The organism is Sphingobium sp. GW821-FHT02B05, from assembly GCF_059421905.1.
Genome location: NZ_JBWKVW010000010.1, coordinates 1 through 57,244 on the forward strand (window position 1 = coordinate 1; position 57,244 = coordinate 57,244).

Annotated in this window: 52 protein-coding genes, 2 pseudogenes and 1 other annotated feature (1 of these 55 cut by a window edge); of the genes and pseudogenes, 38 read left to right on the forward strand and 16 right to left on the reverse strand. The window is 60.4% G+C overall.

Translation table 11 applies throughout. The features are described 5' to 3' along the window. The 3 genes and pseudogenes from AC07UX_RS18585 to AC07UX_RS18595 all read left to right on the forward strand — a co-directional run. Positions 1-192 (forward strand): annotated as a pseudogene (locus tag AC07UX_RS18585) (hypothetical protein); the annotation flags it as partial. A 15-nt stretch (positions 193-207) separates the two neighbouring features. Further along, a pseudogene (locus tag AC07UX_RS18590) lies at positions 208-1,137 on the forward strand (IS3 family transposase); the annotation flags it as partial. After that, positions 487-603: a sequence feature (AL1L pseudoknot), on the forward strand. Its footprint overlaps the pseudogene before it by 117 nt. Before the next feature lie 244 nt (positions 1,138-1,381). Further along, positions 1,382-1,696, forward strand: a complete 315-nt coding sequence (locus tag AC07UX_RS18595; protein ID WP_495193464.1) for a helix-turn-helix domain-containing protein — start codon at positions 1,382-1,384, stop codon at positions 1,694-1,696. On the opposite strand, the gene AC07UX_RS18600 is transcribed toward AC07UX_RS18595, so the two are convergent. From AC07UX_RS18600 to AC07UX_RS18615, 4 genes are all read right to left on the reverse strand, one after another. Beyond that, on the reverse strand, positions 1,693-3,159 hold the full coding sequence (locus AC07UX_RS18600) for a DHA2 family efflux MFS transporter permease subunit (protein WP_495193465.1): 1,467 nt from the start codon (positions 3,157-3,159) through the stop codon (positions 1,693-1,695). The genes AC07UX_RS18595 and AC07UX_RS18600 overlap by 4 nt on opposite strands. Positions 3,160-3,286: 127 nt before the next feature. Then, complete coding sequence (locus tag AC07UX_RS18605) at positions 3,287-4,741, reverse strand: OprO/OprP family phosphate-selective porin (RefSeq protein ID WP_495193466.1); 1,455 nt, start codon at positions 4,739-4,741, stop codon at positions 3,287-3,289. An 82-nt stretch (positions 4,742-4,823) separates the two neighbouring features. Beyond that, positions 4,824-6,131: an MFS transporter gene (locus AC07UX_RS18610; protein WP_495193547.1), complete on the reverse strand. Its 1,308-nt coding sequence runs from the start codon at positions 6,129-6,131 to the stop codon at positions 4,824-4,826. A 23-nt stretch (positions 6,132-6,154) separates the two neighbouring features. Beyond that, on the reverse strand, positions 6,155-6,949 hold the full coding sequence (locus AC07UX_RS18615; protein ID WP_495193467.1) for a substrate-binding domain-containing protein: 795 nt from the start codon (positions 6,947-6,949) through the stop codon (positions 6,155-6,157). Between the two features lie 239 nt (positions 6,950-7,188). Between AC07UX_RS18615 and AC07UX_RS18620 the strand changes: the two genes are divergently transcribed. Further along, positions 7,189-8,409 carry a cation:dicarboxylate symporter family transporter gene (locus AC07UX_RS18620; RefSeq protein WP_495193468.1) on the forward strand — a complete coding sequence of 407 codons (1,221 nt, stop codon included), beginning with the start codon at positions 7,189-7,191 and terminating at the stop codon, positions 8,407-8,409. Here the strand turns inward: AC07UX_RS18620 and AC07UX_RS18625 are convergent. Further along, entirely contained in the window at positions 8,384-9,442 is a 1,059-nt protein-coding gene (locus AC07UX_RS18625; protein WP_495193469.1) for a LysR family transcriptional regulator, read from the reverse strand. The two genes, AC07UX_RS18620 and AC07UX_RS18625, sit on opposite strands and share 26 nt — an antisense overlap. A gap of 182 nt (positions 9,443-9,624) precedes the next feature. Here AC07UX_RS18625 and AC07UX_RS18630 point away from each other — a divergent pair, with 182 nt between their 5' ends. Together AC07UX_RS18630 and AC07UX_RS18635 are read left to right on the forward strand one after the other, a co-directional pair. Beyond that, positions 9,625-10,587, forward strand: coding sequence for a PDR/VanB family oxidoreductase (locus tag AC07UX_RS18630; RefSeq protein ID WP_495193470.1), 963 nt, complete (start codon positions 9,625-9,627; stop codon positions 10,585-10,587). Positions 10,588-10,649: 62 nt separating this feature from the next. Further along, the gene (locus AC07UX_RS18635) at positions 10,650-11,279 is read left to right on the forward strand and encodes a TetR/AcrR family transcriptional regulator (RefSeq protein WP_495193471.1); all 630 of its coding nucleotides are present in this window, start codon (positions 10,650-10,652) and stop codon (positions 11,277-11,279) included. A gap of 243 nt (positions 11,280-11,522) precedes the next feature. On the opposite strand, the gene AC07UX_RS18640 is transcribed toward AC07UX_RS18635, so the two are convergent. Further along, entirely contained in the window at positions 11,523-11,987 is a 465-nt protein-coding gene (locus AC07UX_RS18640) for an Lrp/AsnC family transcriptional regulator (protein ID WP_495193472.1), read from the reverse strand. Positions 11,988-12,110: 123 nt separating this feature from the next. Here AC07UX_RS18640 and AC07UX_RS18645 point away from each other — a divergent pair, with 123 nt between their 5' ends. The 5 genes from AC07UX_RS18645 to AC07UX_RS18665 are packed head-to-tail and all read left to right on the forward strand — an operon-like array spanning position 12,111 to position 16,880. Beyond that, positions 12,111-12,416, forward strand: coding sequence for an ACT-like domain-containing protein (locus AC07UX_RS18645; protein ID WP_495193473.1), 306 nt, complete (start codon positions 12,111-12,113; stop codon positions 12,414-12,416). Next, positions 12,416-13,669 (forward strand): thiamine pyrophosphate-dependent enzyme, encoded by a 1,254-nt coding sequence (locus AC07UX_RS18650; RefSeq protein ID WP_495193548.1) that lies wholly within the window; start codon positions 12,416-12,418, stop codon positions 13,667-13,669. The genes AC07UX_RS18645 and AC07UX_RS18650 overlap by 1 nt, the downstream gene beginning before the upstream one ends. Beyond that, positions 13,669-14,682, forward strand: coding sequence for an alpha-ketoacid dehydrogenase subunit beta (locus AC07UX_RS18655; RefSeq protein ID WP_495193474.1), 1,014 nt, complete (start codon positions 13,669-13,671; stop codon positions 14,680-14,682). Before AC07UX_RS18650 ends, AC07UX_RS18655 begins: the two co-directional genes overlap by 1 nt. A 1-nt stretch (position 14,683) precedes the next feature. Then, a complete protein-coding gene (locus tag AC07UX_RS18660; RefSeq protein WP_495193475.1) occupies positions 14,684-15,946 on the forward strand; it encodes a dihydrolipoamide acetyltransferase family protein in 1,263 nt (420 codons plus the stop codon). 10 nt (positions 15,947-15,956) lie between these two features. After that, a complete protein-coding gene (locus AC07UX_RS18665; protein ID WP_495193476.1) occupies positions 15,957-16,880 on the forward strand; it encodes a 2-hydroxyacid dehydrogenase in 924 nt (307 codons plus the stop codon). Between the two features lie 15 nt (positions 16,881-16,895). Here the strand turns inward: AC07UX_RS18665 and AC07UX_RS18670 are convergent, their stop codons facing one another. Further along, a complete protein-coding gene (locus AC07UX_RS18670; RefSeq protein WP_495193477.1) occupies positions 16,896-17,645 on the reverse strand; it encodes a sulfite exporter TauE/SafE family protein in 750 nt (249 codons plus the stop codon). Positions 17,646-17,816: 171 nt separating this feature from the next. On the opposite strand from AC07UX_RS18670, the gene gtdA reads away from it, so the two are divergent. From gtdA to AC07UX_RS18695, 5 genes are all read left to right on the forward strand, one after another. Then, positions 17,817-18,884, forward strand: coding sequence for a gentisate 1,2-dioxygenase (gene gtdA / locus AC07UX_RS18675; RefSeq protein WP_495193478.1), 1,068 nt, complete (start codon positions 17,817-17,819; stop codon positions 18,882-18,884). 88 nt (positions 18,885-18,972) lie between these two features. Further along, entirely contained in the window at positions 18,973-19,575 is a 603-nt protein-coding gene (locus AC07UX_RS18680; protein WP_495193479.1) for a fumarylacetoacetate hydrolase family protein, read from the forward strand. Positions 19,576-19,706: 131 nt separating this feature from the next. Then, positions 19,707-20,240, forward strand: a complete 534-nt coding sequence (locus tag AC07UX_RS18685; RefSeq protein WP_495193480.1) for a MarR family winged helix-turn-helix transcriptional regulator — start codon at positions 19,707-19,709, stop codon at positions 20,238-20,240. Between the two features lie 162 nt (positions 20,241-20,402). Then, positions 20,403-21,689 carry a Rieske 2Fe-2S domain-containing protein gene (locus AC07UX_RS18690; protein WP_495193481.1) on the forward strand — a complete coding sequence of 429 codons (1,287 nt, stop codon included), beginning with the start codon at positions 20,403-20,405 and terminating at the stop codon, positions 21,687-21,689. Between the two features lie 32 nt (positions 21,690-21,721). Beyond that, a complete protein-coding gene (locus AC07UX_RS18695; RefSeq protein WP_495193482.1) occupies positions 21,722-22,996 on the forward strand; it encodes a Rieske 2Fe-2S domain-containing protein in 1,275 nt (424 codons plus the stop codon). A 262-nt stretch (positions 22,997-23,258) separates the two neighbouring features. Here AC07UX_RS18695 and AC07UX_RS18700 read toward each other — a convergent pair whose 3' ends face one another. From AC07UX_RS18700 to AC07UX_RS18710, 3 genes are all read right to left on the reverse strand, one after another. Then, positions 23,259-24,005, reverse strand: coding sequence for an SDR family NAD(P)-dependent oxidoreductase (locus tag AC07UX_RS18700; protein ID WP_495193483.1), 747 nt, complete (start codon positions 24,003-24,005; stop codon positions 23,259-23,261). A 67-nt stretch (positions 24,006-24,072) separates the two neighbouring features. Next, on the reverse strand, positions 24,073-26,298 hold the full coding sequence (locus tag AC07UX_RS18705; RefSeq protein WP_495193484.1) for a TonB-dependent receptor: 2,226 nt from the start codon (positions 26,296-26,298) through the stop codon (positions 24,073-24,075). A gap of 38 nt (positions 26,299-26,336) precedes the next feature. Beyond that, entirely contained in the window at positions 26,337-27,566 is a 1,230-nt protein-coding gene (locus tag AC07UX_RS18710; RefSeq protein WP_495193485.1) for an MFS transporter, read from the reverse strand. A 271-nt stretch (positions 27,567-27,837) separates the two neighbouring features. Between AC07UX_RS18710 and AC07UX_RS18715 the strand changes: the two genes are divergently transcribed. The 13 genes from AC07UX_RS18715 to AC07UX_RS18775 all read left to right on the forward strand — a co-directional run bounded on the left by AC07UX_RS18715 (position 27,838) and on the right by AC07UX_RS18775 (position 40,579). Further along, on the forward strand, positions 27,838-29,016 hold the full coding sequence (locus tag AC07UX_RS18715; protein WP_495193486.1) for an alpha-hydroxy acid oxidase: 1,179 nt from the start codon (positions 27,838-27,840) through the stop codon (positions 29,014-29,016). A gap of 91 nt (positions 29,017-29,107) precedes the next feature. Next, complete coding sequence (locus tag AC07UX_RS18720) at positions 29,108-30,604, forward strand: aldehyde dehydrogenase (RefSeq protein WP_495193487.1); 1,497 nt, start codon at positions 29,108-29,110, stop codon at positions 30,602-30,604. 40 nt (positions 30,605-30,644) lie between these two features. Continuing rightward, the gene (locus tag AC07UX_RS18725; RefSeq protein WP_495193488.1) at positions 30,645-31,523 is read left to right on the forward strand and encodes a TIM barrel protein; all 879 of its coding nucleotides are present in this window, start codon (positions 30,645-30,647) and stop codon (positions 31,521-31,523) included. Beyond that, positions 31,510-32,319 (forward strand): SDR family NAD(P)-dependent oxidoreductase, encoded by an 810-nt coding sequence (locus AC07UX_RS18730; RefSeq protein ID WP_495193489.1) that lies wholly within the window; start codon positions 31,510-31,512, stop codon positions 32,317-32,319. Before AC07UX_RS18725 ends, AC07UX_RS18730 begins: the two co-directional genes overlap by 14 nt. Further along, positions 32,316-33,200, forward strand: a complete 885-nt coding sequence (locus tag AC07UX_RS18735) for an alpha/beta hydrolase (RefSeq protein WP_495193490.1) — start codon at positions 32,316-32,318, stop codon at positions 33,198-33,200. Before AC07UX_RS18730 ends, AC07UX_RS18735 begins: the two co-directional genes overlap by 4 nt. A 171-nt stretch (positions 33,201-33,371) precedes the next feature. Beyond that, positions 33,372-34,430 (forward strand): acyl-CoA dehydrogenase family protein, encoded by a 1,059-nt coding sequence (locus AC07UX_RS18740; protein WP_495193491.1) that lies wholly within the window; start codon positions 33,372-33,374, stop codon positions 34,428-34,430. Positions 34,431-34,438: 8 nt separating this feature from the next. Continuing rightward, positions 34,439-35,623, forward strand: coding sequence for an acyl-CoA dehydrogenase family protein (locus AC07UX_RS18745; protein ID WP_495193492.1), 1,185 nt, complete (start codon positions 34,439-34,441; stop codon positions 35,621-35,623). A gap of 42 nt (positions 35,624-35,665) precedes the next feature. Then, positions 35,666-36,475, forward strand: a complete 810-nt coding sequence (locus AC07UX_RS18750) for a crotonase/enoyl-CoA hydratase family protein (RefSeq protein WP_495193493.1) — start codon at positions 35,666-35,668, stop codon at positions 36,473-36,475. 40 nt (positions 36,476-36,515) lie between these two features. Then, complete coding sequence (locus AC07UX_RS18755; RefSeq protein WP_495193494.1) at positions 36,516-37,688, forward strand: thiolase family protein; 1,173 nt, start codon at positions 36,516-36,518, stop codon at positions 37,686-37,688. A 6-nt stretch (positions 37,689-37,694) separates the two neighbouring features. Then, complete coding sequence (locus tag AC07UX_RS18760) at positions 37,695-38,132, forward strand: Zn-ribbon domain-containing OB-fold protein (protein ID WP_495193495.1); 438 nt, start codon at positions 37,695-37,697, stop codon at positions 38,130-38,132. Positions 38,133-38,167: 35 nt separating this feature from the next. After that, on the forward strand, positions 38,168-39,361 hold the full coding sequence (locus AC07UX_RS18765; RefSeq protein WP_495193496.1) for a CaiB/BaiF CoA transferase family protein: 1,194 nt from the start codon (positions 38,168-38,170) through the stop codon (positions 39,359-39,361). A gap of 24 nt (positions 39,362-39,385) precedes the next feature. Then, on the forward strand, positions 39,386-40,102 hold the full coding sequence (locus tag AC07UX_RS18770) for a dienelactone hydrolase family protein (RefSeq protein ID WP_495193497.1): 717 nt from the start codon (positions 39,386-39,388) through the stop codon (positions 40,100-40,102). Between the two features lie 24 nt (positions 40,103-40,126). Continuing rightward, positions 40,127-40,579, forward strand: coding sequence for a MarR family winged helix-turn-helix transcriptional regulator (locus AC07UX_RS18775; protein ID WP_495193498.1), 453 nt, complete (start codon positions 40,127-40,129; stop codon positions 40,577-40,579). A gap of 22 nt (positions 40,580-40,601) precedes the next feature. On the opposite strand, the gene ilvD is transcribed toward AC07UX_RS18775, so the two are convergent. Further along, positions 40,602-42,455, reverse strand: coding sequence for a dihydroxy-acid dehydratase (ilvD, locus tag AC07UX_RS18780; protein ID WP_495193499.1), 1,854 nt, complete (start codon positions 42,453-42,455; stop codon positions 40,602-40,604). 91 nt (positions 42,456-42,546) lie between these two features. On the opposite strand from ilvD, the gene AC07UX_RS18785 reads away from it, so the two are divergent. The 3 genes from AC07UX_RS18785 to ligK all read left to right on the forward strand — a co-directional run bounded on the left by AC07UX_RS18785 (position 42,547) and on the right by ligK (position 45,433). Next, the gene (locus tag AC07UX_RS18785) at positions 42,547-43,464 is read left to right on the forward strand and encodes a LysR family transcriptional regulator (protein ID WP_495193500.1); all 918 of its coding nucleotides are present in this window, start codon (positions 42,547-42,549) and stop codon (positions 43,462-43,464) included. Positions 43,465-43,567: 103 nt separating this feature from the next. Further along, entirely contained in the window at positions 43,568-44,683 is a 1,116-nt protein-coding gene (locus AC07UX_RS18790; protein ID WP_495193501.1) for an alcohol dehydrogenase catalytic domain-containing protein, read from the forward strand. 75 nt (positions 44,684-44,758) lie between these two features. Next, positions 44,759-45,433: a 4-carboxy-4-hydroxy-2-oxoadipate aldolase/oxaloacetate decarboxylase gene (gene ligK, locus AC07UX_RS18795; RefSeq protein WP_495193502.1), complete on the forward strand. Its 675-nt coding sequence runs from the start codon at positions 44,759-44,761 to the stop codon at positions 45,431-45,433. 112 nt (positions 45,434-45,545) lie between these two features. Here the strand turns inward: ligK and AC07UX_RS18800 are convergent, their stop codons facing one another. Further along, entirely contained in the window at positions 45,546-47,750 is a 2,205-nt protein-coding gene (locus AC07UX_RS18800) for a TonB-dependent receptor (RefSeq protein WP_495193503.1), read from the reverse strand. A 172-nt stretch (positions 47,751-47,922) separates the two neighbouring features. After that, positions 47,923-48,288, reverse strand: coding sequence for a hypothetical protein (locus AC07UX_RS18805; RefSeq protein ID WP_495193504.1), 366 nt, complete (start codon positions 48,286-48,288; stop codon positions 47,923-47,925). Between the two features lie 198 nt (positions 48,289-48,486). Here AC07UX_RS18805 and AC07UX_RS18810 point away from each other — a divergent pair, with 198 nt between their 5' ends. The 4 genes from AC07UX_RS18810 to AC07UX_RS18825 all read left to right on the forward strand — a co-directional run bounded on the left by AC07UX_RS18810 (position 48,487) and on the right by AC07UX_RS18825 (position 52,464). After that, positions 48,487-49,737 (forward strand): ribulose-bisphosphate carboxylase large subunit family protein, encoded by a 1,251-nt coding sequence (locus AC07UX_RS18810; RefSeq protein WP_495193505.1) that lies wholly within the window; start codon positions 48,487-48,489, stop codon positions 49,735-49,737. Next, positions 49,734-51,110 (forward strand): four-carbon acid sugar kinase family protein, encoded by a 1,377-nt coding sequence (locus AC07UX_RS18815; protein WP_495193506.1) that lies wholly within the window; start codon positions 49,734-49,736, stop codon positions 51,108-51,110. Before AC07UX_RS18810 ends, AC07UX_RS18815 begins: the two co-directional genes overlap by 4 nt. Positions 51,111-51,141: 31 nt before the next feature. Further along, positions 51,142-51,975 (forward strand): phosphogluconate dehydrogenase C-terminal domain-containing protein, encoded by an 834-nt coding sequence (locus AC07UX_RS18820; RefSeq protein ID WP_495193507.1) that lies wholly within the window; start codon positions 51,142-51,144, stop codon positions 51,973-51,975. A gap of 117 nt (positions 51,976-52,092) precedes the next feature. Beyond that, positions 52,093-52,464, forward strand: a complete 372-nt coding sequence (locus AC07UX_RS18825) for a hypothetical protein (protein WP_495193508.1) — start codon at positions 52,093-52,095, stop codon at positions 52,462-52,464. 27 nt (positions 52,465-52,491) lie between these two features. Here the strand turns inward: AC07UX_RS18825 and nanR are convergent, their stop codons facing one another. The 3 genes from nanR to AC07UX_RS18840 all read right to left on the reverse strand — a co-directional run bounded on the left by nanR (position 52,492) and on the right by AC07UX_RS18840 (position 55,867). Continuing rightward, a complete protein-coding gene (gene nanR, locus AC07UX_RS18830; protein WP_495193509.1) occupies positions 52,492-53,283 on the reverse strand; it encodes a transcriptional regulator NanR in 792 nt (263 codons plus the stop codon). Between the two features lie 65 nt (positions 53,284-53,348). Next, on the reverse strand, positions 53,349-54,590 hold the full coding sequence (locus AC07UX_RS18835; protein ID WP_495193510.1) for a cytochrome P450: 1,242 nt from the start codon (positions 54,588-54,590) through the stop codon (positions 53,349-53,351). Between the two features lie 131 nt (positions 54,591-54,721). Beyond that, entirely contained in the window at positions 54,722-55,867 is a 1,146-nt protein-coding gene (locus AC07UX_RS18840; protein ID WP_495193511.1) for an MFS transporter, read from the reverse strand. A gap of 252 nt (positions 55,868-56,119) precedes the next feature. Between AC07UX_RS18840 and AC07UX_RS18845 the strand changes: the two genes are divergently transcribed. Next, a complete protein-coding gene (locus tag AC07UX_RS18845; RefSeq protein WP_495193512.1) occupies positions 56,120-57,100 on the forward strand; it encodes a quinone oxidoreductase family protein in 981 nt (326 codons plus the stop codon). A 13-nt stretch (positions 57,101-57,113) separates the two neighbouring features. Next, positions 57,114-57,244 carry the 5' end (the start) of a 2-keto-4-pentenoate hydratase gene (locus tag AC07UX_RS18850; protein ID WP_495193513.1) on the forward strand. Its footprint extends 661 nt past the window's final position, so 131 of the gene's 792 nt are visible here — the first part of the coding sequence; it begins with the start codon at positions 57,114-57,116; its stop codon lies off the right edge, out of view.

A 57,244-nucleotide genomic window follows, 5' to 3' on the forward strand; every position in this document is an offset into this window, starting at 1 on the left:
ATATTAGAGCAGAAAAAAAAGGTTGATTTTTCTAATCTTCAGGACACGAAGGCCTGGAAACATATTTGGGGCGCGGGTCATGCAATCGGCCAAACTAAAAAAGTACAGAGTGTCGCGGAACTGGTCGATGAACTGGTACAGGACTATGGCGGTATGAACAGTACAAGGTTTGCCGGAGGCTCCAACTCCTGAGTAAGTGTAGCCGATATGAGCAAAACGACGAACAAGTTGCACCTGAGGTTTGCGCACGGGCGGTGCGCTGGTGCTGGATCACGAAGCAGATCATCCCTCTCGCTGGGCGGCGATGATTTCTGTCGCTGAAAAGATCGGGTGCTCGGCGCACACGCTGAACGAGTGGGTAAAAAAGGCGTAGGTGGACAGCGGCAAGCGCGCTGGCGTGCCGACCGAGATGGTTGATCGCCTGAAGGCGCTGGAGCGTGAGAACCGGGAGTTGCGCCAGGCCAACGAGATATTACGGAAGGCGAGCGCATATGTTGCCCAGGCGGAGCTCGACCACCCGTTCAAACGATGACGGCCTTCATAGACGAGCATCGCGCGGAATATGGGGTCGAGCCGATTTGCAGGGTTCTGCCGATTGCCCCATCCACCTATCATGAGCGCGTCGCGCAGCGGCGTGATCCAGAGCGCCTGTCTGATCGTGCCCGGCGCGATCAGGATCTGAAGCCAGAGGTGGTCCGGGTCTTTACCGAGAATTTCGGGGTGTACGGCGTGCGCAAGGTCTGGCGGCAGATGAACCGCGAGGGCTTTGCCGTTGCCCGTTGCACTATCGCGCGCCTGATGCGCGATCTGGGTTTACAGGGGGTGATCCGTGGCAAGCCTGTGCGCACCACGATCAGCAATAAGGCCGCGCCGTGCCCGCTCGATCATGTAAACCGGCAGTTCCATGCTCCAGCGCCGAACATGCTCTGGGTGTCGGACTTCACCTATGTCGCGACGTGGGCGGGCTTTGTCTATGTTGCCTTCGTGATCGACGTCTACGCCCGCTATATCGTGGGCTGGCGGGTCAGCAGGACTGCACATGCCGGCTTTGTGCTGGACGCACTGGAACAGGCTATCCACGAACGACGTCCTGTCCATCGGGGTGGTCTGATCCATCACAGCGACCGCGGATCACAAGGCGGATTCAACCGGTCGTCGCAACACCAAGAAATTGGAGGTTGTGAATATGGCAGGTAGCCGAGCATCAGAACGTTGCACGCATGAGAAGCTGCATTTGCCCTGACGCCCATCTGCCTGGCAGCGTGAGCATCACTGTCGCTTGTGGCAGTCGATTGCTCAAGGGCGTACGAGTGAGGAGTCTGCTGCGGATGCCGGCATTTCGACACCGCTCGGGCCACGCTGGTTTCGGAGTTCGGGAGGTATGCCGCCAACACATCTGACGCCATCGGCGTCGGCGCTCAGCGGAAGATTTCTGGCCTTCCGCGAGAGGGAAGAAATTGCGATCGAGCTTGCCACAGGATCGGGGATCCGAGCGATCGCGCGCAAGCTTGGACGTTCGCCCAGTACAATCTTGCGCGAGGTGAACCAAATAACCTCCGGCAAACCCGGTCCGGTTCACTCCGGTTCCTTTATTATGCATGCAATGAAGCTGCGCGGCTCGTTCGGAGTTCAATCCGAAAGCGGGTCTACCTGCCGTCAAATGAGAGGCAACTTGGTTAAATTTGCGTTTTTTTAATCAGTGGCCGGATCGTTACTGAGGCCCGCACCGGCATTCCGAGCATATCGCCTGTTCCAAAACCAGGCTGCGCCCGACAACAGCGTGACGACCATGAATGCGCCGGTGAAATCGATCATGGCAGGCTGGCTGCGTTCCCCGATGCTCAAGCCAGCGTGGAGCGATGCAGCAGCGATACATATGCCGAAAGACAGCGTCAGCTGTTGAAAAGTAGAATAGAAACTGGTCGCAGCGCCCATCTTGGCGGGTTCGACATCAGCGAATGCGAGAGCGTTATAGGCGGTGAACAGGAAGGACATGAAGAAGCCGGAAACGCTCAATATCACCACGATCAGCGGCAGCGGCCAACCCGGGCGAAAAGCGCCGCACGCCAAATAGCCGATGCTGGACAGGATGCCGGCCACGATCAGGCTTTGCCGGAAACCCCATCTTTTGATGACGCGCGGGGCCACCATCTTCATCGCCAATGCGCCGACCGCATTGGAGATGGTGATCGCGCCGGTCGCCGCCGCCGAAAGCCCGAACCCCAACTGAAACATCAAGGGCAGCAGAAACGGCTGCGCGCCTTGCGTGATCCGCGCTAGCGAGCCGCCGATTAGCGACAGCCGAAACGTGGGAATGTGCAGCAGGGCAAGGTCCAGCACGGGATGCGGCGTGCGGTGGGCGTTGCGAATATAGACTGCGCCGAGCGCCAGTCCCAGGCCGACGAGAATGACAGCCAATATGCCGAAATGCGGCTCGCTTGACAGTTCAAAGCCGAACACAAGGCTTCCCAGAGCCAGACTTAAATATGCAAAGCCGATAAAATCGAAGGCTTTGGAACTGTTTTCGCGCGGGTTGTCGAGTAGGAGCAACGCGCCGATGATCCCGCAGATACCGATGGGAAGGTTGAGGTAGAATATCCAGCGCCAGTCCAGATAGGTGACGATGAAGCCGCCAATCGGTGGTCCAACGATCGGTCCGATCAATGCTGGAATGACCAGCCATGACAGCGCGGTCACGAGATTTTCCCTTGCAACCCCGCGCAGCAGGAGGAGGCGGCCAACGGGCACCATCATCGCGCCTCCGATACCTTGAACGAACCGCGCACCGATCAGGAAAGGAACGTCCGGCGCCCGCGCACAAAGTATCGATCCTGCTAGGAACAATGCGATGGCGCAGCAATAGACGGTTCTGGCTCCCAACCGATCGGCCACTTGTCCGCTGACTGGGATGAAGATCGCGAGCGCGAGCAGATAGGATGTCAGGGCCAGACTGAGCGCAGGTGCGGACGTGCCAAAGTCGCGAGCCATGGCCGGCAAGGCAATCGTCAGGACAGTCGTGTCCATCTGTTGCATGAACAGCGCCGATGCGACCACAAGGGCCACGGAACGATAACCGGTCCGAGGGGATGAACGAGATGGCTCATGCCGGGCCGATATGGCTTCGCGCTTGACGCGGTTCGTTACAAATTCATCCGTCATTCCGGCATGCTTCTGTTCATATCCTTTTAGAGTGCGCTGCGTACAATTGGACGCAGGTCACGCGCCGTGATTGTTGTTTTCACATCATTTCAGCGCAAAACCGGTATTCACGTTTGCGCTCAATGTTTCAAAAGGCGATCTGTGCCCGGCCAACAAGGGTTTGGCCATGGTCAGGATTGCGGCTGCCATCTGTCGCCGGGTTGTTGGCATGCCAATCAATAGCGTTCAATTGCAATCGCGTGAAGTTGTTGAGATACCAGTTTACGCCCATGGTTAGCGCCTTGCCCTTGCCGCCGGTCGGATTGTCGCTGTAATCGACGCCTTCATAACGCATAGCCAGTTCGATGCCGCCGCTGCCGCCTTCCGTGAACGGGTGGCGCACCTGCGGCCTGCTCCATACGCCGCCGCGTGCCAGATATGGAGGCGTGTCGCCGGTAAGGAACCAGCCCCAGGCCAGCGTCCACGCATTCTGACTAGTTTCATAGGCGGAACTAGTCTGTACGACGCGATGACCATATTCGCCTGATGCCCAAATAGAGGTGCGGATGATGGCCAGTTCTCCGCCATATCCATAATCCGTCTTTGGGTTTTTCAATGTGCCCGAAGCGATCCTGAGATTATCGTTGAAGAAGCCGCCGACGGCAACAGAGCGGGTAGGCCGCGTGACGTCTGACGCCATCTGCTCGTAAAAGCCCCAGCCCCCCATGTGGATGATCAGCTTCTTGGTCTTGACCGGATTCCAGTGCGCCCTTGCCCCGATCGTCAGGCCGTCGCTGGCCGTTCCCGCATTGCTGACGTCGTCGCCCGAAACCTGAACCCCAAGATGCCAGGTCTTGCCATAGAGCCGCGCCGCCGCACCCAGGCCGAAGAAGCCGCGTGCCGGGATGATGGCTTGCGCGACCAGATTGCGTTCCATGAACGGAACCGAAATCGTGCCGCTCGACCCGTCCAGCCCACGGTCGTTGAGCCGGTTGCCAAGCGCCAGTTCGACCTGGTTGCCAAGCAAATTCGTGGTCCATGCAAGGTAGGCGGATTTGACGGCAATATCGTTGTCGGCGAGATCGCTTTCAAATACATAGGACAGATTGGGTCCGACCGAACCTTCTATGCCCAGCCGCAGCGAGCGCGTCTGCGTGGCGGTGAGGTTGCGCGCGGCTGTTTGCGATCCGCTCGTGGTGCCAAGGTCGATCAGCACGCGGCCTCTGGCGCGGAATGTCATGCCGCCATCCGGACTGGAAAATTCGGGTGTACCCTTGCTCCAGTCGACCGCCACGGACTTTTGCTGGGCGGCCTCGATCCGTGAGACCCGGTCGTTCAGTGAAGGGGGGTGGGCTTCCGACGCCAATGCAGCGCCGAGCGGAGCGGCCGGGCGACGCCCGCTGGCCAGCGCTTCGGGCGGTGTCGAAACGGGGGCGACGGCCTCCTTCTCGACCAGTTCCAGACGTGCTGTCAGTTTTTCGATCTGGGCCTGCTGGGCCTGGACCAGCGCCGTCAGACGGGTGAAGTCCTCCGCGCTTTGCGCCATGGCAGGCAAGGGGCAGGCTGTGCCGGCGATCAACGCGATCCTGGCTATGGGCTTCATGACATCCTCGGTGCAGCGTCGCTGCGTTCGTTTTCTTGTCGTACCCGCCGGCGCTTATGCGCCGGCGGTCTTGGGTTCAGGATCAGGCGGCGGCGTTGTCGCGGCGCATCCGGTTGCCGATCAGCAGGGCAAGAAGCGACAGCAGCGCCGCCGCTGCGCACCAGGCGCCCGGAATGGCCTTGTCGCCCGTCGCGCCGATCAGTGCGGTGCTGATGGCGGGCGTGAAGCCCCCGAAGATCGCGGTCGCCATGCTGTAGGCCAGCGAGAAGCCTACGGTACGGACATGCGCGGGGATGACTTCGGTGAGATACACGATGAAGGCACCATTATATGTCGCGTAAATCGCCGCGAGCAGGAGTTCGGTGGCCATCAGCTTACCGAAGCTGGGGTCCGCGACCAGCCAGGACATCAGCGGATAGGCAAGAGCGGCGCCCAGAACGGAAGCGGTTATGAGCAGCGGCTTGCGTCCGAAGCGGTCGGAAAGCGCGCCCATGATCGGCAACAGGGTGAAGTTGGTCAGGCCGACGCAGACTGTCACGAACAGGCTTTCGCCGGAGCTGAGATCAAGCACCTTGCTGCCGAAGGTCGGCGTGTAGGCGGTAATCATGTAGAAGAATACTGTGGTCATTACGGCCATCAGCGTGCCCTGAAGGACAATGCCCCAGTTCGCGCCGATGATGCGCATGATCTGACCGATTTGGGGGTGATCCTTGCGATTGAGGAACGCCTCTGTTTCTTCAACGTGGCGACGGATGATGAACAGGAAAGGGATCATCACGCAGCCCAGGATGAATGGCACGCGCCACCCCCATGCCTGCATCGTTTCCGCGTCGAGGCTCGTGCTGACGACGAGGCCGATCAGGGCCGCGAACACCACGGCCAACTGCTGGCTGGCGGACTGCCACGAGCAGAAGAAGCCCCGGCGGTTCGGCGGTGCGATCTCGTTCAGGTAAACCGACACGCCGCCGACTTCGACCCCAGCTGACAGACCCTGCACAAGGCGTCCGACGAGGATGATGAGTGGGGCTATCAGCCCGATCTGTTCGTAGGTGGGCGTGATTGCGATGGCGAGCGTGCCCAGCGCCATGAGGCCCAGCGTCAGCAGCAGCCCCTTACGCCGGCCATGTTTGTCGATGTACGCACCCAGCACTAGCGCGCCCACCGGACGCATCAAGAAGCCGGCCCCGAACGTCATCAGCGTCAGCATGAGCGACGCAAATTCGCTGCCGGTCGGGAAGAAGGCCTTCGCTATGTAAGTGGCGTAATAGCCGAACACCATGAAGTCGAACATCTCGAGGAAATTGCCGCTGGCGACGATGAAGATCGACTTGGCGGCGCCGCTTTTTGTGCCGGGCGCTGCGGCCGACAGGTCCGGCGAAGCGGCGGACATGCCCGGTTGGGCTGTGTTGCTGGTCACGGTTTTGCCTTTCTGGAAGCCGGCTCAAGCCCGGTTTCTATGATGGTTGCATCGGAACGAGGAGAAGCGAGGAATGCGATGAGCGCCTTGGCCTGTTGTTTGTTCGTGGAGTAGGATACGATCCCTGCCGAGAAAGGCGTCACCTTCTGCAGGCCGTCGGGTAGCAATCCGACGATGCGGATTCCCTTTATCGGCTTGAGTTCGCTCAATTGTTGAAAGCCGATTTCGGCTGCGCCCGAAGCGACGATCTCGCCCACGGGCGTGGCAGGGATCATCCGCCCCTTGGGCCGAACCTGGTCCGCGATGCCCAGCTTGTCCAGCATGGTGGTCTGGATGTAGACGCCGCTGGCGCTGTCCGACCAGGCTACAGAATTTGCTTTCAGCAGTGCCGATTTTACGGCTTCCGCCGTGCTGATGTCCGGGATCTGCGCACCATCCTTGACCGCCACGGCAATCTTGGAAAGGCCCAGATCGACCTCGGTGCCCTGCTGAACCTGCCCTGCGGCTACCAGCTTGTCGAGCGCCCCACGGGCCAGGATCACGATGTCGGCCGGCTCCTTGCGTGCGAGCCGTGCGGGAATGGCATTGGCCGTATCGCCCATAGAAGGTCCATGGCCGGTGACGATGGAGACGCCTGTTTCAGTGGTATATTGACCGGCAAGATCGTCAAATGCGGCGCTGAAGCCACCTGATGTCAGTGCGTTGACAGAAGCTGTTTCAGGGGGAGGAGATGGCAACTGGGCAGTCTGGCATCCCGCCAGGGCAAACATCGCCGGAAGAAACATCTTCATACCAGCTCGTCCTGCCCAACCCCTTTCAATCTTCGGGACTGCGGCAGTATCGCCACCGCGGCGTATGCGTGTCTTCAAGGTCCGTCCTCTCACTGCTGGAGGCGTTGCCTTGATCCGGCCACGCCTTCCGCAGCGTATGAGCGACAAAGAAGAGTTTCATCAAATGCAACTATCGGTTCACTTTATGCAATTGACGCATTAATCGCGCACTTTGGAAGGGGCATTTGCCGATGCGGTGGTTGAAACAACTTTACGTCCAGATGGTGATCGCAATCCTGGCGGGTACGATTGTAGGCCATGTCTGGCCGTCTTTAGGCATAGCCATGGCGCCGCTTGGCATCGCATTTATCAAGGTGATGCGAATGATGGTTCCACCGATCCTTCTATGCACGATCGTAGACGGGATCGTGACCCACGGCGGCGCACGCAGGACCGGTTCCATCATCGCACGCAGCCTGATCGTTTACCTGGCCATTACGCTTGTCGCTCTGGCCCTGGGACTGACGATATCGCTGCTCATCACTCCGGGCAGCGAGCTTGTTCTGACGGCGGCTCAATCCGATCAGGACATGATGCGACGCCTTGAGAACATACCCGCAGGCGGGTTGGACGCCTTCTTCCTGAGGCTTATACCAGAAACTTTCTTTTCAGCTTTTACGGCCGGAGACGTCCTTCCGGTGCTGTTTGTGGCGGGGCTGATCGGGTTCGGACTGTTGAAGATCGGCGACACCGGAGAGCCTATTGTGCGCGCGATACGCGCTTTGACGCGCCTGCAATTTGCGATTTTCAGCTTTCTCATCCGCGCAGCTCCTTTCGGTACGTTCGGAAGTGTCGCCTATACAGTGGGCACTTATGGCATCGGCTTTATCGGATCACTGGGAATGTTGGTCGCGACGCTGGCTGCGGCCTGCTGTGCACTGGTGATCCTTCTGCTTTTGGGGGTTCAGGCTGCAACCGGCCGATCACCACTGAATTTACTGCGGTATTTTCGAGATGAAATTCTGGTGATTATCGGCACCTCGTCGACCGAGATCGTGTTGCCTAGGATGATTTCCAAACTTGAACAGATGGGGTGCCCGTCCGAGGTGGTAGGCCTTACTGTCCCCCTGGGCTATACACTGAACCTAGCAGGCACGGCGACTTATCTGATCGTGGCGACGCTGTTTCTTTCCAATGTGCTTGGCGCACCGTTGCCGGCCGAACGGATCGGCCTTTATCTGCTGATCATGCTGGCAACCTCGAAAACGGCGGCCGGCGTCACCGGCAGTGGATTTTCGGCGCTCCTTCTGACGCTGTCGATCCTGCCGGATGTTCCGGTGGCGGCGGCAGCTATGCTGATCGGGATAGATCGGCTGCTGTCGGCTTTCCGCGCCCTTACCAGCGGTATCGCCAATATAGCGGCTTCGCTGCTTGTTTCACGCTGGTCAGGGGAGATCAGGCCGCCTGCCACGCATCGGTAAGCATGGAGACGAGCCGAGCGGCTGCCGGGGACAGCGGCGCCGCAGGACGCCGGAGTAGTCCGATCGTCCGTGCCACGGCCTTGCCTTCCAGCGGTCGCCAGACCAGATCCCTTGACTCAGGTCCGGTGCACGCCAGACGCGGAAGGATCGACGGGCCAAGTCCGGCGTGGACGAGCGCCAAGGCCGATGTGAGACGTGTAACTTCATAGAACCAGTTCAGGCTGATACCTGTATCGGCAAGTCCCGCTTCCAGCGTCGTGCGATTTCCACTAGCGCGATGGACCGTTACCAGCCTGTGGCCAGTCAGATCTTCCCATTTAATCCTTTTCTTCGCCGCCATCGGGTCAGTCTCAAGGCAGACCAGACCATAAGGATCCGAATGGAGCGGCTCGAACAAAAGATCACCTTCCACAGGGGGGGGCAGCGAAAGCCCGATTTCCGCTTCGCCGGTTCGCACGGCCTGCGCGCATTCCGTGCCGGACAGATCCAGAATGCGGACTCGCATATTCTTATACTCGCGGCCGAAGCGATCTAGAACGTCCGGGAGGAACCGCACCGTCGCGCTGGGAATACTGGCGATAGTGATGCGGCCCGACTGCCGCTCACCAAGCGCCATCATGCCGAAAAGTGAGCCGTCCATTTCGTCCAGCATCCGCCGCAGGAGAGGCAGAACCTCCTGCCCGGCTGGAGTCAGTCGGACGTGCCGGGTCGTACGTTCAAGCAGAGGGGTTCCGACCGCTGCCTCCAACTTCTGTATCCGCCGGCTCAACGCCGGTTGCGAAAGGTTTAGCAAATTGGCGGCGCCATGAAAGCTGCGCCCGTCGGCAACTGCCACGAGAGCCCTAAGATCAAGCAGTTCGCAATTCAGAGCGGCCAACTTACATTCCATCAAAACGTTGAAAGGCAACTGATAGGACGGAAATCGGCCGCATGCGAGGTCATTAGTGATTATGCGGCTGAACTGGCGGGCTAAGGCGGCTACTTCCGCTGCCTGCCAGCAATGAGGGTAATAGCCGAACGGTGGCACCAGCATTCCGACCGTTCTTCATCTGGGCCGGGCGCGACTGAGGAAGCGCCGCCGAGGAGCCATGCAGCAATAACCTTCTATGGAAGATTAATGTTGCATGGCTCTCGTCGGCCCGATAGCATGGCAACGCCGCTGGCACTTTCAGGCACTAGCGGTACGCGGATAAAAATCTAACTGACAGGTAGAGGATGACCGAACCACTTTTCCCGGTGCGCATAGTAGCGATAGAACTGGCGGCAGATGAAATTCTTTCGTTCATCCTGCGTCCTACCGATGTTCAGCACGAGATTGCTATTGACCCTGGCAGCCACGTGGACGTCCATTTGCCCAATGGGCTCATGCGCAGCTACTCTCTTTCAAATGGCCTTGGTCAGAGGTCGGCCTATCGTTTGACGATCGCGCGCGACGTCGCGAGCAGGGGCGGGTCAACCTACATGCATGACAATCTGCGGGTTGGGCAGGTCATCGAAATCAGCGCGCCTCGCAACAATTTCAAACTTGATGAGAATGCCGGCCTTTCAGTGTTCTTTGCGGGAGGGATTGGTGTGACACCGTTCATCCCAATGGTCACTCGCCTGAACGAGCAAGGCAGAGCCTGGCGCCTGCATTACTGCGTGCGGGACCGATCCAGAGCCGCTCTGATGGACGAACTGGAAATGCTCTCCGCGCACGGTAATGGCGAACTCATTCCCAACTTCGATGACACAGATGGCTTTTTTGATTTGCAGGGTGCTTTGAATACATTGCCGGTCGACGCCCATGTATATTGCTGCGGCCCGATCGGCATGCTCGACGCTTTCCGCAATGGAGCAACCGCACGAGGCCTACCGCCTGAAAATATTCACTTCGAATATTTTAATGCTGATGTTCACAGCGCAACCGAAGGCGGCTTCACCCTGGTACTCGAAAAATCAAAGAAAGAGATCGATGTCGATGCGGGAGAAACCATTCTCCAGGCGCTAATAAAACATGGTGTAAGCATGTCTTACTCGTGCGAGGAAGGCATATGTGGCGCATGCGAAACTGCGGTTATTTCAGGCCAGCCTGATCACAGGGACATGATATTGAGCGATAAAGAGAAAAATGAGAACAAAACCATTATGGTTTGTTGCTCAGGTTCAAAGTCGGCGAGGCTGGTTTTGGATTTGTGAATATGAATGTTTATTAGATGTTCAGTTTAACTATTATCGCAATCGCCGATTGAGTTATTAACATGAATATGAAGCCGAACGCCACAAAGGAGATGCGCAGAGGTGAACGGCATAATAAAATCCTGTCGCTGGCCTGGTCGCATTTTTTAGATATGGGTTATTCTGGAGCGACAATGAGTAAAATTGCCGAAATGACCGGCGGCTCAAAGGCGACATTATGGAATCACTTTTCATCTAAAGAGATTATATTCAAAAGTGCAATATCGAGAGAAATGCAAAAATTTCATCAGTTGATTTTCGAGCAATTGACCCTGACTGGGCCGGTTGAAGAAACACTTCATGGATTTTGCCGGAATTTTATCACTAGAATTGTTTCCGACCAAGGCATAGCGCTACGTCGCCTCATTACCGCAGAAGCTTTGCGTTTCCCTGAGTTGCCACAACTCTTTTACGGCAAAGCAATCAGTCCACTCGTTTCAATGCTGGCTTCCTACATCGAAAAGGCGGATCAGGGAGGCATGCTCAGTGCCCCTGACCCGTACGAAGCGGCTGAGACGCTGATATCAATCTGTCATGGCCGCTGCTTCCGCAGAAAGGAGTTTGGCATATCCGTTCCAACGGATCGAGACATCAACGCAGATGCGACGTTGGCGATGCGGGTGTTCCTTGGTACATATTCAGAGGGAAATTAGTGACCTGTCCACCCGGACATCGCTGATCTGGAAGGCAGCATCTCGAAGTGGAGCCCAAGGCAGGTGTGGGCTTACCTGTCGGCACCGGTATCTCGCCATCGCTTTGTGAAAGGTCTGGCAAATCATAGCGCTGTATGGAGTGATGCATAGTCTTCCCAACCTGCGTACATGCTCAACCTCCATTTGGCGCGACCAGCAAGATGTGTTGCAAAAAATGCAGTACTCATTGCTGTACATCGTCTGCTATAGGGGGAGCGACGTCGTCGATTTGATCTCAGAAAGCGCAACCATCGAATTTATTTCCTGAATGCCGGGCACGCGACTGAGGCGCTCGAAAAAGAAACGCTCATAAGCGTTGATGTCGCTGGCTACAATTCTGAGGATGAAATCGGTCGTGCCGAGTGTGACATAGCAATCCAGCACCTCGTCAAATCCGTGGATCGCGCGGGAAAATTCCTCGATATTTTCCCGCCCCTTCGCGTTCAGCCGAACTTGCGCGAAAATCTGGGCATTCAGTCCTATTTTCTGGCGATCCAAAATGGTCACCTGTCCCATGATGATCCCTTCGGTTCGCATGCGCTGGATCCGGCGCCAACAGGGGGATTGGGACATTCCGACCCGCTCAGCTATTTCTGCTATAGTTAGTGATGCATCCTTCTGCATGAATGTGAGAATCTTGCGATCAGTGCTGTCCAACGCGTCTGGCATAAAATTCCTGCGGAAAGGGATTTAAGGGTAATTCGTGCCTGATTACCATTGTCTTCCACGGAAGAAAAGAGCAGCTTTGCCCTGATGAAGATGCGATAAGCATCCGACTTCAATGGAGAAGGGATGGATGAAACGGCGATGCCAGCGCTCGATTTCTCTCGCATACGACCGCCAGTGACACAGGCGTCGTCATATATTTTTGCTGTTCGTGCGTTGCCTGACCCACAGGCCATGCTGCGTATCGCGAACCTGTTCGCCCAACGAGACATCATCCCTGTTCAGATTTGCGCCCGCCTCGGTGGTGATCGCCTGGTCGTGGATATTGAAGTTGCTCTCGAGAGCAGCGCGCTTGCCAGTCTGCTGCTTGAGAAACTGCGAGCGTTGGTGCTTGTCGAACGCGCAAACCTATTAGGGAATCTGTCCAAATGATGCCTTCTTTGTCAGGCGGCAAACATGCCGCACTCGACTTGCATGTGCCGGTCCCTCCAGCGCGGCCGGGTGCGAAGCCCGATTTTTCAGCACTTATCTTAGAAGAAGCTGGGCTGTGCCCTCGGCCCGCGATCGATGTCGATGCCGCGGCCTTGCGGGACTATCCCTTCCGCCTGATACGGGTTCTGGACTCCGACGGGTTTGCCAAGGGCGAGTGGGATCCGCAACTTGATCCCGAAATGTTGCGCCGGGGTCTGCGCGCCATGATGCTCACGCGCGCCTATGACGAGCGGATGGTCCGGGTGCAACGGCAGGGAAAAAGCAGCTTCTATATGAAATCGACGGGCGAGGAGGCGGTCGCCGTAGCGGCGGCCTTTGCGCTCGATCGACAGGATATGTGCTTTCCCACCTATCGCCAGCAGGGGCTGCTGGTCGCGCGCGACTGGCCGCTCCGCGACATGATGAACCAAGTCTATTCCAATAGCGGGGATCGTTTAAAAGGGCGGCAGATGCCGGTCTTCTATTCCAGCCGCGAAGCCGGGTTCTTTTCCATATCCGGCAATCTGGGCACGCAATATAGCCAAGCGGTGGGATGGGCGATGGCGTCGGCCGCCAGCAACGATCACCGGATTGCGGCGGCATGGATCGGCGACGGCGCGACGGCGGAGGGCGACTTCCATTATGCGCTGACCTTCGCGTCGGTCTATCGTGCGCCGGTCGTCCTCAACATCGTGAACAACCAGTGGGCGATCAGCTCCTTTGCCGGCATAGCCGGCGGCGACGCGACGACCTTTGCCGCACGCGGCCTTGCCTATGGTCTTCCGTCGCTGCGGGTGGATGGGAATGACTTTCTGGCCGTCTATGCGGTGACGTTGTGGGCAAGCGAGCGGGCACGTGCCAATCTGGGGGCGACAGTGATCGAACTAGTGACCTATCGCGCTGATGGCCATTCGACGAGTGACGACCCCAGCCGCTATCGCGCCGCTGATGAGGCTTCCGCCTGGCCGCTGGGCGATCCGATCAAGCGGCTGTCGGCGCATCTTCGCGCGATAGGCGAATGGGATGATGCGCAGGACGCAGCCTTGCGCGAGGAACTGGTCGAACATGTGCGCGAGGAAGGCAAGGCGTCGGAAGCGCTGGGCACGCTTGGCCAAGGGCCGATGCATGACCGGTCGTCGATGTTCGACGACGTGTACAAGGAGATGCCCGAGCATCTCAAGGTCCAGCGCGCACAGATGCTGGGGGGGAAATAATGGCGCGGATGAACATGATCCAGGCGATCAACGACGCGATGCATGTCTGCCTGGACGGCGACCCCAAGGTCGTCATCTTCGGCCAGGATGTGGGATATTTCGGCGGCGTGTTTCGCGCCACGGACAAGTTGCAGGAGCGCCATGGCCTGCGCCGCGTATTCGACGCACCGATCGCCGAGGGCGGTATCGTCGCGGCGGCAGTGGGGATGGGCGCATATGGTATGCGTCCGGTCGTGGAAGTGCAGTTCGCCGACTATATCTATCCCGGCACCGATCAGCTGATTTCCGAAGCTGCGCGCATGCGTTATCGCACGGCCGGTGAATGGTGGTCGCCGATCACGGTGCGCACGCCCTATGGCGGCGGCATCTATGGCGGTCAGACGCACAGCCAGTCGCCCGAAGGCATTTTCACCCATGTCGCCGGGCTCAAGACGGTCATTCCGTCCAACCCCTATGATGCCAAGGGCCTGCTGATCGCGGCGATCGAGGATGACGATCCGGTGCTCTTCTTCGAGCCCAAGCGGCTGTATAACGGGCCCTTCGACGGCCACCATGACCGTCCGGTCACGCCATGGTCGAAACATGCGGCAGCCGAAGTGCCCGAGGGTCGCTATGTCGTGCCGCTGGGCAAGGCGGCGACCGTGCGCAACGGAAACGCCGTCACGGTGCTGGCCTATGGAACGATGGTGCATGTGGCACTGGCCGCTGCCGAGGACACGGGGGTGGATGCCGATATCATCGACCTGCGCACCCTGATGCCGCTAGATCTGGATACCATTGTGGCATCGGTCAATCGTACCGGATGTTGCGTGATCGTGCATGAAGCGACGCTGACCTGCGGTTTCGGCGCGGAACTGGCGGCGCTTGTGCAGCAGCATTGCTTTTACGCGCTCGAAGCACCCGTCGAGCGTGTGGCGGGATGGGACACGCCCTATCCCCATGCTTTCGAATGGGATTATTTTCCGGGCCCCGCTCGCGTCGGCGCGGCGCTGTTGCGGGCGGTGGAGCGCTGACATGGCACAACAAGCATTTAAACTGCCCGACATTGGCGAAGGCACGGCCGAGGCAGAACTGGTCGCATGGCATGTCCAGGTCGGAGACGAAGTCGCCGAAGACCAGCCGCTCTGCGATGTGATGACCGACAAGGCGACGGTCGAGGTGACCGCGCCATTTGGCGGCCGCGTGGTGGAGCGCTCCGGCATGCCCGGAGACATGCTGCCGGTGGGCGGCGTGATCCTGATGTTCGACGTGGACGGAGACGCCGACGTCCCGGCTCCGGCATACGGCGACTCAACTGCCGATGAAGCCAAGGCGCCGGCGGGCGGATCGGAACAGCCCAAGGTAGAACATGCCTTGCAAAGCGACGCCGAACCGCGGCTGCTGGCTTCTCCCGCCGTGCGCAAGCGCGCGGCGGACAACGGCCTTGATCTGCGGGGTATTACGGGGTCGGGTCCCGGCGGAAGGGTCCGTCAGACGGATATCGACGCCTATCTCGCCAGGGTGCAGGCGCCGCAGAAGGCCGCGACCGCAAAGAGCGCCGCCCCCGTCTTCGCGCCGGCACCCAGCCTCATTTCGGATGATGGCGTCGAGGAGGTGCCGGTCATCGGCCTGCGGCGTCGGATTGCCGAGCGGATGCAGGACACCAAGCGGCGAATCCCCCATTTCTCCTACATCGAGGAGGTGGATGTCACGCAACTGGAAGCACTGCGCGAGCAGATGAACGCGACCCGTGGCGAGGGGCGGCCCAAGCTGACCATTCTGCCCTTCCTGATCCGGGCGCTCAGCCGGGTGATGCCCGACTTCCCGCACCTGAACGCACTGTATGACGATGAGGCGGGCATCGTGCGCCGCTACACGGCCGTCCATGCCGGCATAGCGACGCAGACGCCGCAGGGGCTGGTCGTGACGGTGCTGCGCGACGCGGGCAGTCATGACCTGTGGAGCACGGCCAGCGAACTGGCGCGGTTGTCCGGCGTGGCCCGATCCGGGCGGGCGACAAAGTCGGAGCTTTCCGGTTCGACCATTACCATCACAAGCCTTGGCGCGATGGGCGGCATTGCGACAACGCCGGTCATCAACAGCCCGGAAGTCGCCATCCTGGGCGTGAACAAGATGGTCGAACGGCCGATCGTCGATCGCGGACAGATCAGGATCGCCAAGATGATGAACCTGTCTTCCTCCTTCGATCATCGCGTGGTGGACGGATGGGATGCGGCCCTGTTCGTTCAGCGCATCAAGGCATTGCTGGAAGCGCCCGCACTGATGTTCGTCGATTGAGGGCGGCCTGGTGAAACTGCTTTCTGTACTGGATATGCCCGATCGCGTCATGGAGCGCTTCTCGGCGCGGATGGAACTGGTGCGTGGGCGGCCGGAAGATGCGGAAGCCCTTGCGCCCGACGCGCTGCTCTGTTCCATCGCGCCCTACCGCTTCGACCGCGTGGCCATCGATCGCCTGCCTCCTTCGATCAAGGCGATCGCAACCTATTCGGTCGGGCACGATCATTTGGATCTGACGGCCGCGGCTGATCGCGGGATCGCCGTGTTCAACACGCCGGGCGTCTTGTCGGACGCGGTCGCCGACAACGCCATGCTGCTGATCCTGGGCGCGGCGCGGCGGGCGACGGAAAGCATCGCGCTGCTGCGCGAAGGGCGCTGGAACGGCTGGTCGCCCGCGCAGCTCAATGGCGAAGGGCTCCAGGGCAAGACGCTGGGCATATTTGGCATGGGCAGCATCGGGCGCGGGATCGCCCGTCGCGCGCGCGGCTTTGGCATGGCCATCGCCTATCATAACCGATCGGCTATTGATGGCGAGGAGGCGCGGTATGTCGCCGATCCCCGCGACCTGATCGCGCAGAGTGACTTCATTGTGCTGGCATGGCCCTCGACGCCCCAAACCCGCTATTTCATTAACGCGGACACGCTATCGCTGGCCCGCCCGTCGGCGATACTGGTCAATATCGGGCGGGGCGACCTGGTGCGGGACGAGGATCTCATAGGGGCGCTGCGTGACGGCAGGATTTTGGCAGCGGGGCTGGATGTTTTCGACGGCGAGCCGCGTCTCCAACCGGGCTATCTCGACCTGCCTAACGCTTTCCTGCTGCCCCACATCGGCAGTTCCACCTGGGAAGCGCGGCTGGCGATGGCGGATATATTGATCGACGCTCTGGAAAGTCACACCAAGGGCCGGACTCCGCCAAACCGTATCGCCTGACCGGGTGCTGACCGCTTAAATCGCATGGGCGACCAGCTTCACGCCCAACAACACCATCAGCACATAAATGAATGTGATGAAGCGGCGCGCATCCACCCGTCGAACCAGCACCACGCCCGCTGTAGTTGCCGCCAGTGCCACAGGGAGCAGCGCGGCGCTGGCCATAAGATTTTCGCGCGTGAATTGCCCAAGGGCGGCATAGGTCGGCACCTTCATCCAGTTCATCGCGGCAAAGGCGATCGCGGTGGTGCCGACCAGCGTGTCACGCGGCAGCTGGCGGGGGATGACCCACATCTGGAACGGCGGGGCGCCGACATGCGCCACCTGGCTCGCAAAGCCCGAGGCGACGCCGAAAAGCGAGCCGACCCAGTCGGGCAGGGTGGAGGGAAGCGGGATCGCGCCGCCCCGTTCCAGCCAGAGCCGGTGCAGACCGAACAACACCGACAATCCGCCGACCACGCCGGTGACCGCCCGGTCACTGACCACCGTGGCCATCACATAGCCGAGCAGGATCCCGACCGCCATGCCGGGCATCATCGTGCGCAGGATCATACGATCCCATGTCTTGCGAAAAGCCCACACGCCCACGGCATCCTGGACGACCAGAATGGGCAGCATGATAGCGGCCCCAGCCACCGGGCTGACGCCTTGGGCCATGATGGGCATCGACAGGGCGCCGAGTCCTACAAATCCGCCTTTGCCAAGGCCAGACACCGTGACAGCAAGCACGGCGCATAGGATGTAGAGCAGGTCGATATCGGGCATGGGCGCAGAATCCTTGGGATAGGTGATGTCCGGCCTGCGGCCGCGCAGGGCAATTACGGTCTGGACAAGTCCGTGTAAACCTTACATGGAAGCTTTACAGCGGAAGGTGGATGCGGACGTCGCTCCTGACAATCGCCCCGGCTGAAGGATAGCAGAGAGAGGTTCGCCATCATGGCAATTGACGACGGCTTTGTGGAAACGGTGGATAGGGCAGCCGAAGCCACCAGAACGCCTTTTTATGACCGTGCGCGCGCGCAGAGCCTGGCGCCGCTGTGGCGCGTTCTGGGTGGACTCGTCACGGAGGAGCCGCGATCTCCCGCCGTTCCGGCGCACTGGGCCTATGACGCGGTGCGGCCTTATCTGATGGAAGCGTGCGACATCATTTCCACCGAGGAGGCCGAGCGCCGCGTGCTGGTGTTCGAAAATCCCGGATTGCCGGGGCAGTCGCGTATTACGCCAAGCCTGTTTGCGGGCTACCAGATCATCCTGCCGGGCGAAGTGGCACCCGCCCATCGCCATGTCGCGTCCGCGCTGCGCTTTATCGTAGAAGGGCGTGATGCCTATACGGCGGTCGCCGGCGAACGTACGATGATGCTGCCGGGGGATTTCGTCATCACCCCATCATGGACCTGGCATGACCATGGCAATGAGTCCGACGCACCGATGGTATGGATCGACGGGCTCGACATGCACATGGTCAACCTTCTGAGCGCCAGCTTCCGAGAGGGATATCCCGGTCGCACGCACCCGGTCACGCGACCGGAGGGCAGCGCCATGGCGGAGGCGGGATATAATCTTGCGCCGGTTGACTGGGAGGCGACATCGCAGACATCGCCGATCTTCAACTATCCCTATGCGCGGACGCGCGAGGCGCTGGAGAAGGTGAGCAAGTTGCGGGCGCCCGACGCGTGGCACGGTTACAAGATGCATTATATCAACCCGATGAACGGCAAGCCCGCCATGCCGACGATCACGACGGCGATGCAGATGCTGCCCAGGGGAATGACGACCCAGACCTATCGATCAACGGCAGGAACGATCTTCTCAGTGGTCGAAGGGACAGGCGCTGTAACCATCGGTGACACCCGCTACGCGCTCGCGCCCAAGGATCTGTTCGTCATTCCCAGTTGGTTCCCCTACAAGTTCGAAGTGGAGAGTGATCTGGTGATATTCTCCTATTCCGATCGCATCGTACAGGAAAAGCTGGATTTCTTCCGGGAGTCGCGTGGTAATGACTGAAGTGGGTTATGTATTTTCTCCGCCTGTTCAGGCGAGCGTGCCGGTTGTGGGGACTGACGCCTTGTTTCCGGTACGGCGCATATATTGTGTGGGTCGAAACTATGCCGAACATATTCGCGAGATGGGCGGTGACGAACGTCAGCCACCCTTCTTCTTCCAGAAGCCTGCCGATGCGATCGTGCTCGATGGCGCGCACGTGCCCTATCCGACCATAACCGCCGATTTTCAGCACGAGATCGAACTTGTCCTTGCGATCGGAAAAGGTGGCAGCGACATTTCGGCGGACCAGGCGCAGGCCCATATTTTTGCGCAGGCGGTCGGGATAGACCTGACGCGCAGGGATGTGCAGGTGGAGGCTCGCAAGGCGGGTCGTCCGTGGGAAATCGGCAAGAGTTTCGATTATTCCGCACCTATCGGCTTGCTTCAGCCCACAGATGGCGGCGCGTTGCTCGATGCGGGTGAAATCAATATCACCGTCAATGGCGAGGTTCGCCAGACCGGCGATCTCGCCCAGATGATCTGGAACAACGAGGAAATCATCAGCCAGTTGTCTCGCCACTATCGTCTGGAGCCCGGCGACCTCATCTACACCGGAACGCCCGCTGGTGTCGGCCCTCTCAAGGCGGGCGACGTCGTTCGCGGGAGCGTCTCGGGTTTGCCGTCGCTGACGATCATGATCGGCGCAGAGTGATGACAACCATATCATAGACGCACTCGGGCCTAGCGGTATTGACGGTTGCCATTGCCGCTAAGCCCTAGACTGGGCTTGACCAAACGCTTTGGCGTCCGCAAGCAGGCGAGCTACAGCCAGGAGACTTGCCCATGCCGCGCCCGAAAGTTGACTATTCCGGCGTACACACACGAGACATCGCGGCATCGCTGCATCGCATACGGCCCGATCTGGATCAGAAAAATTATCTGTATCTGCTCTATGCCCAACGCGTCGGTCGGATTCTGGATGCGGTGCATGACGATCATTGCCGGTCTAGTTATGGTATCAGCAGCGCGGAAATGCGGGTCCTGTTCGCCCTGCTGCGTTCGGCTCCCAGCCATGCACTTCGCCCGACGGAACTGTTCAGATCGCTTTTGATCACATCAGGGGCTATCACCAAGCAAGTCGATCGCCTGATTTCGGCCGGATATGTTGATCGACTGCCTGGGCCGGAACGGAGCGGGGGGTTCCTCATCCACTTGACCGAACTCGGCAAGGTGACCGCCAATGACGCGCTCACGGCATTGGCGGATTCGTCGGTCATCCCCCAGTCTGCGCTTACGCCAAAAGAGCGTGAAACGGCGATGAATCTTCTCGAAAAGATGCTCATAAATCTGGAGGATCAGCTCGACCACAGGGGCTGACAACCAACATATTCCAAACCGCAACAGCGCGATCGACCCCGATCGTGCCTTTTCGTCGTGCCTGCCTTCACTGCTCTCGGCAGCAGTGTGCACGGTTTTGATGATTGACTCCATTCAACCGCTGATGGTATTACTTCCTAGGAAGATTAATGGAGAGGTAACGTGGTCAGCAAAGCAGAAAATGAAACGCTGGTTCGGGTAGGGCCGGGAACCGATATGGGCGAATATATGCGCCGGTACTGGCATCCGGTGGCGACGTCCGCGCAGTTGCCAGGGCCTGATTGCAATCCCCTGCGGACCAAGTTGCTTGGCGAACGTTTCGTGGTGTTCAGGGATACGGCAGGCAAGGTCGGCATGCTTGACGAACTTTGCATGCATCGTGGCGCTTCGCTCGCGCTCGGGCGTGTCGAGGAAGGGGGCATCACCTGCCTGTACCATGGCTGGAAGTTCGCCGTCGACGGCACGATCCTAGAAACGCCCAATCACGCCGACTGCCGCTATCGCGAGCGCAAAAAAGCACCGGCTTACGATGTGGTGGAAAGCAATGGACTGATCTGGGCCTATATCGGCCCCAAGGAAGCCAAGCCGCCTTTCCGCACCTTCGCCGCAGATCTTGTTCCGCCGGAAAACCGCTACGTACTGCGCATTAACGTCAAGGCCAGCTATCTTCAGTTGTGGGAAGGTGGTCTCGACAGCTCGCATGTGAGCATCCTGCATACCAATCAGGCCCGGACATCTTGGGGCGAGTCGCGCGGGATCGAGGTGGACGAGAACAAATGGACGCCGATGGACGATCCGGCGCCGGTCTTCCTCGCCGAAGATACGCCTTTTGGTTATCATTATTCGGCTACCCGCCGCCTGCCGCCGGTGCGCGCGAATGACAGTTTGCGCAATGTGCGCATCACGCCGGCTATCTTTCCGACCGGCCGCATCATTCGTGGTCCCGTGTCCGATTTTCTCGTGTGGGAAACCCCCGACGACGACGAATCAACCAGCACTTACATCACTGTTTACAGCGCAAATCCGGTCGACAAGCATTGGGTGCAAAAGACGCTCGGGCTGGATGATGCCCGCCTCTGGTCGGAAGAGGACCCAAACTATAAGGCCAGTTGGGACAATGGGTTCTTCCAAGACCGCGCGGGCATGAACCGCAACTGGACCGGCTTCCACGGTATCGAGCAGGAAGATGCAGCCATTGGCCTTTCTTATGGCCCGATCTTCGATCGGACGCGGGAAAATCTGGTCGCAGCCGATCTCGCCGTGGTGCGTGTCCGCCGCCGCCTGCTGGAGGCCGCGCAGATGGTCAAGGACGGCGAGGCTGCGATCGGTGCAGGCATCTCCGACATGACGGCGATTGCCGCTCCCGACGTCGATGTGCCTGAAGGGACAGACTGGAGAAGTGTGGCGCCGTTCCATTACGAATTCGGCGTCGCTCAGGCCGCCGAATAAGCGTTTGCATTCCTAGAGGAGAGGATTGAAAGATGCTGTCAGCCAAAGATAATGAACTGATGTGCCGGACTGGCCCGGAAACGCCTATGGGCCGAGCCGCGCGTCATGCTTGGATCCCGGCACTGCTGAGTTCGGAGTTGCCGGAACCGGATTGCGACCCCGTCCATGTCGAACTGCTCGGCGAAAATTTCGTCGCCTTTCGCGACACTGATGGCAATGTCGGGATTCTCGACGAAATGTGCTGTCATAGAGGTGCCTCGCTTACGCTGGGACGATCGGAAGATTGCGGGCTGCGATGCATCTATCACGGCTGGCTGTTCGCGGCGGACGGCACGGTATTAGAAACGCCCAATGTGGCCGATCCCAGGTTCAAGTCGCGCTTCAGGGCGAAAGCTTTTCCTGTACGCGAAAAGGGCGGGGTGATCTGGACCTATCTGGGCGAACCCGCCCAGATGCCGGAGTTTTATGACTTTCCGTTTCTTGATGCGCCTGCGTCCGAAGTTTTGCCGACGGTCCAGATTATCGGTTGTAACTATGTGCAAGTACTGGAGGGCTTGCTCGATAGTTCCCACCTCAGTCTGTTGCACATCAGTCAGTTCAAGGCGCCAGACAAGCCGGATATCAAGTTCGTCCAGAACACTGTCGACATGCAGCACGATCCCGCGCCGCGTGTTGAGGTGGAAGAAACCGATTTCGGTTTCCACTACAGTGCAATTCGCGTGTTTGGCGAAAGTGCGCACACAAACGTCACTGGCTTCATCCCGCCTTTCTTCATCCTGAATCCTCAGTCCATCTACATGGCCATCGTGCCGATGGCGGATGATAAATGTGCCTTTTATTCGATCTGGCATGACGGGATTCGTCCCTATGGCGAGGAACCCCTGCGTAGCGAGCAATTGCATGCTGTGGGCCTGGACCGTCTGGAAGAATATGGGATGACGCGTAAGAGCTTTTACACCCACAATGCGCCGTCACGGGCGAATGGCTTCCAGCAGGACCGGGATGCCATGCGTGAGGGGCACCATTCGGGCCTTGTGAGTTTTGTGCAGGAAGACGCGATCGTGTGCGTGTCTGGCGGCGGAATTCGCGACCGCGAATTTGAACATCTTGCTCCTGCCGACATGGCGATTGCCCAGATGTATCGCGTCCTGCTCAAATCGGCAAGGCAGGTCGAAGCAGGCGGCAAGCCCGTGGGATATGGCGAATCCTATGCCGACTGTCGTGGCACACATGCCAGCATCCCGGTCGGGACCGACTGGCGTACGCTGGTGCCTGGCAACATCTCCAAGACGAAAATCGTCGCCTGATGGCATCGATAGCGAGCGCCCGGCCTGGGCGCTCGCTGTTGGGCCGAGGGTGTCAACGCCTCGCTCTATCGTCGGGGGCGCACCGTGAAACCAGATTGGTCCGCATCTAGCCGGCATAAATAAGGCGGCTGTCCTGTCTGCTCATAGTGACAGGCCGTTCGAGGCACCGGCCAAGGTCGACTGAACAAGAAAATGGCGGGTGTCAGGCCCGCCATTTTTCTGTCTGCCGCGCCCACGCCCGATGGATGCCGTTACGCTGTTTTCAGCGCAATCGCGGGATCGCCCGACCGCCATTGACCTGAATGACTTCGCCGGTGATGAAGCTTTGCGGACCCGAGAGCCAGAGCACCGCGTCGGCGATGTTGGAGGCTGTTCCAAGACGGCCCAGCGGCACGGCGGCAGCGATGCGCTGCCGAACTGCGGGGTCGGACAGGGCGGCGGCCGCCATCGGTGTGTCGGCCGTCGGCCCAGGGGCGATGCTGTTGATACGAATTCCGCGCGCGCCGAATTCGCACGCCAGCGCGCGGACCACGACATCGCCCGCGGCCTTGGTCGCCATATAGGCGGCATGATCGGGAAGAAGCGCATAGGCGCTGACCGACGAAATCTGGATGATTGATCCGTTGTCGCGGATGTTGCGCAGCACAGCCTGCATGAACAGGAAGGTGCCGACCAGTTGAACGTCGGTCACGCGCCGCAAATCGTCGATCGTGACGTCCAGAAAGGATTTGACCTGATTAACGCCGGTGGCGTTGACGGCAATGTCGAGCGCGCCGAACCGTCCGATCGTGGCGGCCAGGGTCGCATCGATCTGGTCCTGGCGGGTGATGTCGCACAGGTGGCTGTCGCCATCGATCGCCTTTGCCAGTCGTGCCAGTTGCTCCGCCTGCCGCCCCGCCACCATGACGCTGGCCCCTTCCGCTGCCAGCCGACGGGCGATAACCTGGCCCATATTGCCGTCGCCGGCGGCACCCATGACCAGCGCAACCTTGCCTTTCAGAGTCTGCATGTCTGGCATCCCGTCACAAGCATCGAAAAAAAGTCCCGCCGGCGAGCCGGCGGGACAGGGGAGAGACCTAGAATTTCCGGCCCAGCGTAATGCCGTAGGTCCGGGGAGCACCGGGGTTGCCGACCAGCCCCACATTTTCCAGCAGACTGAACGACATGTCGTATTTCCGGTTGGTCAGGTTCTTGACCCAGAGCGTCACCGACGACAGTTCGTCGCTCGATTTCCACTGTTCGGTCAGGCTGATCAATGTCCGGCCCGCAATGGCGAATTCATTCTGCGGGTCGCTATATTGCTTTGTCTGATAATTAACGTTCGCTGTGGTGTCGAATGTGCCGATCGCGGTGTCCAGCGTATAGGTCGCCGAACCTTGCAGCCCGAATTCCGGCGCGGAAACCAGACGCTTGCCCGCCGCGTCACGCGATCCGACCGCAACGAAATTGCCGGAAGGCAGGTAATCATAATTGGGCGCGAGCGGATAGGCCTTGTACTTGGCGTCCAGATAGTTGCCGCTCAGCGACAGGGTCAGCGCCCGCGTCGGCCGTGCGACGATCTCCAGATCGATGCCCTTGATCCGGGCGGCGGCCGCGTTCACCGAAATGATGCCGCCGAACGAACTATAAATTTGTTGTTGCAGGTTGGAATAGTCATACAGGAAGCCGGCAATGTTCACCCGCAGCTTGCGACCGAGCAGATCGCTTTTCAGGCCGATTTCATAGGCGTCGATTTCCTCTGGCTTGACGACCGGATTGGCGGCTTCGGTGAAGCCACCAAAGCTGATCTGGTTGAAGAAGCCCGCGTTGAAGCCGCGGCTCCACGAGGCATAGGCTAGCACATCGCGGGTCAGTTTGTGGTCCAAGGCTACGCGGAAATTGGGCTTCTTGAACGTTGCTTCTTCCGTACCCGACGATCCTGGAGTGATCGCGCCGCCACTGGCGGTCCGACCGGTGATTTCACGTTTTTCGATGGTGTAGCGGCCACCTAGCGTCAGATTGGTTTCGGGCAGGATTTCAGCCGTGGCTTGCGCATAGGCGGCATAGGCATTGGTCGTATCGCGCGAACGGATCGCGAAACCACCGGGGAAATACAGGCCGGTGAAGCGCGGGCCGTTGATGCCACTGTTCATATAATAATAGTAAACGCCGGCAACCCAGTGGACGGGTCCATCACCGCCGCTCGCCTGCAACTCCTGTGTGAATGAATTTCGATGATCCTGCCGCGTCAGCCGAACGGCGGCGAACGGCGTTCCATCGAAATCGATGTCGAGATCTTCGATCACATGGCGATAGGAGCTGATGCTCAACAGCTTTACAGCGCCGAGTTCCTTTTCGATGTTCAGCGCGGTGCCACTCTCGCGAGACCGAAAGCGCGGTTCGAATTCGGAATCATAATCATATTTGCTTGGCAAGGCGACCGTGGCGCCAGTGATGGAATTGAACGTGAAGCCCGTGAGCGTGCTGGGCGAGATGCCCAGGCCAAGTTGGCCGCGACGGTCGCTAAAGTCAGCCGTCAGCGTCGCTTTGGTTCCATCGCCATTATCATAGGCAATCTTGCCCCGAATTCCGTAACGCTTGGCGGTATAGGCCTCTTTGCCGGAATGGAGATTGGTGCCCCAGCCGTCATCCTGATTGAGGTAGAAGCCGGCGACATCGACGGCAAGGGCGTCGGACAGCTTGGCCGCAGCATAGATCCGGGCGGATGTTTCGTCATAATTGGCATAGCCGACCTGGGCGTCGACGCCCTGCCAGTCGAACGGGTTTTTGGTCGTGATCTGAATGACGCCGCCCGTCGCGTTGCGTCCGAAAAGCGTGCCCTGCGGCCCTTTGGCGACTTCGATGCTCTGGATATTGCTATAGTCCGCGCCCGTGCTGTCGAACGGCTGATAGACGCCGTCGATGAATGTGAGCACCGATGGCGACGTGCTGGTTCCATTGTTCCCGACGCCGCGCAGGAAGATCGGCGACCGTGCGCCCGTCGGATTGATCGTGAGGCCGGGGACCACGGTCGCCAGGTCCGCCGACGATACCAGTCCGACCTTTGCGAGCTGGTCGCCGCTGAAGGCTGCAACCGCGATCGGTACGCTCTGGGCCGATTCCGCCCGACGCTGCGCGGTCACCACGATATCAGCCAGACCCGAATCGTCTTTCTGCGCCTGGGGAGCCTGTGCCGGGATGGCGGCCGCATCGGCAGGAGGCGTTGGCGCAGTTTGTGCTGATGCCGGCATTGTGGTCAGAAGGCCGCTCAGCATCGCGATAGCCGATGCACCTGCATGCACGGACGTCACCACTTTTTTCATGGTCAATTCCCTTTATCTTGAATTTGTGATGGATGAATTCAGTGACTGCCGGGGCCTGCGGCGCTTCCTGCGCCATGGGGCGAAGACACATAGGGGCCAAGTTGCAGGATCAGCAGTCCGGCCAACATGGCCAGTCCGAAGAACATGAACAGGGCGAAGGCGTAACTTCCCGTAAGGTCAAAGCACAGGCTGCCCGCAAACACGCCCAGACCATTGCCCCAGCCCCAGCATAACCAGACGGCGCCCAGTGTGCCCGGTAGGGCCGTCGCCGCGAAATAGCGGCTCATCATGAAGGTCAGCAGATCGGCCTCCGCGCCGATGCCAAGGCCGATGAGCGTTATTGCCGCGACAAGCGCGAGATCGCTTGAACTTACGGAAAGAATGGCGATTCCCAGAGCGGAAATGAAGAAAATGCTGGCCGCGACATATTTGGCGTGGATGCGGTCGAGCAAAACCCCCAACCCCAGACGGCTGACCCAGGACGCTGCGCCAACAAACCCCACCATGGACGCGGCGGCGGTCGTTGTGAGCCCTCTGTCGGTGAGCACCGGTACGAGATTGGTGATGAGGCCGACCAGCGCGATCGAAATGGAAAAAATCGACACCGCAATGATCCAGAACGACTTACTTGTCCGAACCGCGTGAAAAAGTTTGAAAGCTTTGCCAGACGAGATTTGGGCCAGAGGTGCAGCTGGCGAGCGGAAGAAGAAGAGCAGGCCGAAAATCGATACGCCGCCCACAAGGGCTCCAATGCCGGCATAGGCGACGCGCCATCCATGGGCTTGCAACAGTATGTTGGCATAATGAGGCATCAGCAATGCACCGACACCTGAGCCACTCACCATGATTGCAAGCGCAAGACCGCGATTTTTGTCGAACTGCCGGGATATGGCGATGGCATAGGGCATGGCCGTGGCCGCAGAGCCGAAAAAGCCCATCAGCGAGAAAACAAGGCAGAACAGCGGTACGGACGGCGGCAACAGCGCCACCGACGAAATCATCAGCGCGAAAAGCGTCACGAAAACCATCACGACCGATCGCATAGACCAGCGGGACATGATGGAGCCCAGGACGAGGCTGCCAATTCCTGACACGATGAAGAAGCAGCTAAGCCCTGCTGTGGTAAAGCTGCGGTCCCAGCCGAATTCGTGAGAAATACTCTTTACAAAAATGCCCAGCACATAGGTAGCCACGACACCGGCGCCGACAGCGCAACCCAGCGCGCCTGCTACGACGGTCCACCAACGGTTAATGGGTGTGTCGAACATACCCTCTCCCTGCACTCATTGCGCTGAGCAAAACTTATATTTAATATGAACCTTCCTTGGAAGATAAATTCCACATCTGTCAAGCGGGTTTTGAATAATCATGGCATAAGCGCGATATTGCGTGGGATTATGCCGTCTCGTAATGCCTGAAGCGGCTTGCTGACGCCCGTTGACAAGACTTTTAATCTATAACATATTTTTATCAGATAAAAGCGAGAGGACGGTGATGATGTGTCATGATGCACGAACCAGCCAAGGAGGCTTGTGCTAGATGGGCCGCGCGATCCGTGGCTGCCTGAATGTCGAGGATTACGCCCGACTGGCTCGAAAACGCCTTCCCAGACCCATTGTCGATTTCTTCGACGGCGCGGCCGAAGATGAGCGCACGCTGGCGCGCAACCGGATGTCCTTCGAGGATTGGGCGCTACTGCCAAAAGCCATGCAGGATGTCAGTCACACAAGCGCGCGGGCGCGCATCATGGGGCAGGATGTTGAGTGGCCGTTTGTCATCGCGCCCACAGGTATGCCCGGTTTGCTTCATCCGGATGGCGAAATGGCCATCGCGCGCGCCGCCGAGGCTACGGGAGCGCTCTACACGCTGTCGACGATGGCCAGTCGCTCGATCGAGGAAGTGGCTGCTGCGACCACCGGCCCCAAGGCATTTCAGTTATATCTCTTCCGCGATCGGGGGTTGACGCTTGAATTGCTCCAGCGCGCGCGCGGGTCGGGATATGGTGCGCTGATCCTCACCGTGGATGTGCAGGTTCCCGCAAATCGCGAGCGAGACCGTCGCAGCGGGATGCTGATACCTCCGCGATTCGGTCTGCGATCGATGTTTGATTTCGCGCGCAGTCCCGGTTGGTGCTGGAATGTGCTGGTGCGACGGCCGGTAACGCTGGCGAATTTCTCCGGCGCGCGCGCCGACCCCGGCGTCCCTTTGTTGCAGTTCATCAATGAACAGTTCGATCCGGTTATCGGCTGGTCCGATCTGGAATGGGTGGCGCAGCACTGGAATGGACCAGTGGCAATCAAGGGCATAATGGCACCGGACGACGCGGCGCAGGCGGCGGCGCATGGTGCCGGGACGATCATCCTTTCCAACCATGGCGGGCGGCAACTCGATGGCGCCGTCGCGCCCATGGATATGTTGCCGGACGTGGTCGATCGGCTGGCGGGCAAGGCAGAGATACTCGTCGACGGCGGCGTGCGGCGCGGCACGGATATGCTCAAGGCCATGGCGCTCGGCGCAACGGGGTGCATGGCCGGGCGGGTTGGCCTCTATGGACTGGGGGCAGGGGGCGAGCAGGGCGCGCTGGGCGTGTTGCGTGCGTTGCGCACCGAATTCGACCGCAACCTGGCGCTTCTGGGCGTTACGAATGTCGGGCAGATCGATCGTTCGCGCATTCAAAGATTGATGCCTTCCCACCGGCAGGCCTGCAAGACGACTTGACAGCCGGAAATAAAAGTCTTTCACGGAAGATTAATGATCGGATTGCGACGCGCCAGCTTGTCGCACTGCACTATCGGGACAGGAGAGAAACATGGCTACCGCCGCGCTGACTTCAGAGACAATTCGCCCATTCGATCCCGCAGCCGAACTGAGTGAGGATGTGCGCACCCGCTTTTTCATTGACGGCGCGTGGGTCGCGCCCAGTGGCAGTGAGCGGTTCGATATCGTCTCACCCGTGACAGAAGAGGTGACGCTGAATGTCCCATTGGCGGGGCCGGCGGATATGGATGCGGCTGTCCATGCCGCGCGCCGCGCGTTCGATACCGGAGACTGGCCCCGCCTGACGCCGGCCGAGCGCGCGGTGTTTCTGCGCCGCATCGCGGATGAGATCGACAAGCGGGAGATGCTCTTTAAGCGGGTATGGACCGGGCAGGTGGGCGCGCCGCAATGGTTCGTCGGCGCGATTGCCGGCGCGGCTGCTCAGCACTTCCGCTATTATGCCGATCAGGCTGATACTTTCGCCTTCGAGGAAGATCGCGCTCCCGCCCACGGCCGGCTGAAGGTCGTTCGGGAGCCGGTGGGCGTTGCCGCGCTGGTGACGCCGTGGAACGCGCCGCTGGTCCTGCTGACCCAGAAGATGTCAGCAGCGCTGATGGCAGGTTGCACGGTCGTGGCCAAGCCAAGCCCGGAAACGCCGCTGGACGCGCTGATCCTGGCGGAATGCGTGTCCGCCGCGGGGGTGCCGGCCGGCGTCGTCAACGTGGTGCCAGGCGGGCGCGAAGTGGGCGACCTGCTGATCCGCGATGCACGGATCGACAAGGTCAGCTTCACCGGCTCCACCGCCGCCGGGCGTCACATCGCCAGCGTTTGTGGCGAGCGTCTGGCGCGGGTGGGCATGGAACTGGGGGGCAAGTCCGCGACTATCCTATGCGAGGATGCCGATATCGGCCTGTGGATGCAGACGCTCTCGCCCTTCACCATGCCGTTCAGTGGCCAGATCTGCTTTTCCCAGACCCGTGTGCTGGTGCCGCGCAGCCGCCACGCCGATTTCCTCGACGCCTATGTCGCCGCGACGGAAGGCATCAGGATGGGCGACCCCGCCGATCCGCAGGTGCAGATGGGGCCTGTCTCCATCGCCCGCCAGCGGGACCGCGTGCTCGACTATATCGGGATTGGCCAGGCCGAAGGCGCCCGGATCGCGACAGGCGGCGGCGCGTCTCCACTGTTCGACCGGGGCTATTTCATCACCCCGACCGTCTTTGATCGCGTGACGGCCGACATGCGGATCGCGCAGGAAGAGATTTTCGGTCCGGTGGTGTCGGTGATGGCCTATGACGGCGACGAGGAGGCCGTCCGGATCGCCAACAACAACGATTTCGGCCTGAGCGGATCGGTATTTTCGGCCGATGTCGGCCGGGCCGAGCGGATCGCGCGCCGGGTGCGGACCGGGCATATCAGCATCAACGGCTTCAACCTGGATAGCGCGGCCCCCTTCGGCGGGTACAAGCAGTCGGGCATCGGCCGCGAAAGCGGGCCGGAGGGGCTGGCGTCGTTCCTGGAAACCAAGGCGATGTTCCTGCCCGCCTGACCAAGGTCGGTTTGAAAATGCCCGAAACAGGGAGAGGATCATGACGAACAAGCCGGGATTCCGTCTGGATTTCGCACCGCATCTGGGTTTTCCGACCCCGGACCTGCCGCTTTTCGGCACGCTGATCGGGGATATATCGCCAGCCGCGCAGATTGCGTTTCTGGCCTCACAGGGTTTCCGTTGCATTCAGGATCCCTTCGCGGCCAGCCGCAGCGAGGCGGAACAGACCGCGGTTGGAGAGGCGGCGCGGGCGGCCGGGCTGGGTCTTGGCTGTTTCGTGTTCGCGCCGCTTGCCCGTGCCGGCCAGCCGGTCTGGAGCGCGACGGATGCAGCGGGCAGGGCCGCGCTGGACCATGATCTTGACGGCGCGATCGCCATCGGGCGGCGGATCGGCGCGCGCCATATTGCGGTGCTGACGGGGGCGGACCCCGCACGGTCGCGCGGCGAACAGATGTGCGCCATGACGGCCAATCTCGCACGGGTGGCCGACAGGGTGGCGGCCGAGGGAATGACGCTGTGCGTGGAGTCCGTGAATGCACAGCGCCTGCCCCATATGTTGCTCCACCATCTGGCTGACGCGATCGACGTGGTGCGGGGCGCCGGGCATCCGGCGGTTCGCCTGATCTTCGACACCGCGCACATCCAGGCGATGGATGGCGACATCATCGGCAATATGGACCGGGCGTGGGATCTGATCGAGCTGATCCAGCTTGCCGACAATCCAGGGCGGACCGAGCCAGGTGCGGGCGAACTCAATTTCGTGCGGATCATCGACGAGATCGAGTCGCGCGGGTTCACCGGGCCGGTCGAACTGGAACATGGCTGGGCCGGACCGGATGCGGAACGGCAGCAGCACTATCTGCAATGGCTCGGCCGCTGGGCGACGGGCGATGAAAGGAACGGGCATGTCGCCGCTTAGCAATCATCTGGAAAGTGCTCGTCTGGACGGGCGGGGCTATGTCGTGCTGGGCGCCGGCGGTGGCGGCCTGGGCGACGCGACCTGCGCGGCGCTAGCTGGCGCCGGGGCGCGCTTGCTGTGCGTCGATCGGTCGGAGGAACAGGCGGCGGCCGTGGCAGCGCAGGTGGGCGGCGAGGCATATGTCGCCGACGTGACCCGCCGGGCCGATGTCGAGGGCGTGTTTGCCCGTGCTCAGGCGGCCTTCGGTGATGATTTCGCCGGGGTGGTCAATGTCGTCGGCATGGCCAAGAATGCGCGCATCGACGAAATGGACGATGACGCTATCGGGCAGCAATTCGACATCGTGCTGCGACATGCGATTTTGACGGTTCAGGTCGCCGGGCCAATGCTCGCCGCGCGGGGCGGCGGCAGCCTGACCTTTGTGGGATCATTGTCAGGCTTGGCAGCCATTCCCAACCAGACCTTCTACGGCATCGCCAAGGCTGCGCTGCACCATCTGGTCCGCTATGCGGCACTGGAACTTGGGCCGCAGGGTGTGCGCGTGAACGGCGTGGCGCCAGGTTTCATCTCCACGCCCAGACTGGTCGCCATGCTGCCGCAGGAGATGTGGGATCGCGTAGCTGCCAACAATCCCCTGCGTCGGGTTGCGACGCCGGATGATATCGCCAAAGCGATTCTGTTCCTCGTGTCTGGCCTTGCGGATTATGTGAACGGGAACATACTCACTCTAGATGGAGGGTTCAGTCAGACTTTGACGCCGGGCGGCACGGACGTGCTGAGGGAAGCCCAGCGATGAGTGCGGTCGCCTTTGACGAAGCAGGCGCACAAGCCCAGCTGGCGCAGATCGGGGCGCGATTTGCACCCGACATTCTGGCCGCAACCCGTGATATCTACCGCACGGCGGTCGCCGCGGCGCCCTGGTCTGCGCGCCCGATCATCGCCGATCAGGCTTATGGTCCGCATCCACGGCACCGCGTCGACGTGTTTCCGACCGATGCGCCGGGCGCTCCCATACTGCTGTTCCTGCATGGCGGCGGGTTCGTTGGCGGCGATAAAAGTGGTGACCCGCTTTTCTACGGGAATGTGGGACGCTATTTCGCAGCGCACGGCTTTCTGGGCATCACCGCCAATTACCGACTGGCGCCGGACGCGCTCTGGCCGTCGGGCAATGAAGACGTTGCTGCCATCCTGGAGTGGATCGAGCGCAATGCCGTCAACCATGGCGGAGATCCTTCGCGGATCGTGATTATCGGTCAGTCGGCCGGTGCGGCGCATGTTGCCGGCTATCTGTTTGATCCGCGTTCTAATGGATATCGCAACAGGGCGGTGCGCGCTGTGGCGCTTCTCAGCGGCTTCTACCGCGCCAAGGAACCGATCATCGCCGGTCCACGCATCTATGTGGGCGACGATCTGGCGCTTTGGCCTGACCGGTCGCCCGCCTCCCATGTTGGTCCCGATCATCCACCGTTGCTGCTAAGCGTTGCGGAGTTCGATCCCGCGCAGATCGCTGACCAGACACTGGACCTCGCCATGGCGCTCAACACAGCCGATGGCCGCCCTCCCGAACTGCACTGGCTGGCCGGACATAATCATGTGTCGACGGTGCACGGTCTGGGGCTGGGGCTGGATCATGTTGGTAGATTGTTAAGGGAATTTGCCGGCCGCCACGTTGGTTGAGAAGAATATGCAGTAATAACATATATTTGGTTGAAAACTCGGTAGCGAAAAAACTTATATAAAATAAGTTTATTGACAAAGATGATCGCGTACGTAAGTCTTCCACATCAGATATAAGGATGGAGATCGCACCAACTGATCGCCATACCTGCAACGAAGGGTGAGAGGGACATGACGGTCCGACTGACTGCGGAAGAACGAACGCTTCTGGTCGATTCCACACGGGGCGTTCTGGAAGACAGCTGGCCCGTAGAGGGCGGCGTAGAGCGGTGCGATGACGCGACCGTGATGCAGCAGCAGGCCCGCGCTCTTGCAGAGATGGGGCTGACGTCCATCGGTACCGATGATGGACCTGGCGTTGGCGAGGCGGTTCTTATCATGGAAGAACTGGGTCGTGTGGCCTGTCCCGCGATCATCTCGGCCACGATCATCGCCAATCTCTTGATGGACGATACGCCTGACGCCTCAGTTCAGGAATTTCTGCGCGGCGTCCAGTGTGGCGAGATATTGCCTGCTCTTGCGCTGGGATCGTTCGATGGAGATCGGGCAGCGGGATCGGTGCGTTTATTCGAGGGCCGGATCACCGGGTCCTTGGCTTTCGTCGAAAATGCAGCGTCGGCGACGCATTTGTTGGTTCTGGCGGACGCGCCCTCAGGCCTGGCTGTTCTGACGCTGGATGGCGTGGCCGTGACGGCCGAACCGGGACTGGCCGTCCCTGCGCTAAGCAGCATTGAAGTCACCGCCGAGCCAGTCATCTGGTTCCCGCTTGAGGCGGACAGGCTGTCTGATGCAGCCCAGCTGATGCGTCTGTTGTGCGGCGCCCGCGCGCTGGGCAGCGCGCAGCGCGGCTTCGATCTCGCTCTGGACCATGCCAAGGTGCGGCGCCAGTTCGGTCATGTGATCGGCGAGTTTCAGGCGATTCAGCACAAGCTGGTCGATTGTTTCTCCAGGCTGGATGGCACCCGCCTGCTGTTCGGCAGCGCTGCTGCGGCCTATGATCGCGGCGATCCGGCATGGCGGGTTCTGACCGATGCCGTGATCGCCTATGCCGGTCCGGCCTTTCGCCAGCTCGCGCTGGAAGTGCACCACGTGCTGGGCGCAATTGGATATGCCGAGGAGCATGAAGCGCCCCGGCATTTCCGCCGGATCCATGCCGATCTGCTCCGCTTCGGCGGCACGGCGCGCGCTCGCGCCGGCCTTGCCGATTATCTGCTGCGCGACGCCGCCTGAGGACCAAGATGCCCAAGCTTCCTTCCCACGACCTCGACGATTCCGTCATTGCCTTTCGCCACGCGATCCGATCCTGGCTGGCGGAAAACTGGACCGATGCCGATCGCGAGGCGACCCGTGCGGGGCCATTGCGCAGCCGCCGCTGGAACCCCGAATTCTCGCGCAGGATGGGGCAGGCCGGATGGCTCGGCCTCGACTGGCCCAAGGAGTTTGGCGGACAGGCGCGCAGTCCCGGCGAGCAGCTTGCGTTCATCGAGGAACTGGAATTCGCCGAGGCTCCAACTGACTCTTACATGACGAACGAGACGATCGTCGGACCGGCGATCATCCAGTTCGGGACGGACGAGCAGAAGGCGAAATATCTCCCCGCCTTCCTGCGCGGCGAAACGCCTTTCTGTCTTCATTACAGCGAGCCGGAGGCGGGGTCCGATCTGGCGTCGCTGCGCACCTCGGCGCGGCGTGACGGCGACGACTGGATCATCTCCGGGCAGAAGCTGTGGTCCACCTATGGCGACCAGGCCGAAAACGCCTTTCTTGCCGTGCGGACGGACCCCGACGCGCGGCCCAAACATGCCGGCATCAGCGTGTTCCTGATGCCGCTCGACCTGCCCGGCATCAGCATCCGGCCCAGCATGGCGATGTACGGGCGCACTTTCTGCGCGACCTTCTACGACGATGTCCGGGTGCCCGGCAGCGCCCTGCTCGGCCCCGTCAATGGCGGCTGGAAGGTCATCACCAGCGCGCTGGCGGCAGAGCGCGTCATGATCGGCAACACCGTCGCCCATCTCCAGCATATTTTCGACACGCTGGTGCGGCACGTGCGGGATGATCACGCGTTGGCCAACGATCCGTTGATCCGGGACCGGATCGGATTGTTAGGCTGCGAAATCGAAATTGCGCGTCAGTTCACGTTGCGCAACGCAGACCTGAGCCAGGCTGGCCGCACGCCCATCTATGAAGCGGCGATGAGCAAGGTGTTCGTCGGAGAATTGCAGGAGCGGCTGGGCGAAGCGGCGCTCGACATATTGGGCGCGGGTGGTCTGTTGTCGGACGACGCGCCCTCTGCTCCCCTCGGGGGAATGGAGCAGGAGCTTCGCCATTCGCTGATGGGCGTGCTTGGCGGGGGCACCAGCGAGATTCAACGCAATATCATCGCGCTGCGCGGGCTGGGCCTGCCACGCATGTCCAACTGAATTTTCGTCGGTTCGATCCGGCTATCATCACGGGAAATATCTATGTCCGAACAGCTCATTACTTATGAACTCGATGGCAAGGTCGCTCGCATCGGCCTTAATCGGCTATCCAAGCGCAATGCACTCAACACTCCGCTCCAGGAGCAACTTCAGGCGGCGGTCATGCGGGCGCAGGAAGAAGCGCGGGTCGGACTGTTGTTCAGTCATGGCGAACATTTCTGCGCCGGGCTGGATCTGGCGGAAGCCGCAGGCTGGATGAACGATCACCTCAAGCACCTGGAAATGCGGATCGGATCGGCAGCGATTGGGCGGCCCTTCGACTATCTGGCGCGGGGCAAAATCCCCTTTGTTGTCGCGCTGAGCGGCGCGTGCATCGGTGGCGGGCTGGAAATCGCGTCGTGCTGCCACATCCGCGTCGGCGATGAGACGACCTTTTTCGCCCTGCCCGAAGGACAGCGAGGCATTTATATCGGTGGCGGCGGGTCCGTCCGCATCGCCCGGTTGCTGGGCGTCGCGCGCATGAGTGACCTGATGCTGACCGGGCGCGTCTTGACGGCAGATGAGGGCGAGCGCTTCAACCTCCTGCAATATCGCGTCGAAAAGGGGCAGCATATCGAACGCGCTGCCTCGCTGGCTCATCGCATCGCTGAGAATGCCGTTCTGACGAACTGGGCTATCGTGAACGGGCTTCCGCGCATTCAGGATTATTCCTACGATGACGGCCTGTTCGTGGAAGGCCTGTTCAGCCATGTCGCTGCAAGCCCGGAATCCACCGAGCGCCTTGCGGAATTCGTGGAAGGACGGGCGAAGCGACTGGCCGAACCCGGCAAATCGGGCGACCAGCACGCTTAAGCGTCAGGCTCGTTTGCTGCGATAATGAAGGGAGAGGATCATGGCGCTGCGCGACAATGCGATAGTGGGATTTGCGGAAACGAAGATCGAAGCGCGTTCCGGCCGTCACATCTGGGACTATTGCGCCGAAATATTGGCTTCGTTGCTGGAATCTACCGGCATCGAAAAGGGCGAGATTGACGGCCTGCTCATCAACGGGTCGATGACAGGGGCAGGCAACTGCTTCTGGTCCCAGACGACGTCGGAGTTTCTGGGGCTGGAACTTGATTTTTGCCAGACGGTCGATCTTGGCGGATCGTCCGCGGTTGCAGCCGTGAGCCGCGCCGCCGCCGCTCTGGATGCCGGATTGTGCAGCACCGTCTTTCTGCTGAATGTGGACACTGAATCGTCCGAGCAGAATCTTAACATGAAGTCCTTCCACGGCGAATGGATCCATCCCTATGGCATGATCGGTCCGCCGGCTGATTTCGGGCTGCTCAGTAGCCGGTACGACCATCTCTACGGGCTGGACCTGGAAGCGTTGGGCAAGCTTGCGGTGACGCAGCGCAACCATGCGCTCCTCAATGACAATGCCTGCGAGAAACTCCGCAAGCCGATCACCGTTGACGATTATCTTAATTCGCGGATGATCGCCGATCCCGTTCGGCTGCTCGATTGCGTGATGGTCTGTGATGGCGGCAATGGTCTGCTCATGACCACAGCCAAGCGCGCGCGGGAAAAGGGATTGGAGCGTTTTGTCGTACCGCTGGGCTATGGCGAGCGCACGAACTACGGCATCACCGACAATCTGACCGACATCACGCAGAGCGGACATCTTGTGGCCGGGAAAAAGGCTTTCGCGCAGGCGAGCCTGTCTATTGGCGACATGGATTTCTACCAGCCCTACGACGATTTCCTGATCGCGGTCGTCATGAAGCTGGAGATGATGGGCTTTGCAAAGCCCGGGCAAGGCGGCGCCTTCATCCGCGACCATGACATCAGCTTTGCCGGTGACCTGCCGATCAATACCGGCGGGGGGCAGATTTCAGCGGGTCAGCCAGGCCTTGCCGGCGGCGGGCTGAACCTCGTCGAAGGGGTGCGCCAGTTGATGGGTGAGGGCGGCGCGCGGCAGGTGAAAGACTGCCAATATGGTTTGGTAACCGGCATTGGTGGCATCACCTATGGCCGGAACTGGAACAGCAGCACCGCCTTGGTGCTCGGCGTTGAGGGATGAGCAGACATGACTGACATGTTGAACGATACGCTCAGTGTCGAACGCGCCACGCCCCGCCACTACAGCTTTTCCGAGCCCTATTGGGACGGAACGCGCAACAAGAAGTTGCTCGTCCAATATTGCCGGCATAGCGGGAATTATCAGATTTATCCCCGTCCCCTCAGCATCTTTACCGGAGGCCGCGATCTGGAGTGGCGCGAAGTGTCGGGTCGCGGGACTGTTTTTGCATGGACGATCGCGCGCATCGCACGTCCCCCTTTCGTCGGCCACACGCCCTATGCCGTCGTGACGGTTACGCTTGACGAGGGGGTCAACATCATCGCCGACCTCATCAACTGTCGGATGGAGCGCGTGTCGGTGGGCTTGCGGGTCCGGCCATGCTGGGCGCCCTTGCCGGACGGAACGAACCTGTTGCTCTTCGAACCGGAGGACGACGCCGGCTAATTTTTTTCGGGCTCGGCCTGAACAGGAGAAAATGGATGAATGACGCAAGCGCAGCCGCCGGTCCGTTGGCCGGCATCAAGGTAGTTGAGGTCTCCCAATATATTTCCGGCCCGTTCGCCGGTCAGCAACTGGCCGATGCAGGGGCAGAGGTCATCAAGGTGGAGCGTGCCGACGGGGGCGATCCCATGCGCAACTATGCGAGTGGCAAGGCACCCTTGTACGGGCCGAACTTCACGGCGATCAACCGCAACAAGCGCAGCGTCACGCTTGACCTGCAAAGCGATGAAGGCAAGGCCGCCTTCCGGGCGTTGGCGCAGCGGGCCGATGTCGTGCTGGAAAATTTCCGGCCGGACGTGATGGATCGTCTGGGGATCGGCTATGAAGCGCTGCGCGCGAGCAATCCCGGTCTGGTCTATTGTTCGATCGCCGGTTTTTCCGCTGATGGGCCCTATGCGCGCCGGCCAGCGTTCGACACGATCGGTCAGGCGCTGTCGGGCCTGCTGTATCTGTTCACCGATCCCGACAAGCCCGCCCTGCGCGGGCCGACGCTTTCCGATCAGGTAACCGGGCTCTACGCGGCGAACGCTATCCAGAGCGCGCTGATCGAAAGGGCCAGAACAGGCAAGGGCAAGCGTGTAGATGTCTCGATGCTGGACGCGACCATGTCCTTCATTCCCGACGCGTTCGCTTTCCACACCGAAAACGGTATGGAATGGGACTCCGAATTCCGGGCGTCCATGTCTCATTCGCTGGTTGTTAGCTGCGCCCAGGGTGAACTGCTCGCCGTCCACCTGGCCGGTCCCGAACATATGTGGGTGCGTTTCGCCAATGCGGTGGGCAGGCCGGACTTTGTCGATGATCCGCGGTTCAAGCCGCGCGCGACGCGGATCGACAACTGGGCTGCGCTCAAGGCGGAACTGGCCGACATCTTCGCCACGCGCACCCGGAGCGAGTGGGTCGACATCATGGTGGCCGCGGACGTGCCGGCAGCGGAGGTGTTGCGCATTCCCGAAGTGATGGAGAATGAAGGCGTGCGTCATGCCCAGATGTTCGAGACGGCCGAACATCCCGTCGCCGGGCCGGTAACGCTGATCCGCCGCGCAGCGCGTTTCGACGGCGAGCGCGGGCCGCCGCAGCGGCCGGCCGCGCTGTTGGGCGAACATACCGCCGAAGTGTTGGCGGAGATCGGCATGGCCTCACCATCGGCAACAGCAAATGTTGATGCCTGATTATCCTATAGTGAAAGCACTGGCATGAGAACGCAGCCGATTTCCTACCGGGCGGACGTGCAATTGACAGGAACGCTCTTCCTGCCTGAAAGTGACGCGCCTGTGGCAGGCGTCCTCGTGCTACCCGATATATTCGGCTATGGCGACCATGTGCTGGAACGGGCAGAGCGTATTGCCGGCCTTGGTTATGCCGCTTTCGCGGCGGATCTGCATGGTGATCAGCAGGTGCTCGAGCCAGAGGCGGCAATGGCTGAACTTGCCAGCTTCTACGAGGAGCCCAATCGCCCGTGCGGCCGCGGGGACGCCGCGCTGCGGGCATTGGCGGAACATCCTGCGGTTGATGGCGACAGGCTGGCCGCGATCGGCTTTTGCTATGGTGGACGACTGGCGTTGGAACTGGCTCGCATGGGGGCACCGTTGCGCGCGGTCGTCGGCTTTCACAGTAGTCTTGTGTCTTCTTATTCCAAAAGGCAAAGTGGCATGAGCGCAAAGATCCTTGCCTGTATCGGCAGTGAGGATCCGGGCGTTCCGTTGGCGGAACGTCTGGCATTCGAGGAGGAAATGCGCACCGCAGCGGTCGATTGGCAGTTGCATGTCTATGGTGGTGTCTATCATACCTTCACCAATTGGCGGGCGGACAGCTGGGGCAGGCCCGATTTCGCCCGCTACGATGCGACGGCTGACGCGCGCTCATGGACTGCCATGGCGACGTTGCTGGCTGAAACGATGCTGAAGCAATAGCGGCAGGGAGTGGATTAGGACTTGATGGCAGTCAAAACGCTGGTCGGAGACGTCGAATATTCGTTGGGGTCTCTGACAAAATCTCTTGGATTCATGACACGGGTCGTACAGGTCCAGATCAACGAACGCATCCGCGCCAGCGGAGGGATCGCCATTAGCCTAGCAGCATTTTCCCTTCTCAGGCTCATTCAGTCTAATCCCGGCATAAGGCAGGTGCATGCCGCCCGCATCCTGATGATTCAAGAATCGAACATGGCCAGTCTGACAAAAGATATGTTGATACGAGGGCTTGTCGAGCGACGGGAGGAGAGCGGTAAGCGCAATGGGTTATGGATTACAGCGGCAGGCGAAGGAGAGCTTGAAGCGAGCGGGTGGACAGACACGTTAGACCGTACTTATGCCGCCAGCCTCACCGATAAGGAGTATCGTACATTGCTGCAATTACTCGACCGCGTCTACCGCACATCACTGGCTTGATCGTGACAGTCATGCGTGCCGCTCAACGGTCTTCGATCTGGCTGACGTCGCGGACGGCGCCCTTGGCGGCGTTGGTGGTCATTGCGGCATAGGCGCGCAGGGCCGGGGACACGTCGCGCTTGCGGCCGAAGGGCTTCCATGCCTTGGGGCCGCTGGCTTCCATTTCGGCGCGGCGTTCCGCCAGCAGCGCGTCGTCCAGGTCCACCTTGATGACACGGGCCGGGATGTCGATGACGATCGGGTCGCCGGTCTGGACCAGCGCGATCAGGCCGCCCTCGGCCGCTTCGGGGGACACATGGCCGATCGACAGACCCGACGTGCCGCCGGAAAAACGCCCGTCGGTAATGAGCGCGCAGGCCTTGCCCAGCCCCTTCGACTTCAGATAGCTGGTGGGATACAGCATTTCCTGCATGCCCGGCCCGCCCTTTGGCCCTTCATAGCGGATGACGACGACGTCGTTGGCCTTCACTTCGTTGCCAAGGATGCCCGCGACCGCCGCGTCCTGGCTTTCATAGACGCGGGCCTGGCCGTGGAAGACGAGGATGCTTTCGTCCACGCCGGCCGTCTTCACGATGCAGCCTTCGGGCGCGAGGTTGCCGAACAGCACGGCCAGGCCGCCATCCTTGGAAAAGGCATGTTCGGCCGAACGGATCACGCCATGCTCGCGGTCAGTGTCCAGTTCCTCCCAGCGCTCGGATTGGCTGAACGCCGTCTGGGTCGGCACGCCGCCGGGCGCCGCGCGATAGAAGTTGCGCACTTCCTCGCTATTGGTGCGGCCGATGTCCCAGCGGGCGAGCGCGGCGGCCATGGTCGGCGCATGCACGGTCGGCAGGCTTGCGTCGATCAGGCCCGCGCGCTCCAGTTCGCCCAGAATCGCCATGATGCCGCCGGCGCGGTGGACATCCTCCATATGGACGTCGTTCTTGGCCGGTGCGACCTTGCACAGGCACGGCACGCGGCGCGACAGCCGGTCTATATCGGCCATGGTGAAGTCGATCCCGCCTTCATAGGCGGCCGCCAGCAGGTGCAGCACCGTGTTGGACGACCCGCCCATTGCGATGTCCAGGCTCATGGCATTTTCGAACGCTGCGAAATTGGCGATGCTGCGCGGCAGGACGCTCTCGTCATCCTGCTCGTAATAGCGTTTGGTGATGTCGACGATGACATGGCCGGCTTCACGGAACAGGCGCTCGCGATCGGAGTGGGTGGCCAGCGTCGACCCATTGCCCGGCAGCGACAGGCCCAGCGCTTCGGTCAGGCAGTTCATCGAATTGGCGGTGAACATGCCCGAACAGCTGCCGCAGGTGGGGCAGGCCGACCGTTCGATGGTCTTCACTTCCTCGTCCGTATAATTTTCGTCGGCGGCGACGACCATGGCGTCGACCAGGTCGAGCGCGACCTTCTTGCCACGCACGGTCGCCTTGCCCGCTTCCATCGGCCCGCCGGACACGAAGACGACCGGGATGTTGAGGCGCATCGCGGCCATCAACATGCCGGGCGTGATCTTGTCGCAGTTGGAGATGCACACGATCGCGTCGGCGCAATGGGCGTTGACCATATATTCGACGCTGTCGGCGATCAGATCGCGGCTGGGCAGCGAATAGAGCATGCCGCCATGGCCCATGGCGATCCCGTCATCGACCGCGATGGTGTTGAATTCCTTGGCAACGCCGCCCGCCGCCTCGATTTCCCGAGCGACCAGCTGGCCGAGATCCTTCAGATGCACATGGCCGGGCACGAACTGGGTGAAGCTGTTAGCTATCGCGATGATCGGCTTGCCGAAATCCTCGTCCTTCATCCCCGTCGCGCGCCACAGCCCGCGCGCGCCTGCCATGTTGCGGCCATGGGTGGTAGTACGGGAACGGTATGCGGGCATGTCAATTCCTTCGTCGATATCGTTCCCTATTTGCTTCTCCGGATAATGTGAAATATATTATTATATTCGCTTTAAGTCGTAGGACAACTTTATGGATGTGCGTCAGCTTCGCCATTTCGCGGCCGTTGCAGAATTGTTGCATTTTGGACGGGCGGCCGATCAACTGGGCATGACGCAGCCGCCGCTCAGCCAGTCCATCATTGCTCTGGAACGAAAGCTGGGGGCGTCGCTTTTTCTGCGGACCAAGCGCCGTGTCGCCCTGACGGCGTTTGGCGCGCAGTGGCTGGAAAAAGTCGGCCCTGTGCTGCGGCAACTCGACGCGCTGGAAGATGTCGCGCGCATGCTGCGCGATGGGCGGGAGGGCCAGCTGACATTGTCGTTCATCACTATAGCCGACTATAATTTGTTGCCACGGCTCGTCCAGGAATTCACGGCGCTTTGGCCGGATGTCGACCTCCACTTGCACGAAGCGACCAGTGATATGCAGATACCCGCGCTGCTGGATGGCCGCTGCCATGCCGGCATCATCATCCCGCCGGCCACGCCCCTGCCGCATGCGCTCGATTTCATGCCCCTGATGAAGGAGCCTCTGGTGGTCGCGGTGCCGCAAGAATGGATAAGGCTGGGTCGACTGGTGCCGCAGGATGGATGCATTGCGGCGCAGAGCATTGCAGGACTGCCGCTAATCATATTTCCGCGTGAACTTGCGCCGTCCTTCCATGATCTCGTCAAAGACTATGTTGCCAGCCGGGATGGAAGCGTCAATGTCGCGCAGCAAGCGATTCAGATGCAGACGATCATAAGCCTGGTATCTGCCGGTCTGGGCATGGCGTTGGTGCCGGTTTCCCTCAAAAACATGGCACGATCAGGCGTGCAATATCTGGATTTACAGGACGCGCCGATGCTTGAGACGGGCATCGCCTGGAAAAAGGCGGATGACAGCCCAACATTGCAGCACCTTCTGGCGATCGCACGAAATTTATGCCGCGATAAGGAAAGGGGCCATTGAAATCTTCTGCGGAAGATTTATTCAGACAGAGGATCGATGCTGGCATGGCCATCCCGGCCTAACGTTGCCGACGACATCGTCGCGATAATTGCAGGAGAGAAGAATGGGAATTCAGGCACGGATGAAAGTCGCGCGGATGCACGAGATCGGCGCACCGCTTGTACTGGAGGAAATGGACACACCGACGCCCGGTGCGACCGATGTCCTCGTACAGGTCAAGGCCTGTGGGATCGTTCCCAATCTCGCCAATATCCTGGCCATGTGGCCGACATGGTATCCGCAATATCCGCTGCCGCCGCTTCCTGCGATCTTTGGACTGGATCCGGCCGGTGAAATCGTGGCCGTGGGTGATCATGCCTATGGCTATTCCGTCGGGCAACGCGTGTATGTCAATCCGGGCCGTTCTTGCGGCACTTGTGATGCCTGCATGACAAACAATCAGGTCACCTGCGAATATTACACGTTCAACGGCTATTTCGGGCACACGGATCTGTCGTGGAAAATGTTCGAACGCTATCCATATGCGGGATTCGGCGAGTTCATGACCGCCCCCACAAGTGCCCTGGTCCCTATTCCAGATTCCATGAGCTATGAGCAGGCGGCAAGGCTGGGCTATATCGGTACTGCTTATTCGGGCCTTAAAAAAGGCAAGCTTTCGGTCACCTCGACCGTGCTTGTCAATGGATGCAGCGGCACGCTGGGGCTGAGCGGCGTGCTGTGCGCACTCGCCATGGGGGCTCCGCGCATTCTGGGTACGGGCAGGGACCGCGATCTGCTTGCAAAGGTGAAGGCGCTGGCGCCCGACCGCATCGAAGTCTTTTCGACCTTGGACGGGTCGATCACGGACTGGGTGGCGCAGGTCACCGGCGGGGAGGGGGCACATGTCGTTCTGGACTGCCTTGGTCCGGGCACGCCACATGAGATGCTGATCCAGGCCATGTTCAGTCTGGCGCGGGGTGGCACATTGGTCAATGTCGGCGCCGTCCAGGGCACCTTTCCGGTCAAGATGGACTTCATCTCCACAGCCAATCGCGCGCTGTTGGGTTCCAACTGGTTCACGACGCAGGAAGCGCGTGAGTTGTCGGCGCTGGCTGGCAGCGGGTTGCTGAACATGTCCGTCTTCGAACATCATGGACACAAGATGGAAAATATCAACGAGGCGATTTCGGGGATGACGAGCCGCAACGGCGGCTTTTCCAACTTTATCATCTATCCTTGAATTGCCATGGCGCGCGGCTGATCCCAACGATTGCCGCGCGTTCGACCAAACAGAAAGTTTCAGCAAGGATCCAAGATGGCTGGACGTGTTGTAACGCATTTCGACCGGGCCGAAGCGGATGTGATCGACGGCCTGGCATCGGCGGGCGTGTCCACGGTGCATGAAGCTCAGGGTAGGATAGGGCTGCTCGCCGCTTATATGCGGCCAATTTATCCCGGCGCCCGCGTCGCTGGTACCGCGATAACCATCTCGTCTCCGCCGGGTGACAACTGGATGCTGCATGTCGCCATCGAACAATTGCAGGCGGGCGATATTCTTGTGCTGGCGCCTACGTCCCCTAGTGAGGATGGCTATTTCGGCGATCTGCTGGCAGCGTCGGCCATGGCTCGCGGATGCCGCGGACTGGTTATCGATGCGGGCGTGCGCGACGTTCGCGACCTGACGCGCATGGAGTTTCCGGTGTGGTCGAAGACTGTGTCGGCGCAGGGCACGATCAAAGGCACGCTGGGATCGGTCAATGTTCCGATCGTATGCGCACGGGCTGCCGTCGAGCCAGGCGACATTATCGTGGCAGATGATGATGGCGTGTGCGTGGTGAAGAGGGCCGACGCCGCGGCGGTGCTGGCTGCCGCGCGCAAGCGCGAGGAAGTGGAGGAGGTCAAGCGCCAGCGATTGATGGCGGGCGAACTTGGTCTCGACATCTATGATATGCGTGGCCGGCTGGAACAGATGGGCCTGCGCTACGAATGATGTTTCGGCGCGCCGGTGCGCGTCGGTTCACAAGGACATGCTTGTTGTGAAAATTAGAAATGCCTGTCCTGCGCGCTAACCGCAGGCCAGGCATTTTTCGATATGCATGAGGTCAGAATTCAAATCCGCCTGTGACCCCATAGGTACGGGGCGGCGCCGGGTTGCCGACCAGGCCGGCCGGAGCCAGAATGTTGATGGCATGGTCATAGCGTTTGTTCAGTAGGTTCTTGGCCCAGACCGACATGAAGAATTTGCTGTCTGGCGCCGACCATCTTTCTGTAACGTTGAGAACATAGCGCGTAGGGATTTTGAAGGCGTTGTTCGGATCAGCGAATGTACGACCGCGATAATTGACGTTCGCCGTCGTGGTGAAGTCGCCGATGTCGGTTTCCAGAACATGGCTTGCGGATGCCGTGTAGCTGATCCTGGGCGCGTTCGTGATGACCTGGCCCGCCGCATCGATATTGCCGACGGCAATGATGGATCCATTAGGCTGTCGAACATAGTTCGGCGCGAACTTATAACTCTTATAGTGGGAATCGAGATAGGTGCCCGAAAGCGACAGGGTGAGAGCGTTGGCCGGACGCGCGACGATCTCAAAATCGATGCCTTTCATGCGGGCGGAGCCGGCATTGATGGTCACGACAGCTCCCTGTTCGTAGATTTGCTGCTGCAATCCCTTATAGTCGTACAGGAAGCCGGACAGGTTGACGCGCAGATGCCGATCGAGCAGGTCGAGCTTGGTCCCAACTTCATAGGCGGTCAGAAACTCCGGCTTCACTTCGGGATTTTGCTGCGTCGTGGCGAATCCGGCAAGGCTCGACTGGTTGAAATAGCCGGCGTTGAAGCCCTTGGAAGCCGACGCATAGACAAGCGCGCCCGAGCCGAATTTATGATCCAGAGCAATGCGCCAGGTCGGTTCTTTGAACTTCTGGGACAGGCTGCCACGTCGGCCAGGCGCTTCCACGCCGGACTGCAGCACATATCCTTCAATCTTCCGCTTTTCCACGGTGTAACGGGCGCCGATCGTCAATTTGGTGTCAGGAGATATTTCATATGTTCCCTGTGCATAAGGCGCGATGGATTCATCGGTGTCCTTGGCATAGGCGCCATTCGCATTGATCTGGAATGGGACCAATTCGGCCTTGGCATTATAATAGAATACCCCGCCGACCCACTGGAACGGGCCACTGCCATCCGACAGCAACTGCAATTCCTGAGTGAAGGCCGTGCGCGGATCGCGATTGATGCTCAGGTTCACCGTACTGGCCGGGCCGCCATCAAAATCGATCTTCGCCCGCTCCAGTCCCTTGCGGTAGGCGGTGATGCTGCGGAAGGTGAGGTCCGAAAATTCGGTTTCGAACGTCGCGCTCGTGCCCCATTCCTTCGCCTTGAAATAAGGCGTGCGTGGCCCTGCGTTCAGATCATAGGGGCCAGGATAAAAGCCGCCCCTGCGCCGCAGGGCACCCGCGACAAACAAGACATCATATCCCACGGCCGGCGAGACGTTCGTTCCCGCGTTTCCGCGCACCTGACCATAATCGCCCGAGATGGTCAGCCGGGTCGAATCCGAAAGTTCCAGGCGCATCCGTGAGCGCGCTGAAAATTTACGGGTGCGGAAGACGTCCTCGCCGTTGAACACGTTCGTTCCAAAGCCATCTTGCTGATTGCTGTAGCTCACGGCCAGATCGACGGCGACGCCGGTGGCCAGTCCGCCAGTGACATAGCCGGATGCGTCTATTGTGCTGTAGTTTCCATAGCCGATCTGCACCTTGGCGCCCGGCGTTTCGCTTGGGGGCTTGGTCGTGATCTGAATGACACCGCCCGTTGCATTGCGACCAAACAGGGTGCCCTGCGGTCCTTTAAGAACTTCAAGGCTGGCTATATTGGCCAGATCCATGCTGTTGCCGAACGGCATGTACACGCCGTCCACGAATGTCAGGACTGCTGGCGTGGTATTGGTGCTGTTGGTGCCTACACCGCGAATGAAGATTGAGGGCCTGGACGATGTCGGCTGGATGATGAGGCCACCGACTATGGATGTCATGTCCTCGGTGCTGCGCACAGCGGTCTTCTGAAGGCTGTCCGACGAAAAGCTCTGCAGCGAAATGGGGACAGACTGCGCGGATTCAGAGCGCCGTTGTGCCGTTACGACGATGTCGTCAATCTGTCCGTTGCTGGAAGTACGCGCAATGGCGGTATCCGTGGCCTGACCCGGAATTGTATCGGCCTGCGCATGGCACTCTGCCGAAACGAGCGCGAGCATGGATGTCGACAAGACAGCAAAATGCGATCTCGCCCATTTTGAAATAGGCATACCCTTTATCCTCTCTCTTTTATCTTCCATGTAAGATAAACAAGGTGCGGCCGGATAATCAAGCGGTTTCTGCCGATAATATCGTGTGACGTTTGGCGAAGGGCGGCGAGCATTAGATGCTTTAAGGCAGTTGATAAGGTTGATGTTACAGGTGGATGCGGCCGGCTCTACGCTACTGATCCATAGCTGGGCGGGCCGCGATACTGGCCAACAATGCTGGGCCCAGCGAGGCGCCTTCCGAAAGGCCCATTTGCCTGGCCGCAGCATTGAGATGGGAAATCACACCGTGATCCCACATGTCCCGACTGTCACCAATTCGGGCGCTCAAATGGGACACAGTGCCAGCTGCGACGCCGTGCTGATCTAGCATGGCGAGAGCTGCGGTCCCCGCACCATCCTTGCCGACGCCGGCATCGTTGAAAAAGACGAGCTTTAAGCGGACTTCCAAAGCGAATTCACCCGAGCTGGTGCCGCCATGAGAGGCGGACACGACAATGGCGCCCACGTCGTCCGGGGTCAGCTTTGTGATCGAATCCATTACTATGATTCGGTCGTCACCGTGACGACCCACTTCCGCTTTCAACATACCCAACACCCAACTGGTATAATGAATATTCGAATATGTGGATCTGCATATGTCGTCAACCTCATATTTTGCGAGATTTATGCGGTGATCTGACTTGAAACCCTCATTTTAGAAACGTAGAGATTATACCACTTAATCGGGAGGGGTTTTTTGGCGCGCATCCATGCGACCTATTGGCTGGAGACTGGCCGCGATCCGTTACGCGTGGCGGAAGCCATGGCGGGCGAGCAGTCGACGGGGACATTCGTTGACTTGCCGGTCAACATTTCGTCCCTGGTGTCGCGTCAGGCCGCGACCGTCGAGCGTGTGGAGTTGCTGGAACAGGGTTCTGTCGCCAGCCTGCCCGTGGCGGATGGTTCGCCGGGGCCATATCAGCGCGCGCTGGTCGAAATTTCATGGGGCGAAGACAATTTCGGGCGCTCGCTTCCCAATCTGATGGCGACGGTGGCCGGGAACCTGTTCGAACTGCGACAGATAACCGGCCTGCGTCTTGTCGACCTAAAGCTGCCTGACAGCTGGGCGACCGCGTTCGACGGCCCCCAGTTCGGCGTGGCGGGCACGCGGGCACAGTCGGGCGTTCCGGCCGGCCCGCTGGTCGGTACGATCATCAAGCCCAGCGTGGGGCTGTCTCCAGAACAAACGGCCGATATGGTCCGCGCCCTGTGCGAAGGTGGCATCGATTTCATCAAGGATGACGAGCTCCAGGCCGATGGCCCCCATTGTCCGTTCGATGCGCGGGCGGAAGCGGTGTTGCGGGTGATCCGCGATCATGCCGACCGCACGGGCAAGAAGGTGATGTATGCGTTCAATATCACCGATGATATTGACGCGATGCTCCGCCATCATGACAAGGTGCTGGCGCTGGGGGGCAGCTGCATCATGCTCAGCCTCAACAGCGTGGGCGCCGCCGGCGCGTTGCACGTCCGCAAACATGCGGCGCTGCCGATACATGGCCATCGCAATGGCTGGGGCTATCTTGGGCGCAGTCCCGGCGTGGGCTTCGACTATCGGGCGTGGCAGATATTCTGGCGGCTGGCCGGGGTCGATCACCTCCATGTCAACGGCCTGCGCAACAAGTTCAGCGAAGCGGACGACAGCGTCATCCGTTCGGCGCGCGCCTGCCTGACCCCGCTTTTCCCCGATGGCAATCCGGGGTTCGAGGTGATGCCGGTCTTCTCGTCGGGCCAGTGGGCGGGCCAGGCCCATGACACCTATCGGCAGCTTGGCTCGGCCGACCTCATCTACACCTGCGGCGGCGGCATCGTCGCGCATCCGGGCGGTATCGGGGCGGGGGTGCGCAGCATCCGCGAGGCGTGGGACGCCGCCCTGCATGGCGTGACACTGGAACAGGCGGCGCGCGACAGTTTCGTGCTTCGCCAGGCGATCGAGACATTCGGATGACGAGCAACGACCATCGACCGCTGGTCGCCTTCTATGGCGACGATGTGACCGGATCGACCGACGCCTTGGAGACGCTGGCGGGGCAGGGGATCGACACGTTGCTTTTCCTGAACGTGCCTTCGCCGCAGGAAGCGACGGTCGCGGCCCGCCGCTATGCCGCGGTCGGCATCGCCGGGACGAGTCGCGCCAAAGGCGTGGACTGGATGGACGCCCATCTTCCCGCGATGTTCCGGGCGCTGCGGGCGATGCAGCCGTATGTTGCGCATTACAAGGTCTGCTCCACCTTCGATTCCGCACCGGGAATCGGCAATATCGGCCGCGCGGTGGCGATCGGGCGCGCCGTTTTCGAAGCCGGGAAGGCGACGCCCATCATCGTGGGCACGCCGGCGCTGGGGCGCTACACCGTGTTCGGCAACCTGTTCGCGCGTGCGGAGGGCGCCCATTACCGGATTGACCGCCATCCCACCATGGCGCGCCATCCGGTCACTCCCATGCACGAGGCTGATCTGCGCCGCCATCTCGCCGCGCAGACGCCGCTGCGTTGCGGCCTGATTGATCCGGTCGACCAAGTGGCTCCCGACGCCCAGTCGCGCTTCGACGCGGCACTGGACCAGTGGGACATGATATTGATCGACGTCCTTGACGATCGATCCCAGCAATTTGCCGGGGGCAGCCTGTGGGCGCTGGCACAGGCCGGCAGCGATCCCGTCCTTGCCGTGGGGTCGTCCGGCGTGGGGGCGGCGTTGATCGCGCACTGGCGTGAAGCCGGCACGGAGGATGTCGGACCAAGGATGTGGACGGCCCAGCCCGAAGACCGGATCGCCGTCGTATCGGGCAGCTGCTCTCCGGTCACGGCCGGGCAGATCGCGTGGGCCGGTGCAAACGGCTTCGACTGCATTCGCGCTGATCCTTGTGCGTTGGTCATGACGGACCGGCGTGAGGCGGAGGTCGGCCGGCTCGTCGCGGCCGCCTTGCAGACGCTGGATGCCGGCGCAAGCCCGCTGGTCTTCAGCGCCGCCGGACCGGACGATCCCGCCATCGCGGCGCTGGGTGAAATGGCTGGCGAGCACGGGATGGCGGATGCCGTGGCGCAGGCAGCCATCGGGGCGGGGCTGGGGAAGGTCTTGTCGCAGATCATTGTGCGCGCTGGCCTTCGTCGCGTGGCGGTTGCCGGGGGCGACACGTCGGGAGAAGTGGTGGCGGCGCTTGGCCTGCGTGCGCTTGCCATGCGCGCCGCACTCTCGCCGGGCGCGCCGCTGTGCGACGGCCTTGCCGGCGTGGACGACCCGCCGGTAGTCGAAATTGCCCTCAAGGGCGGCCAGATGGGGCCGGACAATTATTTCGGTGCGGTGCGCCATGGCGCACCGCTTTGAACGCCCGATAGAGATCAGGAGAGGATGTCAGATGAAGAATGTTGCGATCATCGGGGCCGGTGGCAAGATGGGCTATCGGGTGTCGGCGAACCTGCGCGATGCCCCTTATGTCGTCGGTCACGTCGAAGTCAGCGAAGCCGGGCGCGATCGGTTGAAGGAACTGGGCATCAGCTGCGTCGAAGCCGCCGATGCGCTGGCCGATGCCGACGTCGTCATCCTTACGATCCCCGATAACCGCATCGGCGCGATTACGGCCGCACTGGTCGATCATTTCAAACCCGGCGCGATGCTGCTGGCGCTTGACGCCGCGGCGCCGTTCGCGGGCGAACTGCCCGCCCGCGCCGATCTTTCAATATTCGTCGCGCATCCTTGCCACCCGCCGATCTTCAACGACGAGGTCGATCCGGTGGCTAAGGCGGATCATTTCGGCGGAATTGCGGCGAAACAGCATGTCGTCGCGGCGATGATGCGCGGGGACGAGGCGCTGTGGAATCTAGCGGAGGATGTAACCCGTCGAATGTATGCCCCCGTTATGCGCCTGCACCGCGTGACCGTCGAGCAGATGGCCATACTGGAACCGGTGCTGTCGGAAACGATCGGGGCGACATGTGTGGCCATCATCAAGGAGGCGACCGATGAAGCCGTTGCGCGCGGCGTGCCGGAACAGGCTGCAAATGATTTCATTCTGGGCCATCTCAACGTGCTCATCGCCATCCAGTTTGGGATTCTGCCTGGGGGCAGGCTGTCGGATGCCGCACGCAATGCAGTGGAGATTGCCAAGAGGGAAATTTTCGTGCCCGATTGGAAGTCGGTGTTCGAAACCGCCGCGATCGAGAAGAGTATCCACATGATCACGCGATTCTAGAGATATCGCGGCGCTCCGGGATTGGAGCTATGTCCACCGGAGCGCCACACATTGATCGTGTTTTTTGATCATCAAGTAAAAATCGGGCTCAGATGATCGAGTCACAGGAATAGCGTCATGTATGAAATTCTATTTGAACAAGACACGCGCATCCTGACCATACGGTATGAAGGATTTTGGAGCATCGACGTCGCGAGCCGCTTTATCGAAGAATTCAGCTTAACTATTGCCGGACTACGGCGGCATTTCGGGCAGATTGCTGTCATGTCCGATATCCGGGACTTTCCCGTCCAGTCTATGCCCGTCCTCGATATGCTCAATCGTTTCGCTCATGATGAGTTGAAGCGATATCCCATGCGCTGGGCCCTGCTTTCCAAACCGGGCCTGGCGACGCTCCAAGCCAAGAGGGAGACTTTAATGGAGGGCGCGCTGGCGCTGTTCAACGACGCCGGGCAGGCGCGCGCGTGGCTTTATTCGGCGTTGGACTGAACGGAGGGGCAGTCTCGCCAGACGCAGTCAGAATGAAGGGTTTCGACGATATTTTCGGCTGGCGCGGCGGATATGCGTATCCAGCGTTTTTTCGGCGCCTTTGGCATTGCCGGCCGCGATCTGATTGAACAGTTTCTGATGTTCATCGAAGGTGAGTTGTTCGCCGCCGCGAGTTTGAACCGCATCGACATGGAATTGCCGCATCCATCCCAATATGGCGTCGGCAATGGCGACGTAGATCGGGTTGTGCGAAATCTCCGCTATGGCGCGATGAAACGCCATGTCCGTTTCCAGGAATTTCTCCGGATCATCCATGCTGCGTCGATGCTGGTCCAGTATCCGGCCCAGATGGCCGATATCCTCATCGCTCGCCTGTTCAGCGGCCAGGCGCACCATCGAACGTTCAAACAGCAGTCTGGCATCCTTGAAATGATTGAGCATGTCGTCGGACCCCGACAGCATCATCACAACGGTGCGCGATATCTGGGCAAGCACACCGTGCGCCGTGAGGGGCATGACGCGTGCGCCTCCGCCATGACTGATCGTGACAAAGCCCATATGCTCCAGTGCCTGAAGCGCCTCACGCACAGATGGCCGCCCGACCTGGAACAATTCCATCAACTCGCGCTCTGACGGCAGCAGGCTTCCGCGCGGATAGGCTCCCGCCGCGATCCGTTCCAGCAACGATTCGAGTATCTGGGCGCCCAATTTGCGTTTTGGCGCGGATCGCGTTTTGCGACCGCTCGCATCGCTTTCCCGCGTCAATTGAACTGCCGATCGAGGCAGATCCTCTTGTTCCAACTGATCCTTGCCTGTCATGGTGAGGCGATAGCGTTGCCGCCCCGCCGGCACAATGGCGGGGCGTCGTGAAGGTGATCTACGGATCAGGCTGCTATGACGCTGATGGGCAATGTGGCAAAGACATGTGACTGGTTGTTGACCTTGCGCACGGCATCACCGTCAAGCGAGAAGGACTTGGCATGGGTGAGCAGAGCCTCAAGAATCAGTGTCATCTGTTTGCGGGCCACGGTCTGGCCCAGACATTGATGCACGCCAATGCCAAAGCCGAAATGCCCGGTGGCGTTGCGCGTGATATCGAAGCGGTCGGGGTCGGGCCAGCGTCGCGGATCGCGGTTGGCCGCCATGAACGCCATCAATACCTTTGAATGCTCCGGCAGGACAGCGTCGCCGAACGATGTCTCCTTGCCCGTGGTACGAAAGAAGTGGATCGACGGACCGTCGAAGCGCATGATTTCCTCGATCGCGCCCCGGATATGCTTTTTGGGATCGGACTTCAGGATCGCCCATTGGTCGGGATTGGTCGCAAAGGCATGGATCATGTTGCCGAACATGATGACCGTGTTCTCTACACCAGCCATAATCAGCGAACGCGTGAGGACGGCTGCCTTTGCGTGGGAACATTCGCCGCGATCGGCGGCGGCGTGGATCGCCGCGCCCCAGCCATCTGGCGCCAACCGCTCGCGCTGGCAATTCTCTTCCACCCATGCCACCGCTTCCGGCAATAACGGATTGTTCTGGGTGTCGACATAGCGCTGATTATAGGGATAGACCGAATTGCTGAAGGCATTGCCATAGGCATAGAGCAGGTCAGGCCTGTGTTCGCGCAGTCCGATTTCGGGTGGGACGATGGCGTGGCCATATACGGTCGCCAGTTCCGACATCGCATCAAAGCTGCCACGCTTGACCAGCCCTGCCACTAGGTCATCGGCGATCCCCTGCCAGCGGTCGAATAGCGGCTGAAGCGCCGAAGCGCCGAAGATCTTGTTCACGACCGATCGGGAATGGTTATGCTCTGGCGAATCCGCCTCCAGAAGCATAGATTTGGGCAGGGTGCCCGGATCGACGAACTTGTTCTTGAGCGTGATGCCGCCGCCGTTGCGGAAATGGTCCCAGTCGCGCATCAACGCCGTGAGTTCGGCATGCCGGCTAACGCCATAGGCGCCAATCGCCGACAACCAGTAGATTGGTCCTGCATCGAGCCAGACCTGGTTATATTTCAGCGGATTGGCCAGCACTTCTTCGCTGAACGGATCGAGATCGACAATGGGAACGTCAGACGGAGTGCGGCCCTCGGCCAAAATCAAAGGCTCAATTTCGGTCGGCATTGCTCTCTTGTCTCCTAACGTTGAACCGCCGACTATCGGCGGAACCGGATGTGTTATCGTCTACGTAATGATCGCCGCGTTCGGTTATCAGTCCTGTCCGCAAGGCCGGGGCGCGCGACTTTGGGGCTGAATCAGGCTGCGGAGTGCGCGTCTCTGCTCGGCTTGATCGCCAGGGTCAGCAAAAGACACAGGGCGATCGCCCCGCCGAAAACGGCCATCGCCAGCGCATATCGGCCCATCGCTGAAGCGAGGATCGCTCCCAGCGGCATTGCGACGAACTGGGACAGAAAAGTCGATGTCGCGACCATTCCTGCGCTCCGTCCGCCCTGATCCGGGGCGACGCTGCTGATCGCCCACATGATCGAGGTCGGCATCAGCACGCCCAGAGCGCCGCCGACGATGAACTGTCCGGCAAAGATGCCCGTCCAGCCCGGCAGAAACAGCACAAGATAGCCCATCAGCGCCATCGAAAGACCCAGCCGGAGGCGCATTGCGACCGGGCTTGTTGGCAGAAGGCCGAACAGAGCCGATCCCGTCGCGCCGCCCACCGAGTTCATCGCAATGGCAAAGCCCGTCATGGTGGTGGAATGAAAACCGCGCTCCGCAATCAGGAACGCTATGGGGTGTATTTGTCCAAAACACAGGACCAGGCAGCAGAAATTCACGATGCCGATCGAAAAAATCTTGCGAAACGGAAAAGGCTGGCCAGACACGGCATGATGATCCTGCCGGGAGGGAACACTCCCTGTCCGCGCCAGAAGGGCCAGCGGCAAGAGCACCAGCGATAGCGGCACGATGAAAAATACGCGGCGCCAGTCACCCTGCCCAAGGACACCGGCCAGCAGCGCGAAGGTGATCGATCCGAAGCTCATCAACAAAGTCTGGACGGCGAGCCACTTTTCGCGAGCCTTTGTATCGAAAAGTGCGGCGAATAATGCGCCTGTCGAAGCCGTCAGCCCCGCCATGCCCAGTCCGACCATCGCGCGCGTCGCAACCAATTGCGGCAAGGGTTCGACGACATAGGCGAGGCCACCGAAAACCGCGAATGTCAGGATGGAGGCGATGAGCGCGCGGCGGCCACCGACATGATCAACCAGGCGCCCGATAAAGGGACTTGCCAATGCTGCGGCCAACGGTGGTGCGACCAGCACGAGTCCCGTCAGTGCGGTGCCGCCGGGCAGATTGGCATAATGGGCGGCAACCTGCGGCATCACCGGCATGACGCTGATGATCGCGGCGAGGGGGAAGGCGCCTCCCAGCGCCAGGGTGAACCCCATCAGTCTGGAATTGGTCGACTGTGTCATTGCGTGACTGCCCCTCCGTCGCCGAATCCCGTAAGACGTTTATATCTTCTATGGAAGATTAAATAAGCTGGCGCAGTCATATGTCAATGCACCGTCTGCGAACATGGTCATTCCTATCCGCCGCCGGCTTGCCACAATATGCGTTCCGTGGAAGATAATCAGAAGCACGCCTCTGGGGCATAGGAACCTTCAGGAAGGGGCGTGTGGATTGAAGGGCTATTCAGGATGACGATGAGTGCGACGATCAAGATCCACGCCTATGGCGGTCCGGACGTACTGCATGTGGAATCTTTGCCCGTCGGCACCCCGGCAGCGGGAGAGGTCCGCCTCCGCCAGACGACGATCGGCGTAAATTATCATGATATCTACGTCCGTTCCGGCCTTTACGATACGCTCGCCCTGCCTGGGACGCCGGGCATAGAGGGCGTCGGGGTGATCGACGCGGTGGGAGAAGGCGTTGAAGACTTCGCGGTTGGTGAACGTATCGGCTATGTCTCCCCGGAATATGGCGCCTATGCGGCCGTTCGCCTTCTTCCGGCGCGTCGTGCCGTCCGGCTGCCTGAAAAACTGGACGATGTGGCTGTCGCCGGCGGACTGATGAAGGCGCTGACGGCGTGCATGTTGTTGCGAAAGGTGCATGGCGTCAGTGAAGGCGACACCATCCTGGTTCATGCGGCAGCCGGCGGTATGGGACAGATGCTGTGCCGCTGGGCCAGCGAGCTTGGCGCACGGGTGATTGGCACCGTCGGCACATCGCAAAAGGCGATTGTGGCGCGGGCGGCAGGGGCGCACGATACGATCCTTTATCGTCAGGAGGATTTCGCTGACCGCGTCATGGCCATCACGAACGGCATGGGCGTTGCGGCCGTCTATGACTCGGTGGGCCACGACAGCTTCTTGCGATCGCTCCAATGTCTCGACTATGGCGGGAAGCTTGTCCTGTTCGGCCAGTCATCGGGGGCGGTCAGTCCTTTTGCGCCGGCCCTGCTTGCGGCTCGGTCGGCGTCCGTCCATCGCCCGATCGTCTTTCACTATATCCGTGACGCGTCCATGCTGCGCGCGATGATGGGCGAGGTGACGGCGGCCTTTGAGCGCGGCGCGCTCGCACCGCTGCCAGCGATAGAATTGCCACTGGCCCAGGCGGCCGAAGCGCACCGGATTTTGGAAGCAGGCGCCAGCCCCGGTGCGGTGGTGCTTCGGCCGTGAAGGAATGATGTCCATGATAGCAGCAGACAGGATGCAGGCCGCGAGCGACCTTCTCCATCGGCACTGGCTGGCGGGAACCCGCCTTGTCACCATGCCGCCCGAACTGTGCCCGACGGGGCGCGAGGAAGCCTATGCCATTCAGGC

Excerpts from the sequence above, each read along its gene's own strand:
- AC07UX_RS18595 (WP_495193464.1), top strand. The coding sequence starts at position 1,382 with ATGCCGCCAACACATCTGACGCCATCGGCGTCGGCGCTCAGCGGAAGA.
- AC07UX_RS18600 (WP_495193465.1), bottom strand. The coding sequence starts at position 3,159 with ATGACGGATGAATTTGTAACGAACCGCGTCAAGCGCGAAGCCATATCG.
- AC07UX_RS18605 (WP_495193466.1), bottom strand. The coding sequence starts at position 4,741 with ATGAAGCCCATAGCCAGGATCGCGTTGATCGCCGGCACAGCCTGCCCC.
- AC07UX_RS18610 (WP_495193547.1), bottom strand. The coding sequence starts at position 6,131 with ATGTCCGCCGCTTCGCCGGACCTGTCGGCCGCAGCGCCCGGCACAAAA.
- AC07UX_RS18615 (WP_495193467.1), bottom strand. The coding sequence starts at position 6,949 with ATGAAGATGTTTCTTCCGGCGATGTTTGCCCTGGCGGGATGCCAGACT.
- AC07UX_RS18625 (WP_495193469.1), bottom strand. The coding sequence starts at position 9,442 with ATGCTGGTGCCACCGTTCGGCTATTACCCTCATTGCTGGCAGGCAGCG.
- AC07UX_RS18630 (WP_495193470.1), top strand. The coding sequence starts at position 9,625 with ATGACCGAACCACTTTTCCCGGTGCGCATAGTAGCGATAGAACTGGCG.
- AC07UX_RS18635 (WP_495193471.1), top strand. The coding sequence starts at position 10,650 with ATGAATATGAAGCCGAACGCCACAAAGGAGATGCGCAGAGGTGAACGG.
- AC07UX_RS18640 (WP_495193472.1), bottom strand. The coding sequence starts at position 11,987 with ATGCCAGACGCGTTGGACAGCACTGATCGCAAGATTCTCACATTCATG.
- AC07UX_RS18645 (WP_495193473.1), top strand. The coding sequence starts at position 12,111 with ATGGATGAAACGGCGATGCCAGCGCTCGATTTCTCTCGCATACGACCG.
- AC07UX_RS18650 (WP_495193548.1), top strand. The coding sequence starts at position 12,416 with ATGCCTTCTTTGTCAGGCGGCAAACATGCCGCACTCGACTTGCATGTG.
- AC07UX_RS18655 (WP_495193474.1), top strand. The coding sequence starts at position 13,669 with ATGGCGCGGATGAACATGATCCAGGCGATCAACGACGCGATGCATGTC.
- AC07UX_RS18660 (WP_495193475.1), top strand. The coding sequence starts at position 14,684 with ATGGCACAACAAGCATTTAAACTGCCCGACATTGGCGAAGGCACGGCC.
- AC07UX_RS18670 (WP_495193477.1), bottom strand. The coding sequence starts at position 17,645 with ATGCCCGATATCGACCTGCTCTACATCCTATGCGCCGTGCTTGCTGTC.
- gtdA (WP_495193478.1), top strand. The coding sequence starts at position 17,817 with ATGGCAATTGACGACGGCTTTGTGGAAACGGTGGATAGGGCAGCCGAA.
- AC07UX_RS18685 (WP_495193480.1), top strand. The coding sequence starts at position 19,707 with ATGCCGCGCCCGAAAGTTGACTATTCCGGCGTACACACACGAGACATC.
- AC07UX_RS18695 (WP_495193482.1), top strand. The coding sequence starts at position 21,722 with ATGCTGTCAGCCAAAGATAATGAACTGATGTGCCGGACTGGCCCGGAA.
- AC07UX_RS18700 (WP_495193483.1), bottom strand. The coding sequence starts at position 24,005 with ATGCAGACTCTGAAAGGCAAGGTTGCGCTGGTCATGGGTGCCGCCGGC.
- AC07UX_RS18705 (WP_495193484.1), bottom strand. The coding sequence starts at position 26,298 with ATGAAAAAAGTGGTGACGTCCGTGCATGCAGGTGCATCGGCTATCGCG.
- AC07UX_RS18710 (WP_495193485.1), bottom strand. The coding sequence starts at position 27,566 with ATGTTCGACACACCCATTAACCGTTGGTGGACCGTCGTAGCAGGCGCG.
- AC07UX_RS18715 (WP_495193486.1), top strand. The coding sequence starts at position 27,838 with ATGGGCCGCGCGATCCGTGGCTGCCTGAATGTCGAGGATTACGCCCGA.
- AC07UX_RS18720 (WP_495193487.1), top strand. The coding sequence starts at position 29,108 with ATGGCTACCGCCGCGCTGACTTCAGAGACAATTCGCCCATTCGATCCC.
- AC07UX_RS18725 (WP_495193488.1), top strand. The coding sequence starts at position 30,645 with ATGACGAACAAGCCGGGATTCCGTCTGGATTTCGCACCGCATCTGGGT.
- AC07UX_RS18730 (WP_495193489.1), top strand. The coding sequence starts at position 31,510 with ATGTCGCCGCTTAGCAATCATCTGGAAAGTGCTCGTCTGGACGGGCGG.
- AC07UX_RS18735 (WP_495193490.1), top strand. The coding sequence starts at position 32,316 with ATGAGTGCGGTCGCCTTTGACGAAGCAGGCGCACAAGCCCAGCTGGCG.
- AC07UX_RS18740 (WP_495193491.1), top strand. The coding sequence starts at position 33,372 with ATGACGGTCCGACTGACTGCGGAAGAACGAACGCTTCTGGTCGATTCC.
- AC07UX_RS18745 (WP_495193492.1), top strand. The coding sequence starts at position 34,439 with ATGCCCAAGCTTCCTTCCCACGACCTCGACGATTCCGTCATTGCCTTT.
- AC07UX_RS18750 (WP_495193493.1), top strand. The coding sequence starts at position 35,666 with ATGTCCGAACAGCTCATTACTTATGAACTCGATGGCAAGGTCGCTCGC.
- AC07UX_RS18755 (WP_495193494.1), top strand. The coding sequence starts at position 36,516 with ATGGCGCTGCGCGACAATGCGATAGTGGGATTTGCGGAAACGAAGATC.
- AC07UX_RS18760 (WP_495193495.1), top strand. The coding sequence starts at position 37,695 with ATGACTGACATGTTGAACGATACGCTCAGTGTCGAACGCGCCACGCCC.
- AC07UX_RS18765 (WP_495193496.1), top strand. The coding sequence starts at position 38,168 with ATGAATGACGCAAGCGCAGCCGCCGGTCCGTTGGCCGGCATCAAGGTA.
- AC07UX_RS18770 (WP_495193497.1), top strand. The coding sequence starts at position 39,386 with ATGAGAACGCAGCCGATTTCCTACCGGGCGGACGTGCAATTGACAGGA.
- AC07UX_RS18775 (WP_495193498.1), top strand. The coding sequence starts at position 40,127 with ATGGCAGTCAAAACGCTGGTCGGAGACGTCGAATATTCGTTGGGGTCT.
- ilvD (WP_495193499.1), bottom strand. The coding sequence starts at position 42,455 with ATGCCCGCATACCGTTCCCGTACTACCACCCATGGCCGCAACATGGCA.
- AC07UX_RS18785 (WP_495193500.1), top strand. The coding sequence starts at position 42,547 with ATGGATGTGCGTCAGCTTCGCCATTTCGCGGCCGTTGCAGAATTGTTG.
- AC07UX_RS18790 (WP_495193501.1), top strand. The coding sequence starts at position 43,568 with ATGGGAATTCAGGCACGGATGAAAGTCGCGCGGATGCACGAGATCGGC.
- ligK (WP_495193502.1), top strand. The coding sequence starts at position 44,759 with ATGGCTGGACGTGTTGTAACGCATTTCGACCGGGCCGAAGCGGATGTG.
- AC07UX_RS18800 (WP_495193503.1), bottom strand. The coding sequence starts at position 47,750 with ATGCCTATTTCAAAATGGGCGAGATCGCATTTTGCTGTCTTGTCGACA.
- AC07UX_RS18805 (WP_495193504.1), bottom strand. The coding sequence starts at position 48,288 with ATGGATTCGATCACAAAGCTGACCCCGGACGACGTGGGCGCCATTGTC.
- AC07UX_RS18815 (WP_495193506.1), top strand. The coding sequence starts at position 49,734 with ATGACGAGCAACGACCATCGACCGCTGGTCGCCTTCTATGGCGACGAT.
- AC07UX_RS18820 (WP_495193507.1), top strand. The coding sequence starts at position 51,142 with ATGAAGAATGTTGCGATCATCGGGGCCGGTGGCAAGATGGGCTATCGG.
- AC07UX_RS18825 (WP_495193508.1), top strand. The coding sequence starts at position 52,093 with ATGTATGAAATTCTATTTGAACAAGACACGCGCATCCTGACCATACGG.
- nanR (WP_495193509.1), bottom strand. The coding sequence starts at position 53,283 with ATGACAGGCAAGGATCAGTTGGAACAAGAGGATCTGCCTCGATCGGCA.
- AC07UX_RS18835 (WP_495193510.1), bottom strand. The coding sequence starts at position 54,590 with ATGCCGACCGAAATTGAGCCTTTGATTTTGGCCGAGGGCCGCACTCCG.
- AC07UX_RS18840 (WP_495193511.1), bottom strand. The coding sequence starts at position 55,867 with ATGGGGTTCACCCTGGCGCTGGGAGGCGCCTTCCCCCTCGCCGCGATC.
- AC07UX_RS18845 (WP_495193512.1), top strand. The coding sequence starts at position 56,120 with ATGACGATGAGTGCGACGATCAAGATCCACGCCTATGGCGGTCCGGAC.